The sequence below is a fragment of the Fictibacillus sp. S7 genome, assembly GCF_004127935.1.
In the GTDB taxonomy this organism is placed as follows: domain Bacteria; phylum Bacillota; class Bacilli; order Bacillales; family Fictibacillaceae; genus Fictibacillus_C; species Fictibacillus_C enclensis.
In genome coordinates this window covers 4,137,632-4,195,168 of sequence record NZ_QJKL01000001.1, presented here as the reverse complement: position 1 = coordinate 4,195,168, position 57,537 = coordinate 4,137,632, and the positions used below count along the sequence as shown (strand labels likewise).

The 57,537-nt window shown below is 43.9% G+C and carries 64 protein-coding genes, 1 other RNA gene and 1 riboswitch (2 of these 66 only partly in view); of the genes, 22 read left to right on the top strand and 43 right to left on the bottom strand.

Going from position 1 to position 57,537, the window contains the following annotated elements; all coding sequences use genetic code 11:
- On the bottom strand, positions 1-224 hold the beginning of the coding sequence (locus DMO16_RS21325; protein WP_164988983.1) for a GerAB/ArcD/ProY family transporter. The gene continues 877 nt to the left of window position 1, outside the view; the window shows 224 of its 1,101 coding nt (coding positions 1-224); its start codon is at positions 222-224; its stop codon lies off the left edge, out of view.
- Positions 221-1,702 carry a spore germination protein gene (locus DMO16_RS21320; RefSeq protein WP_241840622.1) on the bottom strand — a complete coding sequence of 494 codons (1,482 nt, stop codon included), beginning with the start codon at positions 1,700-1,702 and terminating at the stop codon, positions 221-223. Before DMO16_RS21320 ends, DMO16_RS21325 begins: the two co-directional genes overlap by 4 nt.
- Positions 1,703-1,904: 202 nt before the next feature.
- On the opposite strand from DMO16_RS21320, the gene DMO16_RS25050 reads away from it, so the two are divergent.
- From DMO16_RS25050 to DMO16_RS21305, 4 genes are read left to right on the top strand one after another with little or no spacing between them, the layout of a single operon-like run.
- Complete coding sequence (locus DMO16_RS25050) at positions 1,905-2,510, top strand: MFS transporter (protein WP_241840621.1); 606 nt, start codon at positions 1,905-1,907, stop codon at positions 2,508-2,510.
- Positions 2,511-2,534: 24 nt separating this feature from the next.
- Entirely contained in the window at positions 2,535-3,077 is a 543-nt protein-coding gene (locus tag DMO16_RS25045) for an MFS transporter (protein ID WP_277873782.1), read from the top strand.
- Between the two features lie 21 nt (positions 3,078-3,098).
- Positions 3,099-3,860, top strand: a complete 762-nt coding sequence (locus DMO16_RS21310) for a threonine/serine exporter family protein (protein ID WP_241840620.1) — start codon at positions 3,099-3,101, stop codon at positions 3,858-3,860.
- An 11-nt stretch (positions 3,861-3,871) separates the two neighbouring features.
- The gene (locus DMO16_RS21305; RefSeq protein WP_061972068.1) at positions 3,872-4,315 is read left to right on the top strand and encodes a threonine/serine exporter family protein; all 444 of its coding nucleotides are present in this window, start codon (positions 3,872-3,874) and stop codon (positions 4,313-4,315) included.
- 50 nt (positions 4,316-4,365) lie between these two features.
- Here DMO16_RS21305 and DMO16_RS21300 read toward each other — a convergent pair whose 3' ends face one another.
- The 5 genes from DMO16_RS21300 to DMO16_RS21280 form a co-directional block, all read right to left on the bottom strand.
- Positions 4,366-4,896, bottom strand: a complete 531-nt coding sequence (locus DMO16_RS21300; RefSeq protein WP_061972067.1) for a chromate transporter — start codon at positions 4,894-4,896, stop codon at positions 4,366-4,368.
- Positions 4,893-5,477 (bottom strand): chromate transporter, encoded by a 585-nt coding sequence (locus DMO16_RS21295; RefSeq protein WP_129479956.1) that lies wholly within the window; start codon positions 5,475-5,477, stop codon positions 4,893-4,895. Before DMO16_RS21295 ends, DMO16_RS21300 begins: the two co-directional genes overlap by 4 nt.
- A gap of 24 nt (positions 5,478-5,501) precedes the next feature.
- A complete protein-coding gene (locus DMO16_RS21290; RefSeq protein ID WP_129479955.1) occupies positions 5,502-7,148 on the bottom strand; it encodes a gamma-glutamyltransferase family protein in 1,647 nt (548 codons plus the stop codon).
- Positions 7,149-7,331: 183 nt separating this feature from the next.
- Positions 7,332-7,517: a hypothetical protein gene (locus tag DMO16_RS21285; RefSeq protein ID WP_129479954.1), complete on the bottom strand. Its 186-nt coding sequence runs from the start codon at positions 7,515-7,517 to the stop codon at positions 7,332-7,334.
- A 238-nt stretch (positions 7,518-7,755) separates the two neighbouring features.
- The gene (locus DMO16_RS21280) at positions 7,756-8,739 is read right to left on the bottom strand and encodes an aldo/keto reductase (protein ID WP_129479953.1); all 984 of its coding nucleotides are present in this window, start codon (positions 8,737-8,739) and stop codon (positions 7,756-7,758) included.
- A gap of 29 nt (positions 8,740-8,768) precedes the next feature.
- Here DMO16_RS21280 and DMO16_RS24680 point away from each other — a divergent pair, with 29 nt between their 5' ends.
- Complete coding sequence (locus DMO16_RS24680) at positions 8,769-9,107, top strand: hypothetical protein (RefSeq protein WP_206738148.1); 339 nt, start codon at positions 8,769-8,771, stop codon at positions 9,105-9,107.
- A gap of 70 nt (positions 9,108-9,177) precedes the next feature.
- On the opposite strand, the gene DMO16_RS21270 is transcribed toward DMO16_RS24680, so the two are convergent.
- The 6 genes from DMO16_RS21270 to DMO16_RS21250 form a co-directional block, all read right to left on the bottom strand.
- Positions 9,178-9,411, bottom strand: coding sequence for a hypothetical protein (locus DMO16_RS21270; protein ID WP_206738147.1), 234 nt, complete (start codon positions 9,409-9,411; stop codon positions 9,178-9,180).
- 224 nt (positions 9,412-9,635) lie between these two features.
- Positions 9,636-10,031 (bottom strand): hypothetical protein, encoded by a 396-nt coding sequence (locus tag DMO16_RS21265; protein ID WP_129479950.1) that lies wholly within the window; start codon positions 10,029-10,031, stop codon positions 9,636-9,638.
- A 355-nt stretch (positions 10,032-10,386) separates the two neighbouring features.
- Positions 10,387-10,788 carry a hypothetical protein gene (locus tag DMO16_RS21260; protein ID WP_082635837.1) on the bottom strand — a complete coding sequence of 134 codons (402 nt, stop codon included), beginning with the start codon at positions 10,786-10,788 and terminating at the stop codon, positions 10,387-10,389.
- 392 nt (positions 10,789-11,180) lie between these two features.
- Positions 11,181-11,348 (bottom strand): HD-GYP domain-containing protein, encoded by a 168-nt coding sequence (locus DMO16_RS24420; RefSeq protein WP_206738190.1) that lies wholly within the window; start codon positions 11,346-11,348, stop codon positions 11,181-11,183.
- A 71-nt stretch (positions 11,349-11,419) separates the two neighbouring features.
- Positions 11,420-11,869, bottom strand: coding sequence for an Lrp/AsnC family transcriptional regulator (locus DMO16_RS21255; protein ID WP_061972059.1), 450 nt, complete (start codon positions 11,867-11,869; stop codon positions 11,420-11,422).
- A gap of 106 nt (positions 11,870-11,975) precedes the next feature.
- Entirely contained in the window at positions 11,976-12,332 is a 357-nt protein-coding gene (locus DMO16_RS21250) for a winged helix-turn-helix transcriptional regulator (RefSeq protein ID WP_129479949.1), read from the bottom strand.
- Positions 12,333-12,523: 191 nt separating this feature from the next.
- On the opposite strand from DMO16_RS21250, the gene hxlA reads away from it, so the two are divergent.
- From hxlA to DMO16_RS21230, 4 genes are all read left to right on the top strand, one after another.
- A complete protein-coding gene (hxlA, locus tag DMO16_RS21245; protein ID WP_061972057.1) occupies positions 12,524-13,156 on the top strand; it encodes a 3-hexulose-6-phosphate synthase in 633 nt (210 codons plus the stop codon).
- A 10-nt stretch (positions 13,157-13,166) separates the two neighbouring features.
- Positions 13,167-13,724 carry a 6-phospho-3-hexuloisomerase gene (gene hxlB, locus DMO16_RS21240; RefSeq protein ID WP_061972056.1) on the top strand — a complete coding sequence of 186 codons (558 nt, stop codon included), beginning with the start codon at positions 13,167-13,169 and terminating at the stop codon, positions 13,722-13,724.
- A 67-nt stretch (positions 13,725-13,791) separates the two neighbouring features.
- Positions 13,792-14,508, top strand: coding sequence for a 3-ketoacyl-ACP reductase (locus DMO16_RS21235; RefSeq protein ID WP_061972055.1), 717 nt, complete (start codon positions 13,792-13,794; stop codon positions 14,506-14,508).
- A gap of 117 nt (positions 14,509-14,625) precedes the next feature.
- Positions 14,626-15,765, top strand: a complete 1,140-nt coding sequence (locus tag DMO16_RS21230; RefSeq protein WP_129479948.1) for a zinc-dependent alcohol dehydrogenase — start codon at positions 14,626-14,628, stop codon at positions 15,763-15,765.
- 38 nt (positions 15,766-15,803) lie between these two features.
- Here the strand turns inward: DMO16_RS21230 and DMO16_RS21225 are convergent, their stop codons facing one another.
- The 8 genes from DMO16_RS21225 to DMO16_RS21195 form a co-directional block, all read right to left on the bottom strand.
- Positions 15,804-16,949, bottom strand: a complete 1,146-nt coding sequence (locus tag DMO16_RS21225; RefSeq protein WP_061972053.1) for an ABC transporter permease — start codon at positions 16,947-16,949, stop codon at positions 15,804-15,806.
- Positions 16,950-18,071 carry an ABC transporter permease gene (locus DMO16_RS21220; RefSeq protein ID WP_129479947.1) on the bottom strand — a complete coding sequence of 374 codons (1,122 nt, stop codon included), beginning with the start codon at positions 18,069-18,071 and terminating at the stop codon, positions 16,950-16,952. It lies immediately after the preceding gene.
- A gap of 91 nt (positions 18,072-18,162) precedes the next feature.
- Positions 18,163-18,288, bottom strand: a complete 126-nt coding sequence (locus tag DMO16_RS25265; RefSeq protein WP_277873773.1) for a hypothetical protein — start codon at positions 18,286-18,288, stop codon at positions 18,163-18,165.
- Between the two features lie 130 nt (positions 18,289-18,418).
- Positions 18,419-19,354: an ABC transporter ATP-binding protein gene (locus DMO16_RS21215; RefSeq protein ID WP_129479946.1), complete on the bottom strand. Its 936-nt coding sequence runs from the start codon at positions 19,352-19,354 to the stop codon at positions 18,419-18,421.
- A 121-nt stretch (positions 19,355-19,475) separates the two neighbouring features.
- A complete protein-coding gene (locus DMO16_RS21210) occupies positions 19,476-20,576 on the bottom strand; it encodes a sensor histidine kinase (RefSeq protein ID WP_129479945.1) in 1,101 nt (366 codons plus the stop codon).
- An 11-nt stretch (positions 20,577-20,587) separates the two neighbouring features.
- Positions 20,588-21,226, bottom strand: coding sequence for a response regulator transcription factor (locus DMO16_RS21205; RefSeq protein WP_061972921.1), 639 nt, complete (start codon positions 21,224-21,226; stop codon positions 20,588-20,590).
- A gap of 145 nt (positions 21,227-21,371) precedes the next feature.
- Entirely contained in the window at positions 21,372-22,676 is a 1,305-nt protein-coding gene (locus DMO16_RS21200; protein ID WP_338082328.1) for an Nramp family divalent metal transporter, read from the bottom strand.
- Positions 22,677-22,992: 316 nt separating this feature from the next.
- The gene (locus DMO16_RS21195; RefSeq protein WP_129479944.1) at positions 22,993-23,337 is read right to left on the bottom strand and encodes a DUF3870 domain-containing protein; all 345 of its coding nucleotides are present in this window, start codon (positions 23,335-23,337) and stop codon (positions 22,993-22,995) included.
- Positions 23,338-23,745: 408 nt separating this feature from the next.
- Between DMO16_RS21195 and DMO16_RS21180 the strand changes: the two genes are divergently transcribed.
- Both DMO16_RS21180 and DMO16_RS21175 read left to right on the top strand, forming a co-directional pair.
- The gene (locus DMO16_RS21180; protein WP_129479943.1) at positions 23,746-23,949 is read left to right on the top strand and encodes a hypothetical protein; all 204 of its coding nucleotides are present in this window, start codon (positions 23,746-23,748) and stop codon (positions 23,947-23,949) included.
- Complete coding sequence (locus DMO16_RS21175; protein ID WP_129479942.1) at positions 23,946-24,320, top strand: EamA family transporter; 375 nt, start codon at positions 23,946-23,948, stop codon at positions 24,318-24,320. The genes DMO16_RS21180 and DMO16_RS21175 overlap by 4 nt, the downstream gene beginning before the upstream one ends.
- A gap of 44 nt (positions 24,321-24,364) precedes the next feature.
- On the opposite strand, the gene DMO16_RS21170 is transcribed toward DMO16_RS21175, so the two are convergent.
- The 9 genes from DMO16_RS21170 to DMO16_RS21130 all read right to left on the bottom strand — a co-directional run bounded on the left by DMO16_RS21170 (position 24,365) and on the right by DMO16_RS21130 (position 35,488).
- Entirely contained in the window at positions 24,365-24,973 is a 609-nt protein-coding gene (locus DMO16_RS21170) for a DedA family protein (protein ID WP_061972048.1), read from the bottom strand.
- A gap of 80 nt (positions 24,974-25,053) precedes the next feature.
- Positions 25,054-26,439 carry an MATE family efflux transporter gene (locus tag DMO16_RS21165; protein WP_206738146.1) on the bottom strand — a complete coding sequence of 462 codons (1,386 nt, stop codon included), beginning with the start codon at positions 26,437-26,439 and terminating at the stop codon, positions 25,054-25,056.
- Positions 26,436-26,792: a GIY-YIG nuclease family protein gene (locus tag DMO16_RS21160; protein WP_129479941.1), complete on the bottom strand. Its 357-nt coding sequence runs from the start codon at positions 26,790-26,792 to the stop codon at positions 26,436-26,438. The genes DMO16_RS21165 and DMO16_RS21160 overlap by 4 nt, the downstream gene beginning before the upstream one ends.
- Before the next feature lie 19 nt (positions 26,793-26,811).
- Positions 26,812-27,564, bottom strand: coding sequence for a DUF2087 domain-containing protein (locus tag DMO16_RS21155; protein ID WP_061972045.1), 753 nt, complete (start codon positions 27,562-27,564; stop codon positions 26,812-26,814).
- A 137-nt stretch (positions 27,565-27,701) separates the two neighbouring features.
- A complete protein-coding gene (locus DMO16_RS21150) occupies positions 27,702-28,895 on the bottom strand; it encodes a nucleoside transporter C-terminal domain-containing protein (RefSeq protein WP_061972044.1) in 1,194 nt (397 codons plus the stop codon).
- Between the two features lie 150 nt (positions 28,896-29,045).
- A riboswitch (purine riboswitch) is annotated at positions 29,046-29,154 on the bottom strand.
- A 73-nt stretch (positions 29,155-29,227) separates the two neighbouring features.
- On the bottom strand, positions 29,228-30,103 hold the full coding sequence (gene purU, locus DMO16_RS21145; protein WP_241840619.1) for a formyltetrahydrofolate deformylase: 876 nt from the start codon (positions 30,101-30,103) through the stop codon (positions 29,228-29,230).
- A 78-nt stretch (positions 30,104-30,181) separates the two neighbouring features.
- Entirely contained in the window at positions 30,182-31,147 is a 966-nt protein-coding gene (locus tag DMO16_RS21140; protein ID WP_129479939.1) for a nuclease-related domain-containing protein, read from the bottom strand.
- Positions 31,148-31,377: 230 nt separating this feature from the next.
- Positions 31,378-32,085: a DNA alkylation repair protein gene (locus DMO16_RS21135; RefSeq protein WP_129479938.1), complete on the bottom strand. Its 708-nt coding sequence runs from the start codon at positions 32,083-32,085 to the stop codon at positions 31,378-31,380.
- A 97-nt stretch (positions 32,086-32,182) separates the two neighbouring features.
- Entirely contained in the window at positions 32,183-35,488 is a 3,306-nt protein-coding gene (locus DMO16_RS21130; RefSeq protein ID WP_129479937.1) for an efflux RND transporter permease subunit, read from the bottom strand.
- A 180-nt stretch (positions 35,489-35,668) separates the two neighbouring features.
- Between DMO16_RS21130 and DMO16_RS21125 the strand changes: the two genes are divergently transcribed.
- The 4 genes from DMO16_RS21125 to DMO16_RS21110 all read left to right on the top strand — a co-directional run bounded on the left by DMO16_RS21125 (position 35,669) and on the right by DMO16_RS21110 (position 38,349).
- Positions 35,669-36,556, top strand: coding sequence for a TetR/AcrR family transcriptional regulator (locus tag DMO16_RS21125; RefSeq protein WP_061972040.1), 888 nt, complete (start codon positions 35,669-35,671; stop codon positions 36,554-36,556).
- Between the two features lie 356 nt (positions 36,557-36,912).
- The gene (locus DMO16_RS21120) at positions 36,913-37,347 is read left to right on the top strand and encodes a MarR family winged helix-turn-helix transcriptional regulator (protein ID WP_129479936.1); all 435 of its coding nucleotides are present in this window, start codon (positions 36,913-36,915) and stop codon (positions 37,345-37,347) included.
- 44 nt (positions 37,348-37,391) lie between these two features.
- Complete coding sequence (locus tag DMO16_RS21115) at positions 37,392-38,027, top strand: nitroreductase family protein (protein ID WP_061972038.1); 636 nt, start codon at positions 37,392-37,394, stop codon at positions 38,025-38,027.
- Between the two features lie 28 nt (positions 38,028-38,055).
- Positions 38,056-38,349 carry a putative quinol monooxygenase gene (locus DMO16_RS21110; protein WP_061972037.1) on the top strand — a complete coding sequence of 98 codons (294 nt, stop codon included), beginning with the start codon at positions 38,056-38,058 and terminating at the stop codon, positions 38,347-38,349.
- Positions 38,350-38,663: 314 nt separating this feature from the next.
- On the opposite strand, the gene DMO16_RS21105 is transcribed toward DMO16_RS21110, so the two are convergent.
- From DMO16_RS21105 to DMO16_RS21075, 7 genes are all read right to left on the bottom strand, one after another.
- Positions 38,664-40,118, bottom strand: a complete 1,455-nt coding sequence (locus tag DMO16_RS21105; RefSeq protein WP_129479935.1) for a DHA2 family efflux MFS transporter permease subunit — start codon at positions 40,116-40,118, stop codon at positions 38,664-38,666.
- A 35-nt stretch (positions 40,119-40,153) separates the two neighbouring features.
- On the bottom strand, positions 40,154-40,732 hold the full coding sequence (locus tag DMO16_RS21100) for a TetR/AcrR family transcriptional regulator (RefSeq protein WP_129479934.1): 579 nt from the start codon (positions 40,730-40,732) through the stop codon (positions 40,154-40,156).
- Between the two features lie 124 nt (positions 40,733-40,856).
- Positions 40,857-41,861 (bottom strand): FecCD family ABC transporter permease, encoded by a 1,005-nt coding sequence (locus DMO16_RS21095; protein WP_061972034.1) that lies wholly within the window; start codon positions 41,859-41,861, stop codon positions 40,857-40,859.
- Positions 41,861-42,901, bottom strand: a complete 1,041-nt coding sequence (locus DMO16_RS21090; protein WP_061972033.1) for a FecCD family ABC transporter permease — start codon at positions 42,899-42,901, stop codon at positions 41,861-41,863. Before DMO16_RS21090 ends, DMO16_RS21095 begins: the two co-directional genes overlap by 1 nt.
- A gap of 27 nt (positions 42,902-42,928) precedes the next feature.
- Positions 42,929-43,867, bottom strand: a complete 939-nt coding sequence (locus tag DMO16_RS21085) for an iron-hydroxamate ABC transporter substrate-binding protein (protein ID WP_129479933.1) — start codon at positions 43,865-43,867, stop codon at positions 42,929-42,931.
- Between the two features lie 71 nt (positions 43,868-43,938).
- On the bottom strand, positions 43,939-44,751 hold the full coding sequence (locus DMO16_RS21080; RefSeq protein WP_129479932.1) for an ABC transporter ATP-binding protein: 813 nt from the start codon (positions 44,749-44,751) through the stop codon (positions 43,939-43,941).
- Between the two features lie 338 nt (positions 44,752-45,089).
- Complete coding sequence (locus DMO16_RS21075; RefSeq protein ID WP_061972030.1) at positions 45,090-46,130, bottom strand: NAD(P)-dependent alcohol dehydrogenase; 1,041 nt, start codon at positions 46,128-46,130, stop codon at positions 45,090-45,092.
- 214 nt (positions 46,131-46,344) lie between these two features.
- Here DMO16_RS21075 and DMO16_RS21070 point away from each other — a divergent pair, with 214 nt between their 5' ends.
- The 6 genes from DMO16_RS21070 to DMO16_RS21045 all read left to right on the top strand — a co-directional run bounded on the left by DMO16_RS21070 (position 46,345) and on the right by DMO16_RS21045 (position 51,825).
- Positions 46,345-46,752 (top strand): MerR family transcriptional regulator, encoded by a 408-nt coding sequence (locus DMO16_RS21070; protein ID WP_129479931.1) that lies wholly within the window; start codon positions 46,345-46,347, stop codon positions 46,750-46,752.
- 726 nt (positions 46,753-47,478) lie between these two features.
- Positions 47,479-47,589, top strand: coding sequence for a PIG-L family deacetylase (locus DMO16_RS25040; protein ID WP_241840618.1), 111 nt, complete (start codon positions 47,479-47,481; stop codon positions 47,587-47,589).
- The gene (locus DMO16_RS21060) at positions 47,586-48,899 is read left to right on the top strand and encodes a glycosyltransferase family 4 protein (RefSeq protein WP_164988982.1); all 1,314 of its coding nucleotides are present in this window, start codon (positions 47,586-47,588) and stop codon (positions 48,897-48,899) included. Before DMO16_RS25040 ends, DMO16_RS21060 begins: the two co-directional genes overlap by 4 nt.
- Positions 48,896-50,074, top strand: a complete 1,179-nt coding sequence (locus DMO16_RS21055; RefSeq protein WP_129479929.1) for an ATP-grasp domain-containing protein — start codon at positions 48,896-48,898, stop codon at positions 50,072-50,074. The genes DMO16_RS21060 and DMO16_RS21055 overlap by 4 nt, the downstream gene beginning before the upstream one ends.
- A 33-nt stretch (positions 50,075-50,107) precedes the next feature.
- Positions 50,108-51,178, top strand: coding sequence for a phosphotransferase (locus DMO16_RS21050; RefSeq protein WP_164988981.1), 1,071 nt, complete (start codon positions 50,108-50,110; stop codon positions 51,176-51,178).
- A 77-nt stretch (positions 51,179-51,255) separates the two neighbouring features.
- The gene (locus tag DMO16_RS21045) at positions 51,256-51,825 is read left to right on the top strand and encodes a kinase (RefSeq protein WP_129479927.1); all 570 of its coding nucleotides are present in this window, start codon (positions 51,256-51,258) and stop codon (positions 51,823-51,825) included.
- A 198-nt stretch (positions 51,826-52,023) separates the two neighbouring features.
- Here the strand turns inward: DMO16_RS21045 and ssrA are convergent.
- The 6 genes from ssrA to secG form a co-directional block, all read right to left on the bottom strand.
- Positions 52,024-52,384, bottom strand: a transfer-messenger RNA (tmRNA) gene (gene ssrA / locus DMO16_RS21040).
- A gap of 128 nt (positions 52,385-52,512) precedes the next feature.
- Positions 52,513-52,980, bottom strand: a complete 468-nt coding sequence (gene smpB / locus DMO16_RS21035) for an SsrA-binding protein SmpB (protein ID WP_061972024.1) — start codon at positions 52,978-52,980, stop codon at positions 52,513-52,515.
- Positions 52,981-53,081: 101 nt separating this feature from the next.
- Entirely contained in the window at positions 53,082-55,382 is a 2,301-nt protein-coding gene (rnr, locus tag DMO16_RS21030) for a ribonuclease R (protein ID WP_074440547.1), read from the bottom strand.
- Between the two features lie 26 nt (positions 55,383-55,408).
- A complete protein-coding gene (locus DMO16_RS21025; protein WP_129479925.1) occupies positions 55,409-56,161 on the bottom strand; it encodes an alpha/beta hydrolase in 753 nt (250 codons plus the stop codon).
- 15 nt (positions 56,162-56,176) lie between these two features.
- Positions 56,177-56,872, bottom strand: coding sequence for an alpha/beta hydrolase (locus tag DMO16_RS21020; RefSeq protein ID WP_061972022.1), 696 nt, complete (start codon positions 56,870-56,872; stop codon positions 56,177-56,179).
- Between the two features lie 139 nt (positions 56,873-57,011).
- Positions 57,012-57,242 carry a preprotein translocase subunit SecG gene (gene secG, locus DMO16_RS21015; protein ID WP_061972021.1) on the bottom strand — a complete coding sequence of 77 codons (231 nt, stop codon included), beginning with the start codon at positions 57,240-57,242 and terminating at the stop codon, positions 57,012-57,014.
- 123 nt (positions 57,243-57,365) lie between these two features.
- On the opposite strand from secG, the gene DMO16_RS21010 reads away from it, so the two are divergent.
- A protein-coding gene (locus tag DMO16_RS21010; protein ID WP_129479924.1) for an ABC transporter ATP-binding protein crosses the window boundary here: on the top strand, positions 57,366-57,537 show its 5' end (the start). Its footprint extends 485 nt past the window's final position; 172 of the gene's 657 nt are visible here — the first part of the coding sequence; it begins with the start codon at positions 57,366-57,368; the stop codon falls past the right edge of the window.

Sequence of the window (57,537 nt, the reverse complement as noted above, 5' to 3'; positions counted from 1 at the left end):
ACTTCATACAGCGTCATGGACGGAAACCGTTTCATCAGAATCCAAAACAAAATAAGCAGAACTTGTACGACGCACCCGCCTATGAGAACGGAAATCCAGCTATCATGCCCCGCTGCCGTGTAAATGTTAAACGGCATGGACAATATCCCGACCCCAACTTGAGCCTGAATAATAAGAAAAATGAATTGAAAAGAAGTAATGGTGTCTTCTCTTTTCAGCTTCATTTGTTCTTCCATCCTTTTGTATTACGCTGACTTCTTTTTTGCGGCAGCGCGTCCATGGCCCGATTATTCATTTTCCAAAGCGGAAAACGGATGACAGCATCTTTTAATCCACTTAAATTCAATGGCGCAAAAGGGGCAAAATACGGCGTGCCAATAGACTCCAATTTGCATAAATGAAGCAGGATCACCATCAATCCCATCACAATTCCAAGAAAACCAAGAAGTGACGCGGCAATCATTAAGGGGAAGGTCAAAATCCGTATCGAGGCCCCCATCTCATAGGTGGGCACCGTAAATGAAGCGACCGCTGTCAAAGCAATGACAATGACCATAACATTGGAAATGAAACCCGCGCTTACAACCGCATCCCCGATCACCAAACCGCCCACAATACCGATGGTCTGGCCGATGGGAGTAGGAAGCCTGACCCCCGCTTCCCGGATCAATTCGATCGTAAACACCATAACAAATGCCTCAATGATTGGAGGAAAAGGGATTCCTTCCAATGAGGCTTTCACTGGAAGAATCAATTCGTTCGGAAGGATCTCAAAATGAAATCCGATGATTGCGATATAAACGGCTGGCAGTGTCATGGCGACTAGAAAACTTACCATTCTAAGCAACCGGAAAAACGACCCTGACAGTACCCTGCTGTTAAAATCGTCCGGGGACTGAAAAAAGGATAGAAATGTTACCGGCAGAATTAATGCGGTTGCAGTGCCTTCCGATAAAACCGCCACCCTTCCGTCGAGTAAATGGGCCATGGTACGGTCCGGCCGCTCCGTGGGAAGCATTTGGGGAAATGGAGAAAATGTTTTGTCCTCCATAAACTCTTCCAAATAACCTGGACTAAACCCCATGTCGGCCGATATCGATTCGATTCTCCTGAAGATCTCTGACAGCACTTCTTTATTCACGAGATCATCCATATAAACTAACGCCACTTTTGTATTGGTGGATTGCCCGATGACATACTGTTTGACTACCAAATTTTTATTTTCAAGACGCTTTCGGATCAACCCAAGATTTTGAGTCAGACTGTCCACAAATCCTTCATGAGATCCGCGGACCACTTTTTCGTTGGTTGGTTCCTCCGGAGTCCTTGTCAATTGGTTGGTAACATTGACCGCATACATGCCGCACATGCCATCAAATGATAAAAGACAGGAACCGGTCAGAAGCTTTCCAACTCCCTCATGCAGCTCTTCGATGAACGAAAGCTCCGTATTGGTGATGACCGTCTCAACGGTCCCCTTATCATCGATGGCTCTGTTTAAGGGTTCAATCACGCTTTGCTGTATTTTCTCTGTATCCGCAATAGATTCTAGATAGATAATAACTCCTGAAGATTTCTGATAGGTTATGGTTCTGGTTTTTAAATCACTTGTTCCATGAAGGATAGATTGAATAACATGCAGGTTTTCAACTGCATTCATGGTTACCGGCTTTGAGTTTTTATTGCTTCGATGGTTCTTCATTTGTTCACCTGCCCTCTAAAGCCTAGTATTTCTATGTTTTAGATTGAACGAAAGAGAGGTTATTTATTCTTTGCCAGGGGTACGTAAAGGTGTAAAATGAGAAAAAGAAAAGTACATATAATGAATAGTTAAAGGCTGTTTCTATGTAATGATTGAGGCAGATTGCGTAGAACGTTTTTTTCTTGAAAGGCGGATTTGTTCATTGAATAAGAAGGTCATTCTTTATTGTGTGGGGTTTGCTGCGTTTTTCGGACCGTTTACCCAAACGATTTACACTCCTATTTTGCCTGAAATCCAGCATGATTTTCAGACGTCAGGATTTATTGTGAACCTGACGATTTCTATTTTTACGTTCGTACTGGCAATGATGCAGATGGTATACGGACCGCTGACAGATAAGCTTGGACGGCGCAAAATTTTGCTGCCGGCCATCTTACTCTATATTGTTGCTTCTGCAGGCGCTGCCCTATCAACTTCCATCTGGGCTCTGTTGTTTTTCCGTGCCTTTCAGGCAGCGGGTATTGCAGCTGGATCGGTAGTGGCCACCACGGTTATTGGGGACTTGTTTGAAGGTAAATCACTTGGGCGATCCATGGGAACCTTTCAGACTCTCGTTACACTTGGACCCGTAATAGGCCCCGTTGTAGGCGGCTTTGTTGGAGGGTATACTGGATATCAAGGAGTTTTTTGGGTGCTGACTGGCACAGGACTCATCATGTTTCTTGCCAATGTGAAGCTGCTTCCGGAAACCAAGCCGGAGGGTCCGGAACGAAAAGGATTCAGCTTTTCTGATTTTACAATCGTTTGAAAGGATAGGACGGGGCTTGCGGTCATCCTTCTTGGATTTATTCAATATTATTCGTTTTATAATTTCCTTGTTTTTCTTCCCAATCTTTTAGCCTCCTTTTATGGGCTGTCAGCTGCACAAAAAGGACTTGTTTTTCTTCCCATGTCACTTTTTCTTGTGCTTGGCAGCTTTACCGGCGGACGGCTTCAGGAGAAGAGCAACCCAAGGACATTTTTGTTAATCACTTCGTCGTTGAATGTCCTGGCAACCATATTATTCGTCATTCTCTCACCAGTATCTTTGCCTGTATTGATTGTAAGCATCTCCCTGTTCGGGCTATGCCTCGGCCTTTCGCTTCCTGTCCAGACGACGCTCTTGGCCAGAGCCTTTACCCAAAATCGGGCGACAGCGATTGGTGTGTATAACTTTTTCAGGTACCTGGGGATGGCTGCGGGTCCAATTTTTGGTTCTGTTTTCTATCAGCTTGGAAACCGGGTGGAATTTTTGTTTGCGGCCTTTTTGTTCGCTCTTACTGTTCTCTTTGCCCGGCGCCAGTTTACAAAGACCGATCGCTATCAATTAAATTAATTTGCTGAAAGGGGACTTACATTGACCCAAAATAAAATTGAAGATGTAATGGAAGTCTGCCTTTTGGCGGGCAGGCTTATGCTTCAAAACGGTGCAGAAACCTACCGTGTAGAGGATACCATTACCCGCCTTGCGCAAAATTACGGCATGAAAGCCTCTCAAGTTTTTGTTACACCGACAGCGATCATTCTTTCTCTCTTTGAAAAAGGACGCACCATGGATTATACAAAGATTGTCAGGATTGTTGACCGCTCCACCGATTTGCATGTGGTCGTCCTCGTCAATGATCTTTCAAGAAAAGTGGCGAGCGAGTCTCTTTCCTTGGATACAGCGAGAAAAGAGCTTAAAAAAATAGAAAAAACACCCGAGGCTTATCCAGCATGGGTGCAAACGTTGGCCGCTATTCTTGTCAGTGGCTGCTTCGCCCTCATGTTTCAGGGAAACTGGCGTGATTTTATGCCGGCCATGATTGCCGGTGGCGCAGGATATGTTGTTTTTCTCGTGATCAAACGCTATATTTCGGTCCGTTTTTTCTCTGAACTGCTTGCTGCCTTTGTTATCGGATTAGTCGCAAAACTGGCGATAACATCCGGGATGGGAAGCCAACTAGATAAAATCATTATTGGCGCTGTCATGCCGCTTGTGCCTGGTGTTTTAATCACCAATGCCGTACGGGACCTGATGGCCGGCCATCTGGTTTCCGGAATCTCTCTGGGTGCAGAGGCCATGCTCACTGCCTTCGCCATCGGCACAGGAATTGCCTTTGTCATTGTAACGCTGTAAGGAGGAACCCTATGCACATCTTTGAAGCCATTTGGACGAGTTTCATTGCTTCAGCAGGCTTCGGTATTCTTTTTAATGTACCGAGAAAAGCGGTAATTCCAGGAGGTATCTGCGGCATGATCGGCTGGCTGATTTTTGAAGGGATGTCAGGCAACAATCAATTCGACCTGGTTCTCGCCACCGCGCTGGCCTCTTTTGTCGTTGCAGCCATCAGTCATCTTTACGCAAGGATTTACCGAATGCCGGTCATTATTTTCAGTGTCGCAGGCATCATTCCGCTCGTTCCCGGTGGCGGGGCGTATGATACGATGAGGCAGCTCGTTGAAAATGATTATAATGAAGCGATTCAGCTTGCATCCCAAACCTTTTTAATTTCGGGGGCAATCGCTTTTGGGCTGGTACTTGCCGGGACGATCTTACCCATTATTCTGAGAAGCACAAGAACCGTTAAATAATAAGAAAAAGAGGATATTCTGCGTGCGCGCAGGATGTCCTCTTTTTTGATTTACACCATAAAAAGGGCTCCGTACCCAATGGCGGCGACAATGACGATCACAGGTGAAACCTTCAGCCTTTCCATTAACAGAAAACTTAGCAGGGCAATGGCCGCTGTTTGTATCCATCCGGACGTATCCACCGATTCCATAAAAAAGTTATACGTCATAATGCCAAGAAGGACGGCGATGGTGGGTTTCACATACAAGGTCATTTTTTTCACCCGGGGTGAATCCTTGTATTTGTAGATCACACCGAGAAACACAATCATCAAAAATAATGACGGGCCTACCGTAGCAACTGTAGCAACGATTGAACCGAGAATACCTCCCTGCATGTAGCCGATATAGCCTGACATCTTGGTGGCAATCGGTCCGGGAAGCGCATTTCCCAGCGCAAGAACTTCAGTAAACTGATTCACCGTCATCCAGTGATAACGTCCGACCACTTCATTTTCGATCAGTGGAATGGAGGAAGGTCCTCCTCCATATCCCAGTATGCCCGGGATAAAGAATGCGAGAAAGATATGCCATAGAATCATCCCATACCTTCTCCCCTCTTTGCTTCCTCAACAGGTTCCTCTTGTTTCTTATTTTCCGGCTTCAACAGCGCATATGCCAGCAGGGCACCAATGAGAAAAGCGGGATGAACCCCGAGCACCTGAAGTAAAATCACTCCAACTACAATATGGATCAGGCTGAGTTTAATGCCCAGACCCTTTTTAGAGCTGGAAAAGAATTTCCAGGTCAATACTCCCATCATCACAGCAACAACAGGAAGCACACCCTTGGTCATGCCCTGTACCCATGGCTGGTCCTTGTATTGTGCCAATGAAGTCAGAAGCACGATCATAAGAATGATGGTGGGCAGAATCGATGACAGGATGGCAACCAGCATCCCCAATATACCGGCAACACGGTAGCCGATATAGCCGGCCATTTTCGTATTGATCGGCCCGGGAAGCGCATTTCCAAGTGCCAGCACATCACCAAATTCTTCATCATTCATCCATTTAAAGTTTCCTACCACTTCTTTATGAACAAGCGGTATGGAGGAAGGTCCTCCTCCATATCCCAAAATGCCCGAACGAAAGAAGGCAATAAATAAATTAAGATATGTCATTTCATCAAATCCTTACACATATTCCTACCAGGCAGCTACAGCTCCATCTGTTCGTCCTTCGGTTCCTCCTGTGAGGACCCCAGTTTCTGAATTTCTCCAAATAATCTGTCCCCGCCCGAAGGCTCCGCCATCCATCGCAACTTTTACATCATGGCCTTTTCGAACCAGTTCCTCTGCAATGTGCTGCGGCACCGAGCGTTCCACAAGAACTTCTTTTCCTTCTATCCATTGCCATCTCGGTGCATCAAGTGCAGATTGCGGGTTGAGGCCGAAATCAATCGTGTTCATGATCACCTGGACATGACCCTGCGGTTGCATGTAGCCCCCCATCACACCAAACGGGCCGACCGGTTTTCCATCCTTGGTCAGAAAGCCGGGAATAATTGTATGATAGGTTCTTTTTCCCGGGCAAAGGCAGTTGTGGTGATCTTCGTCCAGGGAAAAATCATGTCCTCTGTTTTGAAGACTGATTCCTGTGTCCGGAACCACAATCCCTGAGCCAAAGCCCATGTAATTACTTTGTATAAAAGAAACCATATTTCCTTCTTCATCTGCTGCTGCCAGGTAAACGGTTCCCCCTTTAGGCGGAGTACCCGGTTCAGGAAGAAGGGCTTCCTCCCCGATCAATTGTCGTCTTTCTTCCGCATATTCCTCGGACAAAAGAGCATCAGCTGTCACCTTCATATGGGTAGTATCTGTTACATATTTTTTGGCATCCATAAAGCTAAGTTTAATGGCTTCAATCTGTTTGTGATAACGTTCTGCAGATTCTATCTCAGGGAAATCATACTCTTTTAAGAGATTTAATGCCATTAAAGCGACAATGCCCTGCCCGTTTGGCGGGATTTCCCAAACTTCATATCCTTTGTAGTCCGCTTTGATTGGCTCCACCCATTCCGGATAAAAAGCGGCCAGATCTTCTTTTCTCAAAAAACCGCCTTCCGCCTCGGAAACCGCACTAATCTGATTAGCAAGCGCGCCACGGTAAAACGATTCAGCCTCTGTTTCCGCAATTTCCCTTAATGTAGCGGCATGATCCGGTGAGCGCCATACTTCCCCGATTTCGGGAGCTCTTCCATTTGGCGCAAAGGTATCAAACCAGCTTTGAAATTCATTATGTTTTTGCGCCTTCTTATATTCATGATAAGCCTTATTCCAATAATTCCCTAAAACAGGTGAAACCGGATAGCCTTCTTCTGCATAGGCAATGGCCGGCTTCAGGGCCTCTGTGAGAGGCAGCTTGCCAAAACGCCGGGATAATTCTGCCCAGGCTGCCGGGGCACCGGGCACAGTGACAGGCTCCCAGCCAAACTTTGGTATCTTTTCATAGCCCCTTTCTCTCAAGGCATCCGCAGAAATACCTTGCGGAGCAGGTCCACTGGAATTCAATCCATGGAGTTTCCCTTTTGTCCACACCAATGCGAAGGCATCGCCGCCGATTCCATTGGATGTGGGCTCAACTACCGTCAGACAGGCAGCTGTTGCAATCGCAGCATCAATCGCATTGCCGCCTTTTTTCAGCATATCAAGTCCCGCCTGTGCTGCAAGAGGCTGGGACGTCGCTACCATTCCTCTTTTACTGTACATGGCTGAACGCTGTGAAGCATATGGGTACCGCTGATGATTAAATAGCAATTGTTCTTCTGTTTTTTCAATCGTATGCTGATCCATTGTGATCCCCTCTCTTGCCATGAGGATATAAATCATCCTCATTATTCTAACATTCGGTCAAAAAACTTACAATTAAATTCCGTTTGTTAATAAAAATGAAATGATTAATTTACATATGTACATCATATGTTTTTGATTATCGAATTCATTCGGAATTTTTCATATCATTTTCTGCTTAACGTACTATCTTTCGTGGCATGCGATATAATGGCCTTCTTCAATTTCCCGCCGTTCCGGACGTTCAACCGCACAATGGTCTTCAAGTGCCTCTCCCACCGTCTGTTTTGAATTAAGCGAGGCATAAGGATCATGAAAGAATGCAATGAAATTCCGATCAACAGCACTATCAACTGTATAACCGTTGAACAATTAACCAGCCAACTTCAAGCCCCCTTTTAACATTCGTTTATAAAAATTAAAACGAAATTACGTTTGTTAGCTAAAAATAGATATTAAATTTACAAACGTCATTGTTTTGTTTTAGATTATAAAATAAATTCTGAATATTTTCTACATAATTTTGCGAATTTCTTGAATATTTTTTCAACGGGCTAAAATAAAAAAACACCACCTGAAAGGAAGTGTTTTAGCCATCTCGTTTTCGCCCTTAATAAGCTCCTCTGATAAATTGCTTCACGTCAGAGTCATAAAAGCTCCTGATGCGCCCTAGTTCTTCTTGAGAAAACGGGCGTGTATCAAGCGCCTGTAGATTTTGTTCGATCTGCCTCTCGTTTCTAAACCCTGGGATCACACAGGTGACCTCTGACTGGTCCATAATCCAACGAAGGGCGGCACTTGCCATGGAAGGTCTGCCATCCGCGATCCACTTCAGCTGATCAGACAGTTCCACACCTTTATTAAAACCGAGTCCTGCAAAGGTTTCACCCACATTAAATGCTTCGCCGTTTTCATTAAAATTCCGGTGATCGTCCTCCTCAAATACATGGCCTTTTTGATATTTGCCCGTAAGCAGTCCGCTGGCAAGCGGAAGCCTTACCAAAATACCGACTAGTTTGCTTGCCGCCTGGGGAAACAATGCTTCGAGCGGCTTTTGACGGAACATATTGAAGATCACCTGAAGACTGGATACATTCGGATGCTCCAGACAGATTAACCCTTCTTCCACGGTCTCCACACTGACTCCGTAATTCCGGACTTTTCCTTCCTTCTTTAATGTGTCAAGCACATCAAAAACTTGCCCGTCCCTTAAAATCTCTGTTGCCGGGCAATGAATTTGGTAAAGATCGATTGCTTCACGGCCAAGCCTTCTCAGGCTGTCCTCACAATACTTCTTAACCGTTTCATAGGAATAGTTTTCCGGGGACTGGATGTCCCCCTGCCTGCAAAACTTCGTCGCGATATAAATTTGGTCCTTTTTTCCCTTTGTTGCCTTTGCCAGCAGTTCTTCACTGTGACCGTCTCCATATACATCGGCCGTATCAAAAAAATTCACACCTTCTGAAATCGCATAATCCATTGCTTTTAACGAATCCTCGTCATTTGTATGTCCCCAGGATCCGCCAATCGCCCATGTGCCAAAGCTTACTTCACTTACCTTCATTCCGGTGTTTCCCAATTCACGGTAATTCATAAGACACGCTCCTTTTCAATTCATCATCTGTGTCCTGGTGCTGTTCTGCTCAACTGCAGCCTTTTCATACGATTGAATCCATAGCAGCCTCCTGCCATGATCAGTATGGCTGGAGAAACGGCTCCAAAAAAAGGGAGAAATCCGGGATAACTGATTTGAAGATAAACCAGAGCCCCCAGCCCCACAGCCATGAAAAATACAGTGTGGAGGTTCATCATCCCAATCAAAAACGCCGTTTTTATGTATCCGAACAAATCCAGCTCGTAATGAACGAAAACAGGAAAAAAGAACAGTACAGTCTGGCTATAACAAAACAGGAAGAGCAGCAGGAGTGCTGCCGTAATCCGAAAGGCACCGCTCGCTGTTAACAGAAAGTGATAATCTGCATACAGAAGAATTCCACAATCCCCCAAATTAAGCCTGCCAGGTTGGAAGTTTTTAAATTCTTTTTTGAAGTAGTGAAGAAAAGTGCGAAACACTGTTTCCGCTCCTCTCAATAAGATTCTGCGTATTCCCGGGGTAGTTGGAAGTAATCGGCGTGGAATCAAGGTAAAACAGCAGCATATATTCTTTTTGATCACCATCACTGTCCTTGATTTGAAAATAGGGATTGGTAATCCGGACGAGCAGATATCCTGCCGGTTTGGACCAATGCTCCATTAAATTCACCATGTGAATAGCGTACGAGTAGTCTGCCTCCTTCGTAACCGACCTTGGCTTCTCTGACTGGGAGAACCTTCGCGACTACGTAGCAAAAATCAAAACCGTCGACCCTGAAGTCGAAGGTCTTAGCGTAGACGCGGCAAAGAGATAACTAAAAAACAGGTGCCAGGCACCCCCTTTACACACTTGTGTAATGAGTGGTGCCTGGCACCTTTAATAGCACCATTTCATATCTAGCAATTAGTGTTTCGAGCATCAATTACGGTACATTGCATGGCGCCTTGGCGTATTAAACGCTTAGCCTCAGAGAGTGAGATCTTAACGAATACAGCTTCGTCAAAATCATTTTCCACATCAAACAAAGCAAAAGCATTGTTGCCTTGAATAAACACACATTGAAACTCTACCGTAATTCCGTTTCTCTCGTGTGGAACTTTTCGTGTTACTTCACAAAATTCAAGACCAGCATTATGAAGTCTCCGTGCAGTGGCTTCATCAATTCGAATGATTACATACACACTGAGCTCCACATCCATAACAGCAGATTCAATTTCAACGACAGCAAAAAACTTATTGTCCAGTACCAACAAGCAGTTGGCCCCAATCTCAAAAATCTCTTCTGGCGCCATGTTGCTCAAATTTCCAAAAAGACTATTATTCGTGTTCCTCATTTTCCCCATTTTACCAACCCTTTACCGTATAAGTTAAGTGAATAAATGCAATGCTTGTCCAATAATGGCAGCACTCTTGCATCATTCAATAACTAGCATATTCCGTAAAGGTTTTTTTGCTACTAAAATAGTAAGTTAACCAATTAAGCAGAGCAAAAATAGTAAGACTGCCAAAGATTCACAATCATAGTGGCGGCTGTGCGGCTATTAAAAAGATATGGTGTTTACCAAAACAACAATAAGGTGCCAGGCACCCCCATTACACACTTGTGTAATGAGTGATGCCTGGCACCTTTAATACACCTTTTTATATCTAGCAATTAGAATTATTGTTTCGAGCATCAATTACGGTACATTGCATGGCGCCTCTGCGGATTAAACGCTTAGCCTCATCCAAAGAAATTCTCACAAATACTGCCTCGTCAAAATCATCTTCTACATCAAACAATGCAAACGCTTGGTTTTTATTGATAAAAATACATTTGAACTCTACATTTACACCCTCTGTTGCTTCCGGTATTCTATTCACGATTTCACAAAATTCCAATCCTGCATCGTGGAGTTTCTTAGCGGTTTGTTCATCTATACGGATGATCACAAACACTTCTAGATCAACCCCTGGAACCTCCGACTCTATTTCTACGACTGCAAAAAAGCGGTTTTTTAATACTAACAGGCAATTAGCGCCAATTTCAAATACCTCGTCTGATGACAAGTTGTTAAAATTGTTAAATAGGCTTAAATTCCTTGTGTTCCTCATGTTCCCCATATTACCAACCCTTTTCCGTAAAAGTTAATCAGTGAATAAATGCTATGCTTGTCCAACATTCGCATCATTCAATAACTAACATATTCAGTAAAGGTTTTTTTGCTACTAAAATAGTAAGATAATCTACTGTTTTTTTGAATCTCTACTCATTCGCCGAATATCTTTCTAACCCAATCGATAGCCTCATCAATCGTATGAATGCCCAGCTTCTTTTTAGACATCCACTTACCGTTAGAATATAAAATAAAACTGAAACCATTAGGATAGATATCCCCAATTAGATTCTTTCTTCTGCTCTTAGCGCTGCTCGTAATGGCACTCTCCATTGTGTCGTCTTTTCAATAAAGTACCGCATACTGCGGATGACTTTTCATAATCTCAAATTCTTCGTCCGTCAAGCGCCCTGGTTTGTTCAGGATGCCCGGATCGATCTTGAATTTGCCCACATCCTGAAAGATGCCCATCTGTGCCAGCATGTTTTGTTCATTCTTGCTTAAATACAGCATCTGGCCTATTCGTTAAATGACAAAAAGCCACCGGGTCCTGGTGACCCGAGCGGCTCTTGTATGTAAGATGCCTACAGTTTTAATCCCGACCGGCTTTTAAATCGCCGCAGCAGAATGTGGGATTCAACTCTTGTAATTCCTTCTATCCCGTAAAGTTCATTATTGATGAAGCTTTCCAATGACGGAAAGTCTTCTACCAGCACGTGCATATGCAAGGTACTTGGACCTGTCATCTGATAGCAGCTTGCCACACTTGGATTGTTTACCAGTTTCTCTGCGACTGTCACGAGATAAGCGGGTTCACAGTCCACTTCAAAAAAGGCAGATACCGTTTTTCCGACCAATTCCGAATTGATGACAACACTGAACTTTTCAATGATGCCAGCTTCCATCATCTGATGCACACGATCCCGGATGGATACTCGGGAAATGTTCAATTCCTTGCCGATTTCCGCATAGGACATTCGTCCATTTTGCGAAAGAAGCTCTAAAATTTTCCGGTCTGTTTCACTTAGTTTCAATTTTGATCACCACACGGCATTCGATTAATACTCATTGTAACCCTTTGCATTCATGAAACACAAATAGTTTTTTGAAAGAAAAAATCCCGTCCATGGTAAGACGGGATTATTTTGCGTCATCCAGCGGTTTCATATCCATGGTGACCATGTAATCTTTTCCCCACTGGTACATGGCATCCAATATCGGCATCAGGCTTTCGCCTTGGTTTGTTAATGAGTACTCCACTTTAGGTGGAACAACGGGATAGACTTCTCGATGAATAATCTTGTCTTCTTCCAACTCTCGCAGCTGGTTGACGAGCATGCGCTGTGTTATGCCGGGAATCAAAGCTTTCAGTTCACCAAAACGTTTGGTCCCTTCTTTCCCCAAATGCCATAAAATGATCATCTTCCATTTGCCTCCGATGACGGACAGTGTTAATTCTTTTTCGCAGTTAAACATCTTTCCATCCATTCTAGACATCTTTTATCACCTCCACCCCTAGTATAACTCATAGTATACTTTTTGACACTATGTAATATTAAAGTCAGTACTTCACAAAATGTAAATAAGAGGTATACTTACAACTATCCTTTTCGAATGACAATTATCGTTTAAGGAAATATTACAGGTAGCATCAACCTAGATAAGACATCACAGGAGGAGAACTAACAATGGAATTACAACTAGCGATAGACCTTGTCAATACAGAAGAAGCCATCCAATTGGTGAAAGAAGTAGAAGATCACATTGATATCGTGGAGATCGGTACTCCGGTTGTTATTAATGAAGGCCTTGGAGCCGTTAAAGCGATGAAAGAAGCATTCCCGAATTTGAAGGTTCTGGCTGACCTGAAGATCATGGATGCTGCAGGATACGAAGTAATGAAAGCTTCCGAAGCAGGTGCAGACATTATTACGATTCTTGGCGCTGCTGAAGATGCATCCATCCAGGGTGCTGTGGAAGAAGCCAAAAAACAAAACAAAAAAATCCTTGTTGATATGATCGCTGTTAAAGACATTGAAACACGCGCGAAAGAACTCGATAATCTTGGTGTTGATTATATTTGTGTTCATACCGGTTATGATTTACAAGCGGCAGGAAAAAATTCGTTTGAAGACTTGAAAGCCATCAAACGCGTGGTAAAAAACGCAAAGACTGCTGTTGCTGGCGGCATCAAACTTGAAACCTTATCTGAAGTTGTGGCAGCACAGCCTGATCTTGTCATTGTCGGCGGTGGTATTACCGGACAAGATGACAAAAAAGAAACTGCAGCTAAAATCCAAGAATTAATCAAGCAAAACTAAGGAATTAACTATGAAAGCTTCACATTATTATTCGGAAATTGTGAAGGAATTAAGCAGAGCTGCGGACTTAATTTCAGATCAAGAAGCAGAAAAGCTTGTGGATGAAATTCTCCTTGCCAAAAAGATCTTTGTTGCAGGAGCCGGCCGAAGCGGATTGATGGGAAAATCCTTCGTGATGCGGATGATGCATATGGGGCTTGATTCCTATGTAATCGGTGAAACGGTGACTCCCAACTTTACCGAAAATGACCTTATCATTTTCGCCTCAGGCTCTGGGGAAACGAAAAGCTTGATCACGATGGCGGAAAAAGCCAAAAGCATTGGTGGAAAAGTAATGGCCGTTACCATTTTCCCTGACTCAACGCTGGGAAAAATGGCAGATGCCTGCGTGAAACTGCCAGGCTCTCCAAAGGACCAATCGGATAACGAGTATAAAACCATTCAACCAATGGGATCCTTATTCGAACAAACACTGCTGTTGTTTTTCGATGCGGTGATTCTGCGTTTTATGGAAAGAAAAGGGCTTGATACCGACACCATGTTCGGCCGTCATGCCAATCTGGAGTAGCAATAAGATTTACAGGGATTGGACTGCTTTTAGCGGTCCTTCCCGTGTACATAAAGGAGGAATATTTATGCAGACATTAAAGGGAAAAACGGCGCTTATTACCGGAGCTGGCCGGGGGATCGGCCGTGCCACTGCCATCGCTTTTGCGAAAGAAGGCATTCATGTCGGTCTTCTGGGAAGGACCCTTGCCAACCTGGAAAAAACGGCAGCAGAACTGAAGGAATATGGAGTAAAAGTATCCGTCGCTGAAGCTGACGTCACCGACTATGATGCAGTTGTAAAAGCGGTAGAAACCCTTACTTCTGATTTAAATCAAATTGATATATTAATCAACAATGCCGGGGTCGCCAAATTTGGCGGATTTCTCGAGCTTTCGCCAGAAGAGTGGAAAAACATCATAGACGTGAATGTTATGGGTGTCTACAATGTCACCCGAGCGGTCTTGCCGGAAATGATTAAACGAAAAGCGGGCGACATCATTAACATTTCATCCTCTGCAGGACAAAAAGGAGCACCGGTAACGAGTGCCTACAGTGCCTCCAAATTTGCAGTTCTTGGATTAACAGAATCACTCATGCTCGAAGTAAGAAAACACAATATCCGGGTCAGTGCCCTTACACCAAGTACTGTCGCAACAGACCTGGCGATTGAAACCAACCTGACGGACGGCAATCCTGAAAAAGTCATGCAGCCGGAAGACATGGCGGAGTTCATGGTTTACCAACTTAAATTAAACCCGCGTATTTTCATCAAAAATGCAGGCATGTGGTCAACCAATCCATAAATGAATGACGGAAGCAGCTTCTCCTTGCGAGAGCTGCTTTTTTAACGTTTATGTAAATGGTGGATAAAATATCTCACAAAGGGTATAGGATTTTATACCATATTTAGGAGGTCGATTATGAAGGCCGTTACGTTCCAGGGAGCAAAAGAGATCGAAGTAAAAAATGTAGAAGATCCCAGACTGCAGGAAAAAGAAGATATTATTGTACGTATTACCTCCACTGCCATTTGTGGATCGGATTTGCACATTTATCAGGGCGCTCTGCCTGCACATAAGGATTATGTCATTGGACATGAACCAATGGGCATAGTGGAAGAAGTGGGTCCTGATGTTACCCGTGTAAAAAAAGGGGACCGTGTCGTCTTACCATTTAACATTTCATGCGGCCACTGTTATTATTGCCAACATGAGATGGAAAGCCAATGTGATAATTCCAACCGTAATCCTGAATTTGATACCGGAGGATATTTCGGATTTACAGAGCGCTATGGTGACTACAGCGGCGGACAGGCTGAGTACCTGCGCGTCCCATATGGGAACTTTATGCCGTTTGTCATACCGGAATCCGCTGAACTCGAAGACGAGGCCGTCCTCTTCATGTCAGATGTTCTTCCTACTGCCTATTGGAGCGTGGAAAACGCCGGGGTCAAAGAAGGAGATACGGTTGTCGTTCTTGGTTGCGGACCAATTGGCCTGATGACGCAAAAATTCGCCTGGATGAAAGGCGCCAAACGGGTCATCGCTGTGGACAATGTTCCATACCGCTTGAACCACGCCGTCAAGATGAACAATGTGGAAGCCTTTAATTTTGATCAGTTCGATGATGTCGGCGCCCATATTCATGAGATTACCAACGGAGGATCTGATGTCGTTATCGACTGTGTCGGGATGGATGGCAAAAAGTCAGCCGTGGAAGCCATTGAACAAAAATTAAAGCTTCAGGGCGGGACACTGAGTGCGGTCCAGATTGCCATCAGAGCGGTTAAAAAGTTCGGTACCATTCAAATGACCGGTGTATACGGGTCCATGTATAATATGTTTCCGCTTGGAAATATCTTTGAACGGAACATCACCCTGAAAATGGGGCAGGCTCCGGTAATTCATTACATGCCAATGCTTTTTGATAAAATCGCCAATAAGGAGTTCGACCCGACAGAAATTATTACCCACCGCGTTCCTCTGGATCAGGCAAGCGCAGCCTATCAAACCTTCAACGATCATCAGGATGAATGCATTAAGGTCGTATTAAAGCCATAACGCAAAATCCCCTTTGGATAACCAAAGGGGATTTACTATTAAATAAAGTTTCTTACGTTGTTTCCGCGGCTGAATTTGTAAATGGCGATCATGAAGAATGCCAACGCAAAGGCGAATAGAATGGAAATGTTCATGGAAAGGCTGCTAAGCGAATGCCCTTTTTGCAGCTGGGTGATGGTATCAAGCAGCCATCTCTGAGGCAGGAATTCTGCAATTTTTTGCATGGTCTTTGGCATGATTTCCACTGGCCAGAAGCAGCCTGCCAGAAGGCATGTTGGCGTCATGATCAGGTTTTGCATCGCTCCTGAGGAAGCGGTAGTGGACGCAAAGGAAGTAATAACAAGCGATAATCCTACTCCGGCAAGCGCGAAGATCAATAGCACTCCAACCATCGTCCAGAATGGAACACCTGGAGAAATGTGAAATACCTTTGTCATCACTGTGAGTGTAATTAAAATTTGCACAGTCATGATAATCATGTTCACAACCACATTGGAAAAGACATAGATCCGGCTGTTGATTGGCGATGACATTAAGCGTAAATACGTTCTGTTTTCCTTTTCACGAATGATAATCTCGGATAATCCACCTGCACTGGAGAGCATAATCATGATGAGGAAGCCGATCGTCTGGCCGGTAATGTCATTATTTTTGGACGTATCCTTTAATGATTGAGCATTAACCTTGAAGCTTGAATCTTTGTACTGATCGTACATTTTTTGGAATGCGGTGTGATCTCCTCCTGCCGCTTTGCTCAAGGAAGCCACATTGGACAGATAATTGTTCACATAGGATTTTACAAAGCCTGTGATAGAGGCACCTTTAATCGAAACCATCTCGATATGGTCCGGGTTTCCATTCATCACACTTTTTGAAAAGCCTGAATCCAGGATGATTACACAATCCAGTTTTCCAGATGCAATCTGGTCGTTTATTTTTGAAGAATCGATGTTAGAGACCTTAACATGGTTGATTCCGCTGATGAATTTCACAGTATCTTTTGCTATTTTTCCATTGTCATGATTAACGACACCTGCATACATCGTACTCGGGCCCGTGTTCCCGTAAGCGGCGATCCCGATAAGAATACCAATCAGCGGAACAAACAGGTAGGTAAATAATCTTTTTTTGTTTTTTACGATAGATCTCAACGAATTTGAGATGAGCCAAAGAACTTCTTTCATTTAAAACCCTTCCCTTCTTTTAAACGAGACGATGGCAATGCTTAAAAAGACAATCGCAATACCCAGGTTTAAACCAATAACTTGAAGAGAGGCAGCGAGATCATTGTTATAAATAATTTTGGTTATGGCTGTATTCGCCCATGTAATCGGGGAAAGGTTCATGATGAACTTCATAATCCCGTCTGCGCCTTCAATTTTGAAATACGCACCCCCAAAGAATGAGGCAAGCTGAAGGATAATCAGAATGAGCGTTCTTGCAGCCTCACCGGTTTTCACAATGTAGCTGATGCCAAGGCCGAAACTGACAGCAAGGAAAACTTCTGACAGAAGAATGATGATAACGAAACCGAGATGATCTCCCCAGTTCGCTTTAAACAAGAATGAACTTACAGCAACGATCAATAAAAGAGACAACAGGTTTAGCACAATGCTCCCGATGATTTTACCCAGAAAGATTTCAGCTTTGTTGATCGGTGCAACGGCAAGGCGCACTGCTGTATTTCGGGTTCTTTCTCCTCTGAGCAGGAAGGTTGCTCCAATCGCTCCATATAGGGCAATCATTGTGGTTACCGCCACCGCATAATAATCCATCGAACCTGGTGCTTTTTTGGCGTTTAAAGATGTTTCCTTTACATAATCATGTGAGGTTCCGCTCGCCAGCACCGCCTGTGTCTGATCGGGCTTCACTTTGGCCACCTGGCTCACAAGATTATACTTATCCGCAAACGCAGTCAGCATGCCCTGAACAATACTGCTCTCGATGCTGTTTCGTTCACTGCCGTAGAAATTCATTCCCTTATTGGACACCTCTACATAGGCATCATAGTGGTTTTGCCTTACTGCCTTTTTACCATCGGTTGTATCAGAGGCTTTATAAAAATGAATATTTTCCTTTTTGGCCGCTTTCGTGAATTGTTCAAAATAGGGTGCTATGCTCGTGTTGTCGGTTTCTTTATAAAGGACCTTCATTTTATCTATTCTTACTTGGTTATCAAACGCATTGGATAACGCTGATCCAAGAACCAGCATCATGACGATAGGAAACGCCAGCATGAAGATAATCGTTCGTTTATCCCTGATGCTGATTTTCAACTGCAGAAGTGCAATGTTTAACACGTTCACAGGGAGGACCTCCTTGATTTTTTTATAAAGTTCACTTCGGAGTTTGGTTGATTTCTCGTTTCAGGTTGCTCGCTTTTACCGGCGTAAACGCCTACTTTACCGGTGCAAGCGCCTCACTGGTTTCACCTGGCACGCATCTCCCGTAGGAGTCTCGCACCTTCACTACAATCAACCCCAATGAAGCCACAAACAAATTGAGCTTCTCTGTTAGGCTCATTAAGGTAAAAACTTTTGGCTAGCGCTGTTTTTAATGGTAGGAATTTTTGGCTTTGCCTTTTGTTGATGGTTGGAACTTTTGGCTTTGCCATTTGTTAATGGTAGGAGATTTTGGCTATCGCCAAAACTCCTTAATCCCTCAAGTTTCTTCCGGTTAGAGTGAGGAAGACGGTTTCGAGGTTGGGTGCTTGCTCCTTGAGGGAACGGATTTCGATGTTGCGGTTGATAAAATACTGGATGATTTTATTCAGGTTGCTTACCTCGGCCTGGGAGTTGATTTTAACGACGTTTTCTTCGACTTGAACGGTATTTACTCCGTTAATTTCCTTAATGGCACTTTCTTCCAGGCTATCGTTGGATTTTACATCGACCCAGATGTCTTTCGTATCGGTGATAATGGCCTTCAACTGTTCTTTGGTTCCTTCTGCGATGACTTTGCCGTGATCTACGATGGCAATTCTCGTACAGATCTCTTCAACTTCTTCCATGTAATGGCTCGTGTAGATAACGGTGCATCCCATCTCGTTCAATTGCCTAACCGAATTTAGGATATAATTTCTCGACTGCGGATCAATGCCTACTGTCGGTTCATCCATGATAATGAGTTTTGGCTTATGGGCAATGGCACATGCGATGTTAAGCCTTCTCTTCATGCCGCCGGAAAAGTTTTTCGGCAAGCTCTTCTGTTTATCGAGCAAGCCAACGAACTTTAGCGCCTCCTCTACCCGGTCTTTCAGTTCTGTACCTCTGAGGCCATAAAGCCCGGCAAAAAAGCGGACATTCTCATAGGCTGTCAAATCTTCGTAAATGGCCAAATCCTGTGGAACAATGCCGATGTTTCTTTTGGCAAACTTGCTTTGACTTGCAATGTTCTTGCCAAGAATTTTGATTTCTCCTTCGTTGCTCCTCAGCAACCCTGCAATCATATTGATTGTGGTACTTTTCCCGGCTCCATTCGAACCAAGAAAGCCGAAGATTTCTCCTTCTTTAATTGATAGGGACATATTGTCTACAGCGATGAAGTCACCGAATTTTTTTGTAAGATTATTAATTTCCAAAACGTTCATCCATCTCACCTCTAGTTATTCTTTATAGTGTCAGTATACGGAAAAAGAGCGAACCAACGCAGTGCATTAGTTCACTCTTTTCATATGAGAATTCTCATGTTCTTTCCATGAGTACCTTCCTTTAGCCCATGGGAAGAAGGGTCGTAACGGAAAAACCGTTCGTCCCATCAACAATGACGGTTCCGTTCACTGATGCGGTCCTCTCTTCCATCCCCATGATGCCAAGGCCTTTTACAACCCTTTGGGCACCTTTTCCATTATCTTTAACCTCTGCTTTGACCATCCGGTTGAGTACATGAATTTCAATGGAAATCTCCGTTGCTCTGCTGTATTTTAAGGCGTTCGTCAATGCTTCCGTAACATTTTCTGTGATAATCTTCCACTGAATTGGTGTGATCATATCCATGTTCCCTTTATAGACAAAAGGAACCTTGATCCGGTGTTTGACAGAAAACTCTTCGAGAATCAGCTTCAACCGTTGTACTCCCATCTGTTCTGTTGGAGGTTTCATGTTCTTTAAGGTGATCCGAATATCTTCAATGCCTTGTTTGGAAATGGAAATGGCGTTTTGCATAAGCTCCTTTGCTTTTTCCGTATCCAGGCTGAGCAGACTTTTCGCCGCTTCCATCTGAATCAGTGCTCCGGTCATGGAGTGTCCGATGCTGTCATGAATTTGCTGGGAGATCCGGTTTCTTTCCTCCAGGCGGTTGGTGTATTCCGACTGTTTAATGTATTCCTGATTCTCATTGAGACTGGCCGTAAGACGCTGTATATCATGCCTCATTTTATCGAGCTTATCTTCATACATCATCATTTTTTCCGAATAGCGGGTAGCCATCGTAAACAACACGAAGCTAAAAGCGGACACCAGGCCATAAAGATATTCTGCTTCCTGCAAGTAAAAAACCGGAATCAATCCCAGTGCCAAAAGGGCCCACTTCACTTTAATAAAAGGAGATGCCAACTCATAAAAATTGATGGGCAGCAGCAGAATCAACAGCGGGTTCACATCGTAAAAGGACAGACAGATGAGGATGACCGACCCCAGCAGAATCCCTTGTCTGATTCTTTCCTTGCTGAATACATACAAGATACTATTCATGCTGATATACAAAAGAAGGCAAAAAACGATGTTCGGCAGGTTATCCACATTGGCGTAGGCATAGCTGACCGCAAGAAAAAGCACAACGACCAGCTTGGTGTAAATGATCCATAGTTCCATTTATTTCGCCCCTACCCAACAGACCCGGTTAAATAATAGATGGCAATCTGTGTCCGATGCTCCAGTCCGGTTTTGCCCAGAATAGACGTGATATGGTTGGCAACCGTACCTTCCGATATGAAGAGCTGCTTGGCAATGGATTTATTGGAGTATCCTTTGGCGATCAGTGCCATGATGCCCATTTCACGCTCGGTAAACAAGCTGGCATCAATCTTGTGCTCATCTTTTTTGCTTCCGTCCATATTTGATTTTAATTTATCCAGCACTACATCCTGCATCACGGTATTGCCATGATAAACACTTTTTATAGCCTCTCTGATCCGCTCGGGCTCTGTATTTTTTAACAGATACCCTTTTGCCCCGTTTTTAATGGCATCAAATATGTATTCATCATCATCAAAGGTAGTAAGGATTACCGGCTTTGTGACTGTCTGTTCCGCAATCAGCTTTGTTGCCTCCACTCCGTTCATGTTCGGCATCCGTACATCAAGCAAAGCGATATCCACTTTGTTCCATTTACAATAGTCCACGGCCTCCTGTCCGTCATTAAGCGTTGCGAGCACCTCAAAATCTCCATATGTGCTCAAGATGATTTTCATGCCCTCCCGTATAAAGGAATTATCATCCGCAATCACAATTTTTATTGTCATTTTCATTTCAGCAGATCGTATCTGCTGCTCACATCCTTCTATAATAATCTTACTTTCTTCTATAGTTAATTGGCTCTATTTTACCAAAAATCCTTTTTTCCATACAAAAAGAGCCTGTCCCTTTGGACAAGCCCTTCCTTGAGGATTATTTAAAGATGTTTTGCAGCTCATTGATTCCAAGAAAAGCAAACATCAGTATACATCCAATAAGTACGGCATTGGCGAGCCACTTGTTTCGATATTCCGCCTCGACCCGCTTCGAATTCAGAAGAACCACAAGAGATATGGCCAAAAACGGCATGAACAACGCGCCAAGTGCTCCATACAGGATAATCAATTCCACCGGTTTTCCGAAGAAAAAGATCAGCATTGGAGGAAACGTCAGCCATGCAAGGTATAGACGATACATCGGCTCCTTTTCTGAGACCGGCTTTATCGCTTTCACTTCTCCTTTTTTCAAACGAATCGTTTTAATAAAATCAGCAAACAGATAAGGCACACCGTTCCATACGCCAAGAAGTGAGGTAAAGGCCGCTGACCAAAAGGCAACCAGGAACAGCCATCTCATCGGAGTTCCAAATTCTTCACCCAGCATTTGGGCAAGGTTGATCAGCCCCTGGTCTCCACGAAGTTCAACATCTGTACCATATAAAAATTTAGCACCAATTATAAGTGCCGCCATGCAGAAAAGGCCCGTCATGGCATACGCAGCTTTGGCATCCAGTCTCATAATAGAAATCCATCCCCTGCCGTTCCATCCTTTCTCCTTCAGCCAGTAGCCATAGGATGCCATGGTGATGGTTCCGCCTACTCCGCCAATCAAACCGAGCGCAAGCACGAAGGACCCATCTGGAACTTTAGGAACAATACCACCCGCAAATTCTCCCAAGCTTGGTAAAAAGAGAAGGGCAGTCCCGATAATCGTAATAAACATCACACCAATCAACACGGTCATAATCCGTTCAAACAAAAGGTAACGCCCTGTCCAAACGAGGACAAAGCCCAATAGCGAATGGACAACCGCCCAAGCCCAAACCGGCATGATGGGAAACATCGCATGCATGCCAAGACCGCACGTTAAGGCTGCTGCAGCACCGTATATGTATCCCCAGATGACAGTATAAACACCGAAATAACCTGTTGCCCATCTTCCCAGTGAATGCCACCCTTGCAAGATCGTTTGTCCGGTGGCCAAATACCAGCGGCCTACTCCTTCATTCAAAAAGTATTTTAAAATAGCCCCTACAATAACCGCCCAAACAAAGGTCATCCCGAACGATGTTCCGATAACGATAGCTGTGATCATATCAGCTGTTCCCACACCGGTAGCCGCCACAACAAAGCCCGGACCGATCATTTTCAATTTTTGGCCCCATGTCTGTGGCGGAGCTCCCGCGTTTTTCATAGACGTATGGTTGAGTTCCGTGCCTGCACTTGCTTCACTTTTCATCTCCAGTCCCCTTTTCATAATTTAGTAAAGCGTTTTCTAAACTCGTCACGATAAAACTTTTCCTTCAAATCTATTATGTCACTAGTATAGAAAATTTTGAATACTTAATATTTAAATATCCATCTCCTTTCCAAAGAGCACCAAAAAAAGCCCGCACTAAACCATAGGCATAAGGAGTCTGACGCGATTCCCTACTGCTATGGATAGCGGGACTTTCCTAATTACTGTGAAATGGGTGTGTTTCACCATTAAGAAGACACTTTCCAATCGTATACTCTTTAATTATTGTTTATTTTAGCAAGATCTGCAAACGGTTTCAATGAGTTGTTTGCGACTGTCTCATCTTTTCCATATATCTTTTGTACGCCGCTTTTACCGCCATAATGACTGAATTGGTGGATGGCGTATAATAATAATCTTCTATTCTCTGAACCAAACCGTCAAGCCCCTGAGAAAGATCATAACCCACGATCACTCTTCTCAAGAAGTCCCTTGCCAGTTCTGTAACAAAGGTAAATTCAGCATTCACAATCAAATTGGTCTCTGTGTCAATTTCCATAACAATGCCGGAAGTTTTGTATAGTTCAAACATGGAACTTCCCTGTGGCGCTTTCGCATACCCCGTAACAAGCACCGTGTTCATCTTTACTAATTTACTCATTTTGCCAGACCCCTTCTTTGTCTGTGATTTGTTTTTCTTTCTTATTGTAACAAACCTTATGTGCTATCTTACGGTGAAAGGAGCAAAAATATATATGTACCTGAAAATAAAAATCCATTAGATGGTTTGCTTATTTTTCCAAATTACCATTGACTTAAAGCTGACTCTAAGTTGTAATCTTGATTAAAAAAGAAGGGGAGGATTTATTATGTATACGATCGGTGAAGCGGCAATAAATACGGGCATCAGTGCCCATACACTGTGTTACTATGAAAAGCTGGGATGACTTCCAAAACCCGAAAGGCAGAATGGCCATAAGCGCTTATATTCGAAAACAGATATGGCATTTATCATGTTTTTAAAAACCCTGAAGGATACCGGGATGCCCTTGGAAGAAATGAAGAATTCGTGCAGGATGGGTGCATCTGGGACAGTCGGGAGGAAGACCCGGATTACAAGGCCGTCCCTGTTCTGACGGAAAGAGTAAACATCCTGGAAAAGCATCTGAGAAACATGGAAGAGAAAAAGCGGGAACTGGGAGGCATCATGATGATCACCAAGGAAAAACTGCAAACATATTACACATTAATGGAAGAGGATGCGAGGAGATGAAAAATCAGAGAGTCTATATTCTTATTCGGCTTTTGCAGTATTTACCGGAGCCACATTCAATCTCGGGAAATAGCTGTAAGTTTTTTTCGCCTGCCATTCTCTTTATGGCTTTATGTATGTCCGTGCTCGGTTGTTTATGGTGGAATCTAGGCCTACAAAAAATAGGATCTGGTAAAACGTCCTTATTTTTCAACCTGGTTCCATTTGTGACGATGATCATTTCTGCTATAACAGGAGCAGCGGTTACTTACCCACAGCTGTTTGGAGTAGGATTTGTTATTTTGGGTGTACTGACTGCGTCCGGTGTTTTTCCTCTTACCCCTTCAAAAACGGTTCTTACCCAGGATGGTGGAGCACCTATAGGAAAATGATGGCACAAGAATCAGGAGAAGCATGAATCTTCTCCTGTTTTTTCTTATCTTCCTCTTCTCTTCTTTACATATAAAAACAAGAAGAGCAACAGTCCAGCAGCAAGCAAGGCATACATCAAGTTGGAATAGATGTCCATAAAATAAACCACCTGCTCCCAGTTTCGGCCAAACGCGGCGCCGACATAGACCAGAATCGTATTCCAAATCAATGTGCCGAGAGTTGTGAACAACAGAAAAAGGCTGAACCTCATGCCTGACATCCCCGCCGGAATAGAAATCAAACTTCTGATTAAGGGAACGAGCCGGCAAAGGAACACCGCCCAATAGCCAAACCGGTCAAACCAGCTGTCCGCTTTATGAATGTCTTCCTTTTTCAACCTTAGAATATGTCCCCATCGGTCAACGATTCGTTCGAGTCGCGGAACATCGAGATAGGTACCGATTTTAAATAGCACTGCTGCTCCAAATACAGAACCCGCCGTGGAAGCCAGAATCACACCCCACACCGTAAGCTTGGAAAAGGATGTCATCATTCCTCCGAAAGTGAGAATTACTTCGGACGGAATCGGCGGAAAAATATTTTCAAGGGCAATCATAAAGAACACGCCGATATACCCGAATTGTTCGATCACATCAGTAATCCAGTTTTGCATAAAAACCTCCTGAACGCTTGCACTCCCTTACCTACTACGAATGAAAAATGCTTTGGTTTCAACCCAAAGCGGTTTTTTTACTAATCAATCAAACGGACAATCTGTTTATTCTTCCATGACAACCGGTAATACGCATACTGCAGGGCAAGCGTAACAATAAAGGCGGCGGGATACCCGACCCAGATTCCTCTGATTTCAAGACTGGTATATTGGGAGAGGTAATACGCAAGCGGAACCTCAACCAGCCAAATGGGCAGGATACTCAATATCGTTGGCCACAGGACAGTACCGCTCGCTCTCATTGTGGCATTTAATATCGCGGAGTGGCCCATAATCACATAGCTCCACAACGTGATCACCAAAAGACTGTGAGCGATATCCACCGTCTCCCCGTTGGTCAGGAACAAACTCAAAATCGGCCGGGAGAAAAGGTAGATCAGGATAATGATTGTTCCTCCAAGCAAGTAGTTAAGCAACAGTCCTGACCGAATGACCAGTTTCAGCCGTTCCATCTGGTTGGCTCCGATCGATTGAGCCGCAAAAATTGATACCGCGATACTCAATGAGATGGCCGGCATCTGCACATAGCTTGCCACCTGGTTAACGACCCCGTAGGCGGCCGTAGCATCCGATCCATATAGGTTAACGAACGAAATGACTGCAATCTCCGATATGGACAGCAGGATCATGCTGATACTGGATGGAATGCCCAGCTTTAGCAACAGCTTCAGCAGTTCCTTGTTGATTTTCAGTTTGCTGGCAATTGAGGAATCAAACTGTAGCGGATGACTGGTTTTTCGCAAATAAAAAATCATCGCTATAAAGGCAACAACGGTAGAGACTACCGATGAATAAGCCGCACCGTAAACACCCGTCTCAGGGAAACCCATCCAGCCAAACACAAACACCGGCATTAAAGCAATATTCAGTACCATACTCACAACCAGAAAGTAAAACGGAGTCTTGGAATCCCCGGTTCCCCTCATGAAGGTTGTGTACACCGAATAGAGAAACAAAACCGGGAGCGACCAGAAAAGAATGCGCGCATAATGGGCGCTCACCTGAATAATGTTGTCAGGTGTACCAATGATTCGCAACACTTCATACGTGAAAATGCCGCCCAGTATAGCAAGCACCACCCCGAGCAAAAAGGTAAAGGTTAACGTGGTGCCAACAATCGCCTTCAGCTTTTCCTCATTCTTTGCCCCAAACGCCTGCCCGATCAGGATGGAGCTTCCTGAACCGATGCCGATCACAAACGATATGAGCAAAAAGAACAACGGAAAAAAGGCAGAGATCGCAGCCACGCTGTCGACCCCAAGCCATCTCCCGATAATGACCATGCCCACCAGCTGTCCAGCGGATTGCATCACATTGCTGAACAGCAGCGGTACGAGGAAAAGCATCATCGGCTTCATCACCGTCATCTGTGAAGGCTGTTCCTGTAACGCTTCATTTCCATTCATCGCGGTTTTTCCTTATTATAGCCACGGCTTCCAAATGGCTTCAGCTCTTGTAGCCATTTGTCCTCCAGTACTTCAAGTTCCCGTTTTTCATTAAAGTAACCTGTTTCTTTTTTCTCCAGCGTTTCCAGCACCTCGAATTGGAATGCATCTTTTCCGTAGTAATTCCAGTCAGCCTGAAGCTCTCTGTTCGTACTGGAACCTTGCTCCAGCTCAAACTTTCGACCGTTTAATGTTTTTAAATTCCGGGTGCTTCCCACAAACACTTTATGATTCACGGTATTTTTTATGGCGTAAACACCCGCTTTAATTTTTGTTTCAAGATATTGCTGCTTTAATTCTTTCTTTCTGTTCAAAACTGTTTCCTTCCTTCTCTTATTTTTTCAGCCAATAGGAACTTCCATCCGGTTTTCGATCCAGAAACCCATACTCGATCATATATCTTCGCAACGTGACAAAATCGTGATAAACACTTTTCAATACCTCATTCACATCCTTTTCAGAGTAGGTCTCTTTTGGATGAAACAAGGTAGAAATTTCACGCAATACCACAAGCTTTTGCTTCTCTTTTGCCGGAAATGTTTTTAATGACTTGCTTCCCTCAATAAAATACTTTTTAAGCATCTTCTCCTGCTCTTCTTTTGTCACATTGTACCGGTCATCCACCATGGTAGCTGTTTGGTGAGGCGCGATCAGTGACGGCGCATGCTCATCCTTTTCTTTCATCAGTTCCATCAGTGTCAGCAGCATTTTCGCCTGTCGTTCTTTTTCCTTTAAAACAAACCGGTGGTTCCGGATGGTCGAAGTACTTCCGACTTCCATCTCCTTCTTGATTTCGGTGTCACTTTTTCCTTCATAAAAAAGACGCAGCAGCCGGTTTTGGTGATCCGTAAGTCCGGTCAGCTTTTTATTAAGACCGATAAGATAATCAAAAACCGATCCGTGTTCGTTTTGAATATGAAGATTCATGAATTTTTCTGCTTCATACAGAATATTGTCCTGTGGATAAATAATGCCCTTCTCTACCTCATTTCCGCAGAGCAGGCAAACAAACTGTTCCTTTTCTTCGAGATAACCCTTTTTCAGATCCTCAAGCGGCGCTTCCCAAAAACGATCGGATATAACCATTAAACAAACAACTCCTATTATCGTTTAGTTATTTACAAACATAATATGATATCGTTTGTTTATTGTCAAATTAATTTTTGTAAAAAAACGAAAAAAAAGACCTTCCGGAAAATAATTCCGAAAGGCCTTCTTATTTTTTACCAAACAAAAAGTCCAACAAGCATCGCACTCAATAGTGATACGGCCATTCCGCTCACAAGCAGTTTCCAAACGTTCTTACCGATCACCACAGACTTTTCTTCTCCGAGGATGGAGTTGTACGTTCCATAAATCATACCGACCGTACTAAAGTTCGCAAATGAGGTTAAGAAGGTTGTGGCAACCGCAACGGTGTGCGGCGGGAGTGATTTCAATTGTGTTTTCAAATCCATCATGGCCACGAATTCATTGGTTGCCAGTTTAATCCCCATTAACTTCGCCACGTACATGGCATCATGTTTAGGAAGCCCCAGAAGGAACGCAAACGGACTGAAGATGAATGAGAAGATTTTTTGAATCGTAAGACCATGGATGAAAAAGCCGAGAATGCCGTTTACCGCAGACGTTAATGCCACATATCCGATGACCATGGCGAGAATGACAATGACCATGCGAATACCAACAAGCATACTGTTTGAAATGGTGGAGAAGAAATCTTTCTTTTCTTCCTTCGGCGGAACGTAAACCACGTCCTCCTCTTTCGATACATCCACCGGGTGCAAAATACTAGCAAGCAACAGCGCGTTCAGACAGTTAAGCGGAATCGCCGCAAACACATAGGTTGCGGGCACCATCGTTAAGTACGCGCCGATAATGGAGCCGCTGATACTGCTCATGCTCATCAAACCGAACGTCAAAAGCCTGTGTTGTTTAAGCACCACCAGTTGCTGGCGGATAACTGCAAGCGCTTCGGTATTCCCGAGAAACATCATCTGAATGGAGAAGAAACTTTCAAGCTTTGGCAAACCGGAAATTTTCGAAATGACCCAGCCGACCTTATCAATGATCCACGTTAAAATACCGAAATACGAAAGAATATCAAAAAAGGTAACAACAAAAATAATAGGAAGCAAGGCACTAAAGAAGAAATCAACGTTTTCGTTCGCCATAACGGATGGAAAAACAAACGCCGTACCGTCATTTGCACATTGAATGAGCCAGGAGAAAAACGCCGCAAACCGGTCAATGATCGCCGTACCAATTTTCGTTCCGAGCATAAACCACGTAATCAGCAGCTCAACAACAAACAAAACGCCGATCGATTTCCATTTCACATTTCTTCGGTTTGGGGAACACGCAAAAACAACGCCAACCACAACCAGGATGCCAAGCAGATTAATCAAAAAATACAAACCAACCACTCCCACTTTTTTTCCGTATATAAAAAGCCCTTATTTCCCGCTCACCGTCTACCGGACAGAAAGCATGAAAACAAGGGCAATGGGTCTATCCATATGAGAAAAAAGGTTTTTTTCCCAACAAAGATAAGTGACCATTCCATTGATGTATTCATACTTCCTTGTAGTCCGGCATTTAACGGCTGCCAGGTAGAGACTATCAGACCGAATTCGATTGTACTGATACTATACAAGGATTATTCTTTGCTAATAATGGTCATTTTAGTACATACGTCATGGTTTGACAATATCTGCGAAAAAAGTCCTATTTAAAAAAACTTTTTGAATTAATTAAAAACAATGGTTTTGTTTTCGTGAACGAGCACACGGTCCTGCAGATGCCAGTTTACCGCACGCGCCAGCACACTTCGTTCGATCGAACGGCCAATTTTCCTCAGATCCTCCGCATTATGGTGGTGGCTAACGCGCTCAACTCCCTGCTCGATAATTGGACCTTCATCGAGATCATTCGTTACATAATGAGACGTTGCCCCAATCAGCTTCACACCCCGGTTATAGGCTCTTTCATACGGCTTGGCCCCAATGAAAGCCGGCAGGAAGGAATGATGAATGTTGATGATGCGGTGCGGATGTTTTGATACAAAATTTGGTGTTAAAATCTGCATGTAACGCGCCAGTATGATGAGTTCAATGTTATACTCAGCCAGCAGCTGAAGCTGTTTTTCCTCCACTTCCTGGCGAATGTCCTTGTTCGCCGGTATGTAATAAAACGGAATGCCTAGCGACTCCACCAACCCTTTTGAGGTTTCATGATTGCTGATGACAAGCGAAATATCTGCATCCAAATCCCCGTTTTGGTATTCCCATAAAAGTTCAAGCAGACAGTGCGGTTCTTTTGAAACAAAAATGGCTGTCCTTTTTCGTTTGGATGCCAGTGACAGCCGCCAGTCCATGTTAAACTCGGAGGCGATTTTCGAAAACGCTAGTTTCAGCCCGTCCGCCCGCTCGTGCAGGTGATCGATTTCGAACTCCACGCGCATAAAGAACATTCCTGCTTCCGGGTCCGTGGAATGCTGGTTGGATTCCCCAATATTTGCTCCCTGGCCATATAAAAACTGTGATACCGCCGCCACAATTCCCGGCTGGTCCCCACAGCTGATCAGCAGTCTCGCTTTATTCGTGTTTCGTGCCTGTTCATTCATTTGACCAATCTCCATTTCTTTGCCTTTTAGTATCTGAGTATACGGCATTGGAACGGAAAAGTGAAATGAAAAAGTGGGCTAGTCGCTGGAGGGGAGGTGGTAGATGGTGGATTTGTGATTTCCTTCATGGTGTTTGGCTATTGAACGGAGAATCCGGTTGACTACATGTCTCGAGGATAGAAGTAGAAACTCTCTGGCTTGCTGATTCGTTATCGTCGTATTGATTAAACAGCTATAATCCCTAAGTGCATCAAGGTGAGCCGTTTTGCAGGTACAATAACAGCTCGGACAAAACCAGCTTCCATGTCTCCTTTCCATCGGTGTGAGGCCGCAATCCACGCATTGTACTCCTTTTAAAAGTTCATGTCTTCCTATCTCAAACTGCTCCAGTACATCCGAGTTTGCTTCACTGTGTTGTTTTAATAGAAGACGAATGATTTTCTTTAACTGCTTGTCTGGCATTACATGTTGATAGCAGGCATCTAATTCAGTGATTTTAATTGGGAGGGCTTCCCGATGAAGGATCGTTTTACGAAGATATTTATGTTCAGGAGAGATCATGATTTGGGAGTTAGAATTGCTGATTACTACAAAAGATTTAATAGGCACTTCAGTAATCTTATGTTTTATTAACCACGCTCGAAGCTGAGTCTCTTGCCGTTTTACTTGAAGGAGCGGATCGGGAAAGACTTCTTCCTTTCCGTTCAGCGTGCGAACCAACTGATGGAATTCCTGGTCAAAAAATAATTTACCGGCGATGTTTTTCACTTCTAATATGAGAATGAACCGGGGAGAAATAAGCAAAGTATCTATTTGAAAGAAGTAGTCATTATGCGGAAGATGTAGATCATGGAGGATGGAGTAATTTTGGGAATCGAGGAAACTAAGAGGATAGTCTATGGAGTATTCCCCTCTGTAACCGGCCATCTTTTTTGCGAGCATTTCTTCAATATAGGGGATTTTGGGGTGATTTTTTGGTAACCTGCGTAATAATGATTGTAATTTTTGAATCATTAGCGGCAATTGCCGCTTTTTAACGATCATTTCATCACTCCTTGATATGTTTTCGCTGATTTTCACGCTCCAAAATCTAACTTATTTGCGAAAAACACTGATTTATGCGCAAAAATTTCTATTTATCCGCGAAACAAGCCCCCTTATCCGCGAAAATGAAATAAATATGCGCAAACCGATTAACCTCAATGCATTTCGACTAATTTTGACCCATTTATTCACATCACAAAGCCCCACCTCCTTCCCCATCAACATCCAAACTAGCAAATACATGTCTTCTTTTTCACGCCGACCTTGCCGCGGTTCTTCACTTTTAAGATATAGTCAGCAGCAAGCGGGACTTTACAGGCGGTGTCGCCGACATTCACATCAACCTTGCCGATCCGGTTTGCGACAGCAAAGGCTTCGTCATGCAGTTCGGCTACGGCACTTCCGGCCATGATCACAAAACCGTTCATGGCGTAACGAACACGATTTCGCTCCCCGTGGATGGTCTCTTCCACCCGTTTCAGCAACCCGCAAATTTCCTCCATGTCCAGTTCTTCGTCCGCGGTAATCGACATATAGCCCGCATAGGTGCTCCAGCCGCATGCAGCCACCATCTCCCGGTCATCATCCATCCACTTGTGCGCCAGCTCCAGCGCAAACGGGCTTTCTGCTGCCGCATTGGCTACGGTATACTCCGCAAGCATGTACCAATACGCTTTATCTACCCACTGTTCCAGCTGCTCTTTTGTCAGCTTTTTCGGATCCACCGCAAGTCCGGCGAGGTACATCGCATCATGGTTTCCTGTATCATACAATGCGAGAGCCAGCTCTTGATCCTTCTTCACAAACTTAACCAGCTTCTTCAAGTCACCTACCTTCACGCCAAAAAACGGTTCCTGTGCGCCATGATTCTTAATGGTTTTCATCGTTTGCTCTGAGCCCATTTCTTCCAGCTGGTTCATGATTTCTTCTACTGTCATTTTTTCATCACCTCACTTACTTATAATTCGCTTCACTACCCTAAAACCCCTCCACATAAAAAGGTCCGCCCCAGCCGGGCAGACCTCTTAAAACCAATTATTCAGCGGTTTTGCGCTTTCTGTTTTTTCTCGTTAACTTCATTAAAAACTCATAAACCACTGGCACGATGATCAGGGTCAGCAGCGTGGAGCTGGTGAGACCGCCGATAACCGTAACGCCAAGGCCTTTGGAGATTAAGCCTCCGCCTTCAAACCCGAGGGCGAGCGGGATTAATGCGCCAATGGTGGCCAATGCGGTCATAAGAATCGGACGCAAGCGGGTGGCAGCTGCCTCTAAGAGTGCTTCTCTTGTTGACAGTCCTTCGTTTTCCTTATGGATCACGCGGTCAATCAGCACGATTGCGTTTGTTACCACGATTCCGATCAGCATCAGAGCGCCAATCATGGCAGAAATGCTGATGCTTTCACCCGCGATATACAGAGCCAAAAGCGCACCGATCACCGTAAACGGAAGGGAGAACAAAATCGCAAATGGTGCAAGAGCGCCGCCAAACGTCACGACAAGTACAAAATAGACAATCGCAATCGCGGCAAGCATGGCCAGGCCGAGTTGAGTAAAGGACTCGTTAATATCCTCAGTAACGCCGCCCATCTTGACGTCCACTCCATCTGGAAGATCCAGTTTGTCGATATCTTTTTGGACGTCCGTGGACACTTTGTTCACGTTCTTGCTCGTCACATCACCGCTTATACTCGCATAAATCTTATCATCCTTACGTGTAACGGTATCTGCGGTTTCACCTTCTTTTACTTTTGCGACATCACTGATGGCTACTTCTTTTCCAGTCGCTGACTGCAGCTTCTTGCCGGTAAGATCATCAATATTTTTGTAGCTGTTTTTATCCACTTTCACATAAACGTTGACGTCTTTTCCATCTTTCTTCAGGGTTGTTAAGGCGGATTGATCACCTGAATCGTTCAATGCCATGCCAATCTGGCTGGCTGTAAGACCAAGCTTGCTTAACTTTTCCTGATCTGCGGCAAGTGTGTATTCTTGATACGCTTTGGAAAGGCTGGAACCTACGTTTCTCAAATCGTTCCGGTCGCTGAGAATCTTTTGGACCTTCTCGGTGACCGGTTTGATGTCGTTCATGTTATTTCCGTAGACTTGGATTTCAAGTTTGTTGCTTCCACCGGTAGCGCCAAAGTCCTGCGCCTTCCATTCTCCCTTGTCGGTGGTTCCCTTGAGATCATCAATGACCTTCTTCTGTTCTTTTTCAAAGTTAGGCGTATCTTTGTCATACTCCATAAAGAACATGGCCTGATTGCTGGCCGCGGGGTTCATCGGGTTCTCCCCGCCAACGGAATATTGAATCGTTTTAACATGGTTGCGGTCCAGCAGAAGTTTCTCTGCTTTTAGTGCCTCAACTTCCACTTCTTTTTTCGTCTGGCCCGGTTCCGGATTAAAGGTAGCAATGACCATCTTCTGTTCATCTGACGGCAGGAAGCTGACGCCAATCTTCGGTACCAGGAACAAGCTGCCTGCAAGCAAAAGAATGGCAAGACCAAACGAAACAATCTTATGGCTGAGCGACCAGTTCAATACTCTTTTGTAAAAACCGGCAAGGGCGCCAGGCTTTTCGTTGTCCACTTCTTTCTTTTTGCTAAGTCCTTTTTTAAATAAAGAATCAGCAAAAGCCGGTACAATGGTAATTGCCACGATTAAGGATGCCACAAGGGCAAAAACAATCGTCAGGGCAAACGGCATAAAGAGCTCACCGACCGGCCCTTTTACTAGACCCAATGGTAAAAATACGGCAATGGTCACAATCGTGGAAGACATGATCGGAATGAACATTTCGCGGGTAGCAGCGGTAATGAGCTGCTTTCCTCGTATCTCTTCCCCTTTACGTGACATCCGGCGATAGATATTTTCGATCACTACAATAGAGTCATCCACTACCCGGCCGATGGCAACCGTCATCGCTCCAAGGGTCATAATGTTCAGCGTGATATCCATTTGTTTTAACGCCAGAATCGCCATTAAAAGCGATAGCGGGATAGAAATCACCGCGATAATGGTAGAGCGGAAATTCCGTAAAAACAGCAGGATAATGATGATGGCAAACAATCCGCCGATCAACGCTTTGTTCAGCATCGTGCTGACTGAATCCTTGATTGGTGTTGCCTGGTCAAATACGTTGACCGTCTTCAAACCTTCGTGCTCTTTTTTCAACTGCTTTAATTCTTTATTTACTGCATCAGCCACATTTACCGTATTGGCGTCGGCAGATTTGATCACTTGAAGACCGATGGATTCCTGGCCATTCGTTCTTGAAATGGACTCTGCTTTTCCGACGGTTTTGATGGTAGCAACATCTTTTAACTTTACAGTCGGAAGTTCTGTTGGCTGCGCTTGCTGGGTTGCAGCAGCCTGCAGGGAAGCTCCTTGACCGCCCGACTGCTGCTGGGCTCCTTGACCGCCCGACTGCTGCTGGGCTCCTTGACCGCCCGACTGTTGCAGGGCTCCTTGACCGCCCGACTGTTGCTGGGCTCCTTGACCGCCCGACTGCTGCTGGGCTCCTTGACCGCCCGACTGTTGCTGGGCTCCTTGACCCGCAGATGCGCCTGCGCCCTGACTTCTTGTACCAGATGCTTGAGGTGTTACCGGGATTTCAAGGTTTTTCAGTTCTTTTACAGTGGTAATATTTCCATCGACAACAACCGATTTTTCGGTGTTGTTAAAATTGTACAAACCAAGCGGCATGGAGGAATTGGCGCCTTTAATGAATTGCTTGACGCTGTCTTCCGTCAATCCGTTTTTCTTTAATTCATCGTCTTTAAAATCAAGCTGGACTTCTTCCACGTTTTGTCCGGCTACCTGTACGGATGAAACGCCCTCCACTCCTTCAAGAGTTGGAACGACATCATCTTCAACGACCTTGGTAAGTTCCTTCAGCGATTTGTCCTTGTCGGATACACTTAACGACAAAATCGGAAGGTCATTAAAGCTTTGCCGTGACACGTTTGGATCGTCCACTGAATCAGGGAGATTAATGTTGGCAAGAGCTTCCTGTACTTCCTCTTTTGCTTTTTCCATGTCTTTATCAAAACTGTATTCGATTTGTACCGATGAGACGTTTTGATAAGAAGAGGAAGTGACCGAATTCACTCCTGACAGATTCTTGACCTTCTTCTCAATCGGAATGGTCACTTTATCTGCTACCTCTTCAGGTGTTGCACCTGGATAGGCTGCTGATACGGACACAATCGGTGTGTTGATGTTCGGCATCGTCTCGAGCTTCATATTTAAACCGGAATACAATCCGGCGGCTACGACAAGCAGCGTTAACAGCCAAACGGCAAATTTATTCTTTAAACAGAATCGGATAATTGCACTCATTCTTCTTGCTCCCTCCACTAATGACTGACCAGTCGGATTATGCTATAATATAAACGAACGGTCATAACAGATTTAAATATATCGGACCGTCAGCTGTAATGCAAGGAATTATACAGAACGAATGATCAATAGGTATCTTTTGGCAATTTAATTGGAAAAACAGTTACTCGGAGGTTTAGGATGAAACAAAGAAAAGTCGAAATAATTGAATCTGCGATTGCTCTGTTTGCAGAGAAAGGATTTCATTCAACATCGATCCAGGATATAACCGATCATGCCGGAATGTCAAAAGGAGCATTTTATAATTATTTTTCATCAAAAGAAGAATTGATGGTAGCTCTTTTTCATTTCTATAATGATAAAATCACCCATAGAATTTCAGAAATCGAAGGCCAAAACCTGCCTCCACGTGAAACAATCAAAAAGCAGATGATTGCGCTATTTACTTCCTTTACGGAACATAAAAACTTTATCATCATGCATTTCAGGGAACAAAATTCCACGATCAACGAAGAAATGCGGAAGCATATGCTGAAAACGCAGTACAAGTCTATGAAATGGCTGGAGAAAAACCTGCTCGCACTGTATGGAGAGCATATTACTCCTCATTTGGGAGACTTAATCCTGATGGCTCAGGGGCTGCAAAACACCTACATCCGTATATTTGTTTTCGATGACCAGCTTCTCCAGCCGGAGGCCCTGGCAGAGTTTTTGCTTCAGCGGCTTGATGATATTGTAGCTGGCCTGAAGAAAAAGAAGGCAGTGATGATCTCCAGTGATAATCTGGAAAAACTGTTTTCGCGATTGCATCTTCATAGCGAACAAACCTTGCAGGATACCATCCACCAGCGCCTTTTTACAATGGCACAAACCATGGACGGCCTTCCCCTTTCGGCAGAAAAAAGGGATGAACTGAAAAGTGTCATTGAATTTTTGCTGAGTGAAAATGAAAAAGAAACACCGAACAAAATGGTGTTTCAAGGAATGCTGGCAAACTTAAAAGGCATCAAGGAGCTGGAAAGCGACCGAAAGGATATCGCCCGTATTATGGGCATTGAGCTTTTATAGATAAAAAATGCCCACGGTGTATGCCGCGGGCTTTTTTTATCAATGACTAAGTTTTTTGCACGTATCATTACAGCTCCAAGATAAATGGTTCCTCCGTCACTGCGCTAACGGAGATGACCGACCACTTCACTTTTTTATTCATTTATCACACACTCCTGTATTTAAAAGTTCAGTAGATCTCTGTTCTTCATGAGGTATAAACAAAGTTTAATTCGTGAAGCTTAATAAATCCTTAACTTTAAAACACTCTTGTTGACAAAATATTTTAATCGCGTTATATTGTTTGACGTATCAAACATTGAGGTATCAAAGATTATCCCTTCACTCTATTTTTTGGATAGGAAAGAGGAGATTCCATGGACCATTCATGCGCGTCAAAAGCGCAAATTGCTTATATATTACGGGAGCTTCACTACCAGATCAGTCCCAAGTTTGAACGTTGTACCGGGATCAGCCAGTCCCGCCTGGAGCTTCTTCAGCATCTATATGATGCGGAAGAGATCAGCCAAACAATGCTGCAAAAAGTGGTGCACATTGATAACGCAGCGGTCACCAGGCATTTAAAACAACTGGAGGCTTCAGGAATGGTGAACCGCAGAAAGAACCCGCAGGATAACCGCGTCACCCTTGTAAGCTTGACGGAGCAGGGCCGCAGCAAAATCCTTTCCTATCGAAAGGAAAGGGATCAGTTTGTCACCAACCTTCTTCAAGGTTTTACAGAAAAAGAACTCCCTGTACTTGTTGACATGCTTCAGCGCATGCAGCAGAACGCCGAACAAATTGAAGGTTAACCTTCAGACACCTTAGAACAGCATAAATAAAGGAGAATGTACTCATGAATACAACACTCATCAATGACTATAATGAAATCCTAACAGGACGCCGTTCGATCCGTTATTACGATCCTTCTGTTAAAATCAGCAAAGAAGAAATGACAGAAATCCTGTCAAAAGCGACGTTGGCCCCTTCTTCTACCAACATGCAGCCTTGGCGTTTTCTAGTCATTGAAAGTGACGAAGCCAAACAAACCCTATTGCCTTTGGCGAAATTCAATTCTTCTCAGGTAGAAACATCAGCTGCTATGATCGCAGTCTTTGGCGATCTGAACAACTTTGACAACGGAGAAGAAATTTACAGCAATGCGGTTGAACAAGGATTTATGCCACAAGAAGTGAAAGAACAAATGATGGAAAAGCTTTCTGCTCACTTTGAAACCATCGATCCGGCAGACAATAAAGACGTTGTTCTCGTCGATGGTGGAATTGTATCCATGAGTCTTATGCTGGCTGCCCGTGCGCATGGCTATGATACATGCCCGATCGGCGGTTATGAAAAAGACCAAATTGCTGAAGCCTTTGGATTGGACAAGGACCGGTATGTACCGGTTATGCTGATTTCCATCGGAAAAGCAGCAAATCCCGGATACGAATCTGTTCGCTTACCTGTTGAAAAAGTGGCAGAATGGAAATAATCCAACATTTACAAAGGGGAGAATAATAATGATATTAATTCACGCAAAAATGTTCGTTAATCCAACAAAGGAAGAAGAATTTCTTGCAGAAGTACAACAGTTGATCTCCGCATCTCAGGAAGAGAGCGGCAATGTGTCTTATGAACTTTTTAAAGATACCGTGGAAGACAGTGCTTACCTCATGGTAGAAGGATGGAAAGACTTAGAGGCAGTAGACGCTCACAACAAGAGCAGCCATTTCACTCAGTTTGTCGGCAAAGCCCAAAACTATTTAATCCGTCCACTCGATGTAAAAGTATTTAATGCCCAGCAAGTTAAATAACAAAATGAGAGCCTCAACTAAGCTGAGGCTCTCATTTTTTTTATTTATTGAATGGACCGTAATCTATGCTTTAACCCTTCCCGGTTTGCCCAGATCATCTGCTGCTCATTGAAAGGATGAAACTGAAGATCTCTACGTTAAAAGAGATAAAGCCAATGCACCTGTCATCATTTTCGTTTTCTTTTTCATCCTATATTCCTCCTTAGTCGTTATCATTAAATCCTACCCATGCCACATTAGACCAACTTTGGAGAAAGATTAAAATTTGGTGAGAAAAAAAGAGTGAGCGCCAAGGGCACTCACTCTAAACAAAATTACGCTTCTCGATAGACTTTTACACGCTTGATGAAGAATGAAATGATCAATCCGACAATCGTAATGATAATCGCAAATAGAAATGCCTGCTGTACCCCTTCTGTAAATGCCAGAAGCGGATTCAACGGGTTGGTCTTATCATCGGTTGTTTCCATATAACGCTGTACCCCAGAAGATAAAATAGAAATCGCAACTGCGGTTCCGATTGCCCCAGCCACTTGCTGCAGGGTATTCATGATCGCCGTTCCGTCCGGATATAATTCCTTGGGAAGCTGATTCAAGCCATTCGTTTGGGCAGGCATCATCACCATAGAAACTCCGACCATCATTAAAATGTGCAGAATGACAATCTTTCCAGAAGTTGTGTCCAATGTGATTCTTGAAAAGCCAAGCATGGACCCCAGGGTAATCACCAGTCCGGAGATCACGAGCCACTTAGGTCCAAATTTATCAAAAAGACTTCCCATAACAGGAGACAGAAGACCATTGATCACACCTCCTGGAAGGAGAAGAAGCCCTGCGGCAAATGTGCTTAGTGCCAAAGAAGTTTGAAGGTAAAGCGGTAATAGGATCATGGAAGACAAAATAACCATCATGCTTACAATAACCATAAGCACGCCAAGCGAGAACATCGGATAGCGGAAAGCTTTCAGATTCAGCATTGGCTTTTCCATGTTCAGCTGGCGAGTGACAAATAAAAGCAGGCCAATCGCACCAACAACGAGTGCAATAATGACCGGCGTGGTGCTCCATCCGCCGCTTTCTCCAGCAGAACTGAATCCATATACAATCCCACCAAATCCAATAGAGGATAGTACGATAGAAATCAAATCAATTTTTGGTTTAGTTGGTGTTGTTACATTTTGCATAAAAAACAGACCAAAAATGAGGGCCATCACTAAGAGAGGAAGCGATATCCAGAAGATCCAGTGCCATGTTAGATTCTTAAGAATCAGGCCGGACAGTGTTGGACCTACTGCCGGGGCAAACATGATCACCAAACCTATAATCCCCATGATTTTTCCCCGTTTATAAGGCGGCACAATGAATAAGATCGTATTAAACATGAGCGGCAACAGCAATGCGGTTCCAAGTGCCTGCACAACGCGTGCGATCATCAATACGCTGAAGGCAGGTGCTATAGCGGCTATAAATGTACCTATAATTGAAAATATCAGTGAAGTAATAAACAGCTGCCGGGTCGTGAACCATTGCAGAATAATGCCAGATACAGGAACCAGGATCCCGAGGGTAAGCAAATACCCCGTTGTCAGCCATTGTGCTGTCGTTTCGTGGATTCCCAGACTATGAATTAAATGGCTTAACGCCATATTTAAGGCTGTTTCACTGAATAACCCGATAAACCCGGCTACCACAAAAGAGATGATTACGGGTGTTACTTTTATATGATCAAGACCGTTTTCACTGGCGGTTACTTGTGATTCAGATGCCATTTTGTTTTTCCCCCTATACTAGTGATACTTTTTCTTTATTCTTCATTCATAAGCAAAAATGGTATTTGCTTTGCAATTGAACGCAATGGTTCCCCACTGCCATTTGTCATCGATAAAATACAGCCTCCTTCAATCAGCGCATTAATGGTCACACCCAAATCGGCTGCTTTATTTTCATTAAAAGCGAATCCCACAAGCACCTCAGCGTACAAAGACTGCCAGTTTGAAAAAGCGGAATTACAGGCTTCACGGAGTTTCGGATTGGATTCAGCTGTTTCCGAAGCAATCAGTCCGATCGGCAATCCCGTGGTCTTCTGTTCAGAATCAAATAAAAAAGAAACCTTCTCAATATGATGCACAAAGGCTTCTACAGCTGATCCCTTGCCGCTTAAATCCATTTTTGCTGCCTGCAGTACATGCTGTTTCATCAATTCAATCGCTTCAAGAGCAATCTCTTCTTTACCGTCTGGAAAATGATAATAAATGGAGCCTTTCGGTGCTCCGCTTTCCTCTATGATCTGCTTCAAACCTGTTCCATGGTATCCTTGGCATTGAAACAGACGGGAAGCAGTACCTAATATACAATTCCTCGTGCTTTCCTTTTTATTAGCCACATTTCCCACCTCGAAATTATAGTGATCGGTCTACATAATAATATGGCAATCAACTGATCATGTCAACTTTTACATCCTATAAAAGAGAGGCCGGTTAAATACCAGCCTCAGCTTCATGCATCACTTATTTTCTCGCCAACAGGTACATAAAATATGGCGCTCCAATTAAAGTTACGATAATTCCAGCCGGAATGCCGCTTGGATCAAGAATGATTCTTCCAATCGTATCCGCGGCCAGAAGCAGAATCGCTCCGATCAGCGCTGCCAGCGGCAGAAAGGATTGGTGCCGCGGACCGACGAGTGACCTTGCGATATGCGGAGCCATAAGGCCCACAAAGGCAATGCCGCCGCTGACAGCCACTGACGCTGAAGCAAGGGCAACAGCGATGATGATCAGCACAATTCGTTCTCTTCCGGCATTCACACCAGTCCCAATCGCCACGTTTTCGTTCAAGTTCAGCATGTTCAATACATTTGATTTAACCATGGATAGCGGAAATAGCAATAAAATCCAGGGAAGCAATGAAAGGACGAAAACCCAATCATCACCCCAAATCCGCCCTGCGAGCCAATTGGCCATGAACGCGTAGTTCTCCATATCCAGCCTGGTCGCCAGGGTCAGGGTAGCTCCCGCGAGAGCGGCTGCCAAACCGACTCCCACAAGCACAAGTCGTGCCGGTTCAACCCCCTCCCCTTTTTTGTAAGACATGATATAGATGATCGCTGCGGTTGCCCCCCCTCCTGCCAGAGCAAAAAGCGGAAGAATATACAGCGAACTGGAGGATTCCACAGTAAAGAACATAATGTAAACGACCACCATCAGTCCGGCACCGGCATTTATACCGAGGATGCCCGGATCTGACAGCGGATTTTTCGTTAAACTTTGAAGAATGGCACCTGAAACCGCGAGGCCCATTCCAGCAAGGATTGCTACAAAAATACGCGGCAGCCTGAACTCAAACAAAATAAGATTTTCTTTCGGTGTTCCCTGCCCGAAAATCGTCCGAAACAGCTCTGTTGGGGTGAGTGAGGCAAAACCGGTTGCCACACTTACAATAAACACGGCGATCAAAAGCACGATCGCGAAGATGGTTGTTATACGCACCTTTTTTGCATGACCGGGATTCATCAACGGCTCATTCCTCCCCTTCTGGCAAGGTAGAGGAAAAACGGAACACCAATCATCGCCACGACCGCTCCCACAGGGGTCTCATAGGGCGCATTGATTACCCGCCCGAAGGTGTCGGCCAAAACCATCAGCACACTTCCAAATACGGCGGAACAAGGAATGATCCAGCGATAATCCGTGCCAACCAAAAACCTGACAATATGCGGAACCATTAGTCCCACAAAGGCAATAGCACCCACCAGTGACACGGCTGCACCAGCCAGAATCAGCACCACGGTCATCAAAACGATTTTCGTGAGCAGCGTATTCTGTCCCAGCCCTTTTGCTACTTCTTCACCAAAACTAAGCATCGTCAATTGCCTTGAAAAAAGGACAGCGACCACAATTCCCACCACAACCACGGGAACGATAATCTTAAGCTGTGTCCAACTGGTGCCCGATACCCCGCCGGCCGTCCAAAACGCAAGGTCTTGCGAAAGCTTAAAGTATAACGCGATGCCTTCTCCCAATGACGAAAGAAGGGCGGAAACTGCGGCACCGGCAAGCGTAATGCGGATCGGAGAAAGTCCGCCTCTCCTCATCGATCCCAGGCCAAATACCATTCCCGCTCCAATACCCGCACCGATAAAGGAGATTATCATGACCGTTAAATAGTCTGCTCCTGAGTAAAACGCAAACACACAGGCAAGAGCAAAACTAGCTCCGGCATTCAACCCGAGTAACCCCGGATCTGCAAGCGGATTGCGGGTCATCCCCTGCATGATTGCACCGCTGACGGCAAAAGCCGCTCCAACCACCGCTGCTCCGAGCTCTCTTGGCAAACGAAGACTGACAATGATCCGGTCGGCTTCCCTGCCAGGGTCATAATTTAAAACGGCATTCCAAACGGTAAGAACATTGATCTTCGCCGCTCCGACCGAAATAGCTACCCCGACACTTATGAGAAGCAGAACAAGGCCGAGCAGCAGGATGGCTGTTCCTGCTGTCGGCCGAGAATATACAGTATGATCTTTAATTTGTTTGGTTTTTGTCTTGAACATGGCTTGCTACCCTTTTCTTAATGCGATTTAGTTCTTTTTTGTCAGTTCTTTTACGACAAAGTCCAGTTCTTTTTCAAGGGAAATCGGGTCATTGAAGTAGAACGATTCTGAATCAAATTTGATCGCATGTCCGTTTTTTACAGCAGGAAGTTGTTTCCATACGTTTGACTTCATAAAGGAATTGTCAGGATTCCCTGTACCCGTTCCTACAAAAATATAATCACCTGCGTATTTTGGAATGACTTCCGTAGAGATCGCTTTCCAGCCAGGCCCGAACACATCTTCTTGCAGCTTCTTAGGTGCTTTTAGTCCCAGTGCCTGGTAAATAACCTCAGTTCCGCGTCCCCAGTTCTTTCCGTAAACATACATGTCTTTTCCATAGGCTTCCATAACCATAAACGTTTTATCTTTACCGATGGCAGATTGTACTTTTTCACGGGCATCAGCGGCTTCTTTCTTCCACTCTTTTACCCATGCTTTTGCTTCCTTTTCTTTACCTACCATTTTTCCGATTTCAACATGCTGCTCAAGGTAGTCATATTTGTCGTACGTCATGGTGACGGTTGGTGCAATCTCTTTGTATTTCTTGAGGTTTTTATCATCGGAGTAGGTAATAATCAAATCAGGATTGAGCTCGAGAAGCTTTTCATAAGAATCGGCTGTCACCACTTCCGCATTGTCCAATTTATTTCCGTAAAATTTGTTTTGCTTCGGATATTCGTTAACGGCTACAGGCGTAATTCCCAGCTCAAGCAGGTTTCCTGCATATGTCGCTGCCATCATGGCCACACGCTTTGGATGGGCCGGAACTTTTACATCGCCATTTTCGCCTTTATAGATTCTTGTTTTGGATTCTTTTTTACCAGAATCAGTATTTTCTTCCGTTTTATTGCCGCAAGCTGATAGCGCCAGTATAAGAACGACGGCCATCAAGCCAATAAACAGTTTTTTTGTATGCTTTTTCATCTTACAAGTTCCCCCTATACTTTATCAATAATAATCATTCTCAATTGAAGGTAAAAAAGAAAGGCGCAAGATTACGCCAAGTTCTCAACAAGCTCTACAGGCTTTATGATATCGTATGTCAGACACACCGGCTTCCTCGTTCTTGGGTCAATACCGATTTCGGCATCGATATTGAATACGTTTCGAAGCAACTGGCGTGTCATCACCTCTTCAGGTGTACCCTCATTCTGAATCGAGCCGTCTTTCATCGCCACCATGTGATGAGCAAAGCGGGCCGCGTGGTTCAGGTCATGAATCACCATCACGATCGTCCGTTTTTCCACTCTGTGCAAGTGGTCCAACAGTTCAAGAACTTCGAGCTGGTGGCACATATCCAAGTACGTGGTCGGTTCATCCAATAAGATGATGTCTGTTTCCTGCGCCAAAGCCATCGCAATCCATACCCGCTGACGCTGTCCGCCTGAGAGGGCGTCTACCGGACGGTCCTTAAATTCATGGATGCCGGTAACTTGAAGCGCCCAGTCAATGACCTCGTAATCCTTTTTCGTAAGTTTTCCCAGACCTTTTTGATAAGGAAATCTTCCGTAGGAAACAAGCTCACCCACTGTCAGTCCTTCAGGTGCGTCCGGGGACTGAGGCAAAATCGCCATCTTTTGAGCAATTTTCTTCGTTGGTTCTTTACTGATTCCTTTCCCGTCGAGATACACCATGCCGGTTTTCGGGTTCAAAATACGGGACAACGTTTTCAAAAGCGTTGACTTTCCGCAGCCGTTTGGCCCGATAATCGCCGTAATTTGTCCATCCGGAATGGAAACTCCGAGATTCTTCACTATATCCCTTTCACCGTATGTAACCGTCAAATTTTCAGCGTGCAGCCTGGACATCAATGAGGCCTCCTTTTAAACCTTAACTAAAATCTATATAATTTCATCTATTGAAAATGATTATCAATCTCGAGTTCAATTTTATGAGATTCCCAGAAAGATGTCAACCATGTTTCCAAAATTGTCAATAAAAAAAGCCGTCCTTCTCATATCTTAGCAGTATTATTAAAAACACCTGTTGATTTCATATGTCAATCAATATAAATGGAAATAGGTTACATTCAATCGTTAAATATGTCCGCATTTGACGGTTATCCAACATATGAATCGTAATTGTCTCTTTAAAACACACGAAAAAAGCCCCAAAAGCCAGGCTTTGGGGCTTCTTACAACACAACTCAGATTGTGCTTGTATCAATGACGAAACGATACTTTACATCAGAAGCCAGCACGCGCTTGTAGGCTTCGTCAATTTGGTCAGCTGAAATGACCTCAATCTTAGGAGCAATGTTATGCTCTGCACAGAAATCCAGCATCTCCTGTGTCTGACGGATTCCTCCGATCATAGAACCGGCAAATGAACGGCGATGACCGATAAGAGAAAACACATTTACTTCTAGTGGCTCTGCAGGCGCACCGACATTGACAAGTGTACCGTCAAGCGTGAGAAGTGAGAAGTAAGCATCCATATTAATCTTTGCACTTACTGTATTGATAATCAGATCAAAGGTTCCCGCAAGCTTCTCAAAGGTTTCCGGATCTTTTGTGGCATAATAATCTTTTGCGCCAAACTCCAAACCATCTTCCTTTTTGTTCAACGATTGAGACAGAACCGTAACCTCGGCACCCATAGCATGTGCAATTTTCACCGCCATATGGCCAAGACCACCCATACCAACAACCGCTACTTTCTTTCCTGGACCAGCCCCCCAATGCTGTAATGGAGAATAGGTCGTAATCCCTGCGCAAAGTAATGGTGCTGCTGCGTCAAGCTCGATGTTATCAGGAATTCTGACGACGAAGTCCTCTGTTACAACGATGTGGGTAGAATAACCACCCTGAGTTGGCTCTCCGTATTTATCAACACCTGCATAAGTAGGAACATTTCCTTTAAGACAATATTGTTCTTCCCCTTTTTGGCAGTTCACACATTCACCACAGGAGTCGACCATACATCCAACGCCTACTCTGTCACCGACCTTGTACTTTGTGACTTCTGCTCCTACTTCTGTGACAAATCCCGCAATTTCGTGTCCTGGCACAAGTGGATAATTCACTTCGCCCCATTCACCATGAGCCGTATGGATATCAGAATGGCAAATGCCTGCAAACTTAATTTCAATTAGAACATCATGTGTATCAAGATCGCGCCGATTAATTTCAGCTTCTCGAAAAGGAGTGTCTGGACCATCTACAGCTCGTGCTTTAGCAGTTATCATGAAAGAACCTCCATTATGTATGTTTTTCAAGAGAACGTTTTTCTCTTGTATCCCCATGTTATTACTTACAGTTAACTCTAGGTCAAGCATTTACATCCTATATTCAGAAAACAATTTCTGTTGCCTCCAAGTTGGTTTTGACATGCCGGACGTTCAGTGATAAAATTTCCCAAACCATAGAGTTAACTCGAAGTCTATATGAAGGAGATTAGCTATGAAGACATATTCCATAAGCGAAGTTGCGAAAGAATTGAATCTTACCGTATATACGTTGCGTTACTACGACAAAGAAGGACTTATGCCATTCGTAGAACGTACACCCAACGGAAATCGATTGTTTAAAGAATCCGATATCAGTGCGTTAAAAGTAATCGAATGCCTCAAAGCCACCGGGATGCCGATTAAGGAAATCAAGACATTTATTGATTGGTGTTCAGAGGGAGATTCCACTCTAGAGCAAAGATATAAGATGTTTTTGGAACGAAAAGCCAATGTGGAAGCACAGATGGAAGAGTTGAAAAAGACAATGGAGATCATCCAGCATAAATGTTCCTATTATAAGACAGCTATGGATGGCGGAACGGAAGACATTCATAAGAAAGAAAAGTTAGCGAAGCTTTAACTAAAAAAGCCTAACTTTGATCATAAAAAAATCCCCTCTACTTATCATGAACCATGGCTCCTCTCAAACCTATGGTTCTATTTTAGATGGGGAATTTCAGCCATTTAAGCGTTGTATATTCTTCAAGGACCCATTCACCGTTAAAACGGCCGAGTCCTGAATCGATCGGCATATCGTTTAAACAGTTGGCTGAAAGACGTTTCCTTCTACTTTTCTGCGAAGACGGACTTTCGCTCCCTGCTTCACGCTAGAATCCAAATCTTTTAAGATTCGTTCTGCCTCCATGCCTAAAATGAATAATTAATATATTTCTATGTATCGCATGATTCAATGTGAGATAAAGTGGGTCTTGTTAAGCAATTACTATTCAGTAGGAATTGATCATGAACAGCACAGACCGTTATCAGCATGGACTCGGCAAACTTATGGAGTACACGTTGACTGAAAACAAGGAGAGCTGTTACACCTAAAGTGGCAGTGGACTTTGTCCAAAATTTGACCGATGATGTGGAGCGAAGACTTTTCATAAAAGGTCGCCGCGGATTTGGGCACAAGCAGAAGACACGGGATATGACGTGGAAATTTACCATTACGGATTCGAGCATAAATAAGCTGCCTATTCATTCTATGATAAATAATCTATAAATACCTCCACTAATGTCAGTTTCCTAGCTAAAGGTATGTCCATATATATAAAAGAACGGAAAAAAAATTGAGGTGAAATACATGAGTATCGATGTAATAGTGATTGCTGCTCATCCAGACGATGAAATCCTTGGCCCTGGTGGAACAAATTATACGGAAGCGTTTGAAATCATCAGGAGGGTATGGAGATGACACGCCGAAAACCTCCATTATTTATCCCCTATCCCCATTTAGTATCTGCAATGGATCAATATTATGGACTGACAAAAGCTTTAAAAAAAGATAAAAACAAACCAGATTTCGTGAAACCCTCTGAATTAAGACAAAAGAAAAAAATGAAAATCTTAATCACTACTTTCTGGGACTACCCTTTTGTTGGCGGATTGCAAAACTACATCACTGCACTTAAATCCGGATTGGAAGGCTTAGGCCACATTGTCCATATTGCAGCTCCTAATCACTTCGAAAAAAGTTATATTGAAGGAATGCGACAAACATTTATGGAGGATGTAAAACAATTTTTTGTTAAAAGGTATGGAAGTTTCAGTGAAAAGATCATCCAAAACGTTTGGCGAATGCAAAAATATGAATGGATGCTAAAGTGCGTGGATATTTCTAAATATGATATTATTCACGCACAAGACCGGTTTACAGCTAATGTAATGCACCAGCTTAATAAAGACTATCAAAAACCGCTGCTGTTCACTCCCCACGGATTTATGACACATACACGGCTAAAGTTTAATCTAATTGAAAAAGGGTCTGTAGAAGAAGCCTACTTTTTGGCCATTGACCGAAAAGCCGTTCAAAGCTCGACCCATATCATTAATTTATGTGAATATTTTCGACCGTTGCTAAACGGATTAGGTGCTGAGGAAAGAAAAATGACAACGGTTTACACTGGAATCGATTTTGGAATTGATCCTCCAGAGAAATCGAAGAATACTTCAGGTAAGACCATTATTACCTGTATCTCTCGACTCCGGCCGCGTAAAGGACATAAATACCTGTTTGAGGCACTTTCCCTCATTAGAAACAAGCTTGTAAATGTAGAAATATGGATTGTAGGGGAAGGATCAATGAGAGAAGAGCTTGAACGCCAATGTCAGGATTTACAGCTGGAAAATGTGCATTTTCTAGGAAAGAGAAAGGATATTCCAAAAATATTAAAACGATCAGATATTTTTGTCCTGCCAACTACCAGTGATACACTTCCCATTTCTGTGATAGAGGCGATGTTCGCCCGGAAGGCGATCATTACAACAAACTGTGGCGGAATACCAGAAATTATTCAGGACAATCATTCGGGGCTTATAGCTGAACCGGGTAACTCTCAGCAACTAGCGGAAAAATTAACGATCCTTCTGGATGATTCCACACTAAGGAATTCTTTAGCACAAAATGCTAAATGCTTTGCTGAACAGCATTTAACGATTGCCAGTATGACTAGAAAGATTGAAGAAGTTTATCAATCTTTTTTGCACAGAGGTGAGATGCAGTGAGGCATGATCTACCAGCCGTAGTTTTAGATTTAAGTGCGACTGGGATCGGAATCGTTCGGAGCTTAGCCGAACAAGACATAAAAGTATATGCATTTGATACAGAGAGTAAGCAAAAAATTGGAAAAACCCGATATGCAAGCTGCAGTGTATGCCCTAATCCTGTTTCTGAGGAAGAAAAATTATTAGAGCACCTTACAAGGCTAGGACAAACATTTGAGGAGAAAGCGGTACTCTACGCTGGATCGGATGACTATGTACGTTTTATATCAAAATACAGAGATCAGTTGTCTTTGAATTATCTTTTTCTTTTACCTGATCATTCATTAATCGAGGCTGTGTTAGATAAAAGATTAACCTACGATTTATCAGTAAAATATAACGTTCCATGTCCTAAAACGTTCATTATTGATGATGAAGATCATCTTGAGCGGATTGTTTCTGAAGTAATGTTCCCCTGTTTATTAAAACCAGTCATTTCCTCCAATTTCCGGAATCGTATCGATCATCATCTGTATAAAAAAGCAATATTAGTTGAAAATCCAGTCCAGTTAAGGGAAGAGTACCTCTTTTACAGCCGTTTTGGAGAGCTCATGATTCAAGAGGTGATTCCTGGAGAAGAGGCATCCATTTATTCAGTAAAAACTTTATTTGATGAGGAAATGAATCTAATTGGGCTCTGGATGAATCAAAAACTCCACCAATTCCCTCCAGACTTCGGTTCAACCGCCATGGCATTAAGTATCAGAGATGAGGACGTAATAAATATAGCAGTGCCATTTTTGCGTAATATCAAGTTAAAAGGCCTGGCAATTGCGGAATTTAAGAGGGATGAAAGAGACGGCAAGTTGAAATTTATTGAGATTAACCCCAGGATTGGGTTAACCCAAAGATTGTCAATAGCTTGCGGTGTAAATTTAGCATACTTGAACTATTTGCTGGTAACTGGACAAAATCCTTCCCCAGTGACGAAACAGACAGAAGGCATCAAATGGGTTTACCTGGTCCGCGATTTTCTATCCTTCCGCCAAAACAAAAAAAACGGGAAAATGACGATTACCGAATGGATAAAAAGCCTTTCCGGACATAAGGTAGAAGCTTTATTCAGCTGGAAGGATCCACTCCCATTTATAAGAAGCTTTGTGTCCCACATTCGATATTTATGGGCGAGAAAGTGAGATTTTCAATAGAAATTAGGGGGGATTTCTGCATTGAGCAGTAAAGAACAAATCGTAAAACAGTGGAATAAATTTGGATGGAAAAAAAAGTTCGAATTTTTTTCAGATCATGAAGTTGCATTGCCTGAAGATAAAATAGAATGCCTTAAAAATTCGAGGGAAAAAACAAGTATCTGGAAACTGATCCTTACAGATGGCATAAACAGTCTTCCCGCAGTCCTTAAAATATTTAAACCACCTTTTAATGAAAATCATATTGTGGAAATTAACATGTATCGCAGAGGATATGCCGCCATGGCTGAATTTATGCCAAAAATGTATTGGATTGAGGAAAGAGTAAATGATGACGAAATCTGGCTATTTACAGAATTTATTCAACCTTTGCGCGGGCAAATCAAGATTACGCCCAGACATCTCGATCTTATCATTCCAACTGCTGCAAAATTTCATGCCCGCACATTTGGTGATCGGATAACCAGGTACAAGGATTCTTTTGATTCCTGGCTGCCCCGATATGATTCTGCGCTGGCAAACACAGAAAGAAGCAACCATATTGAAAAAACAAAACAATATCTAGATCTTGCTATGAAAGATCCTGGTTTAAGAGGAATAGTAGAACCTGGATACAACACTATTCAAAGTGTCCTGCAAAAAGGGCCAATTTTCTTTCCGGAAATTATGGAAGCAGGGCAATGCCTCATCCACGGTGATCTTCATCTTCATAATCTTTGCTGCCAAAACGGAACGGATGAAGTAAATTGGAACATTCAAATGATCGACTGGGAGTCTGCCAAGTACGCACCCTGTTCGTATGATATGGTTGTGCTGGTTGAATTGTTGATTGATTTCAGAACAGACTGGCATAAAAAGGAAGAAGAAATAAGAAGTCATTGCATGCTGTTATACGCTCAGGAAATGCAAAAAGAAGGAATAACCTTCCAAACAGACATCCTAAAGCTATTAAAAATGACTTATTTACAGAGAACATTAGAGAAAAGGCTCCTAAATCACCTTAAAAGGGTGTTGAATGGAGAACAAAGTATTCTGCTAAAAAGATACATTGAAAAAATAAACAGCTGGGGAAAGGAATTCGGTTTATACTAGCAGAGATCAACGTTTAAAAACTTAAATACACTAATTTAGTTGCTGCTGAAGTCCAATTTAATAAAGGAAGTGTATGGATGGAAAGCATAACGGCGATAGCAGCCAGAAATAAAGGAAATTTAGCATTGGAAAATCTCGAAAAATACAAACAGCTTGGCAAGGGCGGTGATGGAGCGGTTTTTCAAATTAGTCACAATAAATGTGTAAAAATTTTCTGGAAAGAAAAAACCCAAAAACTTGAACTGGAGGCATTAAAGAAGGGACAATCATCCCCAATCATTCCCCGACTCTATGAGTATGGATCCAACTATATTGTCATGGAGTATGTCAACGGATATAATCTAAAAAAATACCTCAAAGAAAAGAAACGTTTTTCCGACTCAAAAATAAGACAAATATTATACATGCTTTCTGAATTAAAGAGGATCGGTTTTTTGAGACACGATACAGAGGTCCGTCATATTTACTTCAACGAGAAGGGGGAGGTAAAAGTGATCGACCACAAACGGGCATTTACCACTGATAGAACTTATCCCAGGAAGTTAATATCGGGTCTTGAAAAGCTTGGATATGCAGAGGAATTCCTTCAAGGGGTCAAACAGATTTCGCCAACCATTTTTAATGAATGGGCAAAATATTATGAATAACCATTTAGATGGCGTCAAACATGGTCCCACCCTTTCTTTTTCTTCAGGTCAACCATTGAATGAGCTGACCCTTAATACAGGTTCTCTTGAAATATTACAAATGTAAAAAAACCTAACTCGGTTAGGTCTGAAAGCACTATGCAAAGAAATATGTGAAAATATTATATAACATTTTTAAGCAACACCAAAAGTATGTATTGGTGGAGACGGTGGGAGTCGAACCCACGTCCAAAGATAACGGCACTTAAGCTTCTACGAGTGTAGTCGATATATTCGCGTTTCGCGACTTCAGCTGCCTATCGACAGGCGTTTGAAGTGCTAGCCTGATTGCGCTCTTCCTTCGTCCTCAGGCGGAGGACAGCCGGCGTAGCCCACTAAGAGTGAGACCCTTACCCTACCACATGGGCGATGGAGGGAGGATCAGCTAAAGTGCTATTACGCAGCTAAAGCTAGGTTGTTGTTAGTTTTGCCAGTTATAGGCGTTGGCGTTTTAACGAGGCCGACCCCCTCGACTCGCAACTTAAGCTCGAACTACCCCTGTCGAATCCGTAACGTCCCCATGATAGAAATCCCGGGGTGAATCTTACGGGAAGTTAAAGCTGCGCTGCAACTTTTTATTCAGTTGTTAGCAACAAAATAAAGTATAGCATTTTTACGCGGTTATTTCAACCGGCCACACTCTCCAGTTTATGCCTTTTGGCGATCCCTGAAGGCACGTTCGATCTCGCGTTTTGCATCTTTTTTCTTCAGATCCTGCCGCTTGTCGTAGTTCTTTTTACCCTTGGCCAAGCCGATTAAAACCTTAGCAAATCCGTTTTTCAGATACAGCTTCAATGGGACGATCGAGTATCCCTGCTCTTTTGTCTGGCCCAAAAGCTTGGCGATCTCCTTCTTGTGAAGGAGCAGTTTGCGTGTTCTGAGCGGATCATGGTTGTACCGGTTTCCCTGTTCGTACGGGCTCACGTGCATGTTGTGAAGAAACAGTTCTCCATTTTGTACACGGGCGAATGAATCCTTCAAATTGATCCGGCCAGCCCGGATGGCTTTGATTTCAGTACCCTGGAGGACGATGCCTGCCTCAAAGGTTTCTTCTATATGATAATCATGCCGCGCTTTTTTATTTTGAGCGACAAGTTTTCCTTCTCCTCTTGGCATGTTTCATGACCTCCCCAAAACAAGTGCACCCTTAATTATACTTAATTGGTCAGGAAACGTCAAATACAGCTGTGAACTGCTTGACGTTTCCCTGCACTGGTTTATCTCTTTTTGTTTTTCTTTTTCTTTTTCGTGATATTCCCTTTATAGAATGGCTTTTTCTTGCCTTTTGTTGATCCGCCTTTGTCCCCTCGGTCGGCTTCAGGACGGCGTGTTTTTCGCTTTCGTCCTTCGCCTTCAATGACTGTTGGACGGTCTTTTCCCCGTTTGCGGGGTGTTCCCTTCATACCCACGATCTCAAAATCAATCGCCCGCTCATCGAGATTCACATTGATGACCCTAACCGCAAGTTCATCCCCGATCCGGAACACGTTCCCTGTGCGTTCACCGATCATGGCCATATGCTTCTCATCATAGCGGTAGTAATCATCAGCCAGGTAGCTCACATGTACGAGACCTTCAATGGTATTGGGAAGTTCTACAAACAACCCGAAGTTGGTTACGGAACTGATGACACCTTCGTACTCTTCCCCGATTTTATCCTGCATGAATTCAGCTTTTTTCAGATCATCCGTTTCACGCTCGGCATCCACCGCGCGGCGTTCCCGGTCGGAAGCATGCTTGGCGATTTTCTCAAGCTGTCCCTTCCATTTTGCAACCGTGCTTGGATCGGTCTTTTTGTTAATCAGATACGTCCGGATCAACCGGTGAACGATCAAGTCCGGATACCGCCGGATCGGTGAAGTGAAATGCGTATAAAACTCGGTCGCCAGACCATAGTGGCCCAAGCTTTCCGGATAGTACTTCGCCTGCTTCATGGAACGAAGCATGATTTTGCTGATCACCATTTCTTCCGGCTCGCCTTTTACTTCTTCAAGAAGTTTTTGCAGTGAACTCGGATGAACCTCTTCCACTCCGCCTTTTAGTACATAGCCAAACATGGCGATGAATTCAAGGAAACGATGCAGCTTCTCTGCATCCGGGTCTTCATGGATCCGGTACATGAACGGAAGATCGGCCTTATGGAAGTGCTGCGCTACCGTTTCGTTGGCACACAGCATGAACTCCTCAATCAGGCGTTCTGCTACCGACCGTTCGCGAAGCACCACTTCCTGCGGCTCGCTATTTTCATTGACGATGACACGCGCTTCACTGAAATCGAAGTCAATAGCACCTCGGTTAAATCGGCGCTTGCGCAGAATTTCGGCCAGTTCGCCCATTCCATCAAAAAACGGAATAAGCGGCTCATAACGTTTTAAGACGTCGTCGTCTTCACGCTGCAGGATTTTCCGTACGTTCGTGTAGGTCATCCGTTCCACGGTCTTGATCACACTCGGGAAAATCTCATGCTTGATCACTTCGCCTTTAGGCGTGATTTCCATCTCACAGGAAAGCGTCAGGCGGTCCACCCGCGGATTCAATGAACAGATCCCGTTGGACAGGCGGTGAGGAATCATCGGAATAACCCGGTCCACGAGATACACACTTGTACCCCGTTCCAACGCTTCCACATCGATTGGTGATCCTTCAGTTACATAGTGACTGACATCAGCGATATGGACACCGAGTTTATAATTGCCGTTATCAAGCTTGATTACATTAACAGCATCATCCAAATCCTTAGCATCTTCGCCATCGATGGTGACGATGGTTTGGTCGCGCAGATCACGGCGGCCTTCGATATCATTCGGATCAATGGTGTCAGGCACACTGTTTGCCTGTTCAAGCACCTCTTCAGGGAACTCTCTTGGCAGCCCGTGTTTGAAAATGACGGAAAGGATATCCACGCCAGGGTCGTTTTTATGGCCGAGAATGTGGATGACTTCTCCTTCTGCACTGTTTCGCCCTTCAGGGTACTTGGTGATTTTAACAACGACTTTATGGCCTTCAATGGCACCATTTACCCCTTCAGCCGGGATGAAAATATCATTCGGAATCCGTTTGTCATCAGCGACCACAAACCCAAAACTGCGGCTTTGCTGGAATGTTCCTACTGTTTCTGTTACTCCACGCTCCAAAATGCGGATAATGGTACCTTCCGGATGAGAGCCTTTTGAATTGGTGTTAAGGCGTACGAGCACCACGTCATTGTTCATGGCACTGCCCATGTCTCCCTGAGAAACGTAGACGTCTTTTCCTTCTCCTGTTTCAGGGAGGACGAAAGCAAACCCTTTCGCATGAGCCTGCACCTTTCCTCGAACAAGATTCATTTTGTCAGGAAGACCGTATCGGTTTGTTCTTGTTCTGACAACAAGCCCCTCGTCTTCCATCTCGTTCAGTGTGCGAACCAAAATTTTAAAATCATCCGCTTCCTGGAGCCCAAAGGCGTCTTCCAGTTCCTGAACGCTAAGCGGTTTATATGCTTCTTCTTTCATGAACGCAAGCAGTTGCTGCTTATCCACTACATCTCCTCCTTCTGGGAAAAACGTTACTCCATGGTCCAGTCCAGCTTTTCCAGGAAGGTGTAAACATCCTCGTGCAGCTGTTCCTTTTCCTTGCCAAGTGTGATTACATGAGTGGATTCTTCGTACCATTTCAAATCCTTTAGATCGCTTTCCACTTCATTGTAAATAATATTGGCAGAGTCCGTATTAATCATCTCGTCATGTCTAGCCTGTACAACAAATGTAGGTGCGTATACCATGTCGATGGAATTTCGCACACCACTCAGGAGCTGTTGAAGGCCCTTTAAGGTATTCATAGGGGTCTTTTTGAACGCCTCCATCTCCAGATCCACTTGCTCCTGCGACTTATTTTCTCGGCTTTTGTATTCACGGGCATACTCCAGCACACCCTGGTAAATCGTTTCTTCACTTTTCACATGCATTGGTGCGCACATTGGCACGACACCCATCACCGGCTGCTCGGTAGCCAGTTTCAATGAAAAAACACCGCCAAGCGACAATCCGCAAACGGCAATTTCCGTATGTCCCTTCTCTTTTAGAAGGTTGAACCCATCCATAACATCCTTCCACCAGTCATCCGGGCCTGTATGTACGAGTTCTTCCGGTGGGACAGCGTGCCCTTTGTACTGAGGAGCATGGCAGGTGTATCCCTTCTTTTGCAAAAAACGGCCCAGCATGCGAACGTCCGCTGAGCTGCCGGTAAAGCCATGTAATAATAATACCGCCCGTTTTCCTCCTTCAAACATAAATGGTTTTGGTGCTGTAATTTTCATCATGCTGCTTACTCTCCCTTACTTCGTTGGTTCCATTAAAAATTGAAAAACTTCTTCGATCAGCTGTTCCTGATTCACATCGTGGCAGATCATATGCTTTGATTCTTTTAAATAACATAGCTTCTTACGTTTCGATGGTATGGTTTTATAAATATACTCTGCGCTCTTGCGCGGCACCAGTCCGTCGCACTCCCCCTGGATAATCAGCGTAGGTACATCAATAGCACGAAACGAAGGCTTGAGCGTTTTGACGAGCTTCCGGAATTCGAACGTGGCGGAAAGCGGAGTATCCATAAATTTTTTCCGGTATCGCAGGTACAGTTCATCATCCTTCAGCGTTCCCCGCATACCTTTTATGATCATGTCCTTGATATCTTTCACCATCTGTGCCGGGTTCATATAGTAAGCGCTGGCACTGAGCAGGATGAGTTTATCGCATCCGTACTTCGATGCAAGATAACCGCCGATGATTCCACCCATGGAGAACCCGAGAATATAGAGCGTGTCGCTCTTTTTCCGCAATTCCAAAAAGGCGCGTTCTGCTTCATCGATCCAAAGCTTGTGTGTAATCCCCTTCAGCATCAATTGCTCTCCATGCCCCGGATAGGTCGGCACTGAAATCAGCCAATCGGTATGTTCTTCTAAATAGCGGGTAACCGGCTCTACTTCATACGGACTGCCGGTAAAGCCATGAAGACAAAGACAGCCAATCATATTATCACCTTTTTTATCATTAGTTACCCTATAATGTCCGTAAAAAATCATACCATATCCCTATTGGAAAAAGCTTTCAAACTGGCGGATAAAAAAATAAAAACAGCAAGTGAAAAATTCACCTGCTGTTGGGGTATCATTAGATAAAATACGCTACCGCAATCGCCAACAAGAAGAACAATGTGGCGAGAATAATCGTCAGCCTGCTCAGGACGGCATCCATTCCACGGGCTTTTTGTTTTCCAAATAACTGCTCGGCGCCACCAGTAATCGCTCCTGATAATCCTGCCGAACGGCCAGATTGAAGAACAACGACTATAATAAGTGCGATCGAAACAATCACCAATAAAACTGTTGCTGCTGTTTGCATTTGTCACACCTCCACGGACAACGTTACACTATACTTAATGTATCATACGGGCATTCGTTCGGCAACGTATTCCAAATAATTTATCGTGCCATAAAGGGGCTGTCAGGAAGGAGGCATTGACCCATGTTTGAACTAAAAGAGATTCGCTATAAGGATATTTTGAAGATTGGTCATTTACGTATGGAAGAAAATAAAGTGAGCATTCTTACCGGAGAAAGCGGCAGCGGAAAAACAACGGTGCTGAAACTGCTGAATCACCTGATCAGCCCGGATGAAGGCAAGGTGTTCTACAAAG

Coding starts and splice junctions, on each gene's coding strand:
- DMO16_RS21045 (WP_129479927.1), top strand. CDS start 51,256: ATGGAAAGCATAACGGCGATAGCAGCCAGAAATAAAGGAAATTTAGCA.
- DMO16_RS21110 (WP_061972037.1), top strand. CDS start 38,056: ATGATATTAATTCACGCAAAAATGTTCGTTAATCCAACAAAGGAAGAA.
- DMO16_RS21210 (WP_129479945.1), bottom strand. CDS start 20,576: ATGGAACTATGGATCATTTACACCAAGCTGGTCGTTGTGCTTTTTCTT.
- secG (WP_061972021.1), bottom strand. CDS start 57,242: ATGCAAACAGCAGCAACAGTTTTATTGGTGATTGTTTCGATCGCACTT.
- DMO16_RS21080 (WP_129479932.1), bottom strand. CDS start 44,751: ATGTCCAGGCTGCACGCTGAAAATTTGACGGTTACATACGGTGAAAGG.
- DMO16_RS21140 (WP_129479939.1), bottom strand. CDS start 31,147: ATGATCGTTAAAAAGCGGCAATTGCCGCTAATGATTCAAAAATTACAA.
- hxlB (WP_061972056.1), top strand. CDS start 13,167: ATGAAAGCTTCACATTATTATTCGGAAATTGTGAAGGAATTAAGCAGA.
- DMO16_RS21095 (WP_061972034.1), bottom strand. CDS start 41,861: ATGAATCCCGGTCATGCAAAAAAGGTGCGTATAACAACCATCTTCGCG.
- DMO16_RS21205 (WP_061972921.1), bottom strand. CDS start 21,226: ATGACAATAAAAATTGTGATTGCGGATGATAATTCCTTTATACGGGAG.
- DMO16_RS21130 (WP_129479937.1), bottom strand. CDS start 35,488: ATGAGTGCAATTATCCGATTCTGTTTAAAGAATAAATTTGCCGTTTGG.
- DMO16_RS21305 (WP_061972068.1), top strand. CDS start 3,872: ATGCACATCTTTGAAGCCATTTGGACGAGTTTCATTGCTTCAGCAGGC.
- DMO16_RS21200 (WP_338082328.1), bottom strand. CDS start 22,676: ATGAAAAGTGAAGCAAGTGCAGGCACGGAACTCAACCATACGTCTATG.
- DMO16_RS21090 (WP_061972033.1), bottom strand. CDS start 42,901: ATGTTCAAGACAAAAACCAAACAAATTAAAGATCATACTGTATATTCT.
- hxlA (WP_061972057.1), top strand. CDS start 12,524: ATGGAATTACAACTAGCGATAGACCTTGTCAATACAGAAGAAGCCATC.
- DMO16_RS21195 (WP_129479944.1), bottom strand. CDS start 23,337: ATGAGTAAATTAGTAAAGATGAACACGGTGCTTGTTACGGGGTATGCG.
- DMO16_RS21125 (WP_061972040.1), top strand. CDS start 35,669: ATGAAACAAAGAAAAGTCGAAATAATTGAATCTGCGATTGCTCTGTTT.
- DMO16_RS21320 (WP_241840622.1), bottom strand. CDS start 1,702: ATGAAGAACCATCGAAGCAATAAAAACTCAAAGCCGGTAACCATGAAT.
- DMO16_RS21300 (WP_061972067.1), bottom strand. CDS start 4,896: ATGATTCTATGGCATATCTTTCTCGCATTCTTTATCCCGGGCATACTG.
- DMO16_RS24420 (WP_206738190.1), bottom strand. CDS start 11,348: ATGCTGTATTTAAGCAAGAATGAACAAAACATGCTGGCACAGATGGGC.
- DMO16_RS21105 (WP_129479935.1), bottom strand. CDS start 40,118: ATGGCATCTGAATCACAAGTAACCGCCAGTGAAAACGGTCTTGATCAT.
- DMO16_RS25265 (WP_277873773.1), bottom strand. CDS start 18,288: ATGAGCCTAACAGAGAAGCTCAATTTGTTTGTGGCTTCATTGGGGTTG.
- DMO16_RS21070 (WP_129479931.1), top strand. CDS start 46,345: ATGAAGACATATTCCATAAGCGAAGTTGCGAAAGAATTGAATCTTACC.
- DMO16_RS21225 (WP_061972053.1), bottom strand. CDS start 16,949: ATGAAAGAAGTTCTTTGGCTCATCTCAAATTCGTTGAGATCTATCGTA.
- DMO16_RS21215 (WP_129479946.1), bottom strand. CDS start 19,354: ATGAACGTTTTGGAAATTAATAATCTTACAAAAAAATTCGGTGACTTC.
- DMO16_RS21230 (WP_129479948.1), top strand. CDS start 14,626: ATGAAGGCCGTTACGTTCCAGGGAGCAAAAGAGATCGAAGTAAAAAAT.
- DMO16_RS21120 (WP_129479936.1), top strand. CDS start 36,913: ATGGACCATTCATGCGCGTCAAAAGCGCAAATTGCTTATATATTACGG.
- DMO16_RS21075 (WP_061972030.1), bottom strand. CDS start 46,130: ATGATAACTGCTAAAGCACGAGCTGTAGATGGTCCAGACACTCCTTTT.
- DMO16_RS21155 (WP_061972045.1), bottom strand. CDS start 27,564: ATGGTTATATCCGATCGTTTTTGGGAAGCGCCGCTTGAGGATCTGAAA.
- DMO16_RS21085 (WP_129479933.1), bottom strand. CDS start 43,867: ATGAAAAAGCATACAAAAAAACTGTTTATTGGCTTGATGGCCGTCGTT.
- DMO16_RS21280 (WP_129479953.1), bottom strand. CDS start 8,739: ATGAATTACCGTGAATTGGGAAACACCGGAATGAAGGTAAGTGAAGTA.
- DMO16_RS21115 (WP_061972038.1), top strand. CDS start 37,392: ATGAATACAACACTCATCAATGACTATAATGAAATCCTAACAGGACGC.
- DMO16_RS21290 (WP_129479955.1), bottom strand. CDS start 7,148: ATGGATCAGCATACGATTGAAAAAACAGAAGAACAATTGCTATTTAAT.
- DMO16_RS21060 (WP_164988982.1), top strand. CDS start 47,586: ATGACACGCCGAAAACCTCCATTATTTATCCCCTATCCCCATTTAGTA.
- DMO16_RS21165 (WP_206738146.1), bottom strand. CDS start 26,439: ATGAATGGAAATGAAGCGTTACAGGAACAGCCTTCACAGATGACGGTG.
- DMO16_RS21295 (WP_129479956.1), bottom strand. CDS start 5,477: ATGACATATCTTAATTTATTTATTGCCTTCTTTCGTTCGGGCATTTTG.
- DMO16_RS25040 (WP_241840618.1), top strand. CDS start 47,479: ATGAGTATCGATGTAATAGTGATTGCTGCTCATCCAGACGATGAAATC.
- DMO16_RS21025 (WP_129479925.1), bottom strand. CDS start 56,161: ATGATGAAAATTACAGCACCAAAACCATTTATGTTTGAAGGAGGAAAA.
- DMO16_RS21135 (WP_129479938.1), bottom strand. CDS start 32,085: ATGACAGTAGAAGAAATCATGAACCAGCTGGAAGAAATGGGCTCAGAG.
- DMO16_RS21250 (WP_129479949.1), bottom strand. CDS start 12,332: ATGTCTAGAATGGATGGAAAGATGTTTAACTGCGAAAAAGAATTAACA.
- DMO16_RS21265 (WP_129479950.1), bottom strand. CDS start 10,031: ATGGCGCCAGAAGAGATTTTTGAGATTGGGGCCAACTGCTTGTTGGTA.
- purU (WP_241840619.1), bottom strand. CDS start 30,103: ATGAATGAACAGGCACGAAACACGAATAAAGCGAGACTGCTGATCAGC.
- DMO16_RS21020 (WP_061972022.1), bottom strand. CDS start 56,872: ATGATTGGCTGTCTTTGTCTTCATGGCTTTACCGGCAGTCCGTATGAA.
- DMO16_RS21235 (WP_061972055.1), top strand. CDS start 13,792: ATGCAGACATTAAAGGGAAAAACGGCGCTTATTACCGGAGCTGGCCGG.
- smpB (WP_061972024.1), bottom strand. CDS start 52,980: ATGCCAAGAGGAGAAGGAAAACTTGTCGCTCAAAATAAAAAAGCGCGG.
- DMO16_RS21270 (WP_206738147.1), bottom strand. CDS start 9,411: ATGGTGAATTTAATGGAGCATTGGTCCAAACCGGCAGGATATCTGCTC.
- DMO16_RS21170 (WP_061972048.1), bottom strand. CDS start 24,973: ATGCAAAACTGGATTACTGATGTGATCGAACAATTCGGGTATATCGGC.
- DMO16_RS21175 (WP_129479942.1), top strand. CDS start 23,946: ATGAAAAATCAGAGAGTCTATATTCTTATTCGGCTTTTGCAGTATTTA.